Genomic DNA, 56,185 nt, shown 5'->3' on the forward strand with positions numbered 1-56,185 from the left:
GCTTGCCCAGCATCAGCTGCTGCGCCACCGGGGTGGTGAAGTAGACCTCGTTGGCGCCACCGATCGAGTCCCGGCCGCCGCTGTAGCCGAACACGCCGACGAGCGTGAACTCCTTCTTCGGGGCCAGCGTCAGCACGCCGACCCGGTCGCCGACCTTGACCTTGCCCGCCTCGGCCAGCGCGGTGTTGATCACGATCTCGTCGTCGGCCTGCGGCGCGCGGCCCTCGCGGATCTCCACCAGGTCGCTCTCACCGAGCCAGTTCTGGCCCAGCTGCGGCGGGCCGAACGAGGTGACCACCTTGCCGTTGCTGCCGATCATGCGGGCGCCGTCGGCAGCCACCACGCCCTCGGCGTCGGCGACGCCGGGCACCGCCTTGATCCGGTCGAGCACCGACGCCGGCATCGGGGTGCTCAGCGGCATGCCCTCCGCGGTCGAGACGTCGATCTTCGGCTTCGCCTCGACGCTCACGTCGACCTCGGCGTACGCGTCGGCGAAGACCGCGTCGAAGGACCGCCCGAGCGTGTCGGTGAGCACGAACGCGCCGGAGACGAACATGACGCCGAGCACCACCGCCAGGCCGGACAGCAGCAGGCGCAGCTTGCGCGCCAGCAGGCTCTTGAGCGTTGCCCGCAGCATCAGTTGCCCACCTCGACCGGGGCGTCCAGCTTCTTCATCGTGTCCAGCACCGTCTCGGCGGTCGGCTCGATCAGCTCCGAGACGATCTGCCCGTCGGCGAGGAAGACCACCCGGTCGGCGTACGCGGCGGCGGTCGGGTCGTGCGTGACCATCACGATGGTCTGGCCGTGCTCGCGTACCGAGTTGCGCAGGAACTTGAGCACCTCGGCGCCGGAGCGGGAGTCCAGGTTGCCCGTCGGCTCGTCCGCGAAGATCACCTCGGGGCGCGCCACGAGCGCCCGGGCGCACGCCACGCGCTGCTGCTGGCCGCCGGAGAGCTGCGCCGGGCGGTGCCCGAGCCGATCCCGCAGCCCGACCGTGTCGATCACCGTGTCGTACCAGGCCGGGTCGGGCTTGCGCCCGGCGATCGACAAAGGCAGCAGGATGTTCTCCTGCGCGGTGAGCGTCGGCAGCAGGTTGAACTGCTGGAAGATGAAGCCCACCTTGTCCCGGCGCAGCTTCGTCAGGCCCGCGTCGTTGAGACCGGTCACCGTCGTGTCGCCGATCATCACGGTGCCCTTGGTCACCGTGTCCAGACCCGCGAGGCAGTGCATCAGTGTGGACTTCCCGGAGCCCGACGGCCCCATGATCGCGGTGAACCGGCCGCGTTCGAACTCGGCGCTGACCCCCCGCAGCGCGGCGACCTGCGCCTCGCCGCTGCCGTACACCTTCCACACATCGTTCGCCCGGGCCGCGGCCTGCTCTCGGCCTACCGTCGCGGTCACGTCATCTACCTCTTCCGTATGTCGCTCTCATGCCGCACCGCCCCCGCTGGCCGGTGCGGCGGAATCCATCCTCGGGGTCGCGAGCCCGAAAGCCCTCAGACCTGGGGTGGAATCCGTGCCGATCTTCCGGTGAGGGTCGACCCCCATCCGGGCTCAGGGTGACCCCTGACCGGAAGGCGACGCCGACGTTAGGGCCTCACCTGGCGTGATGGTCAACACATCAGCCCCGCCGCTGGTCACGGTAGGTGACCCGCGCCACCTCAGCCGCCGGGACGGACCAGGCCCGTCTCGTACGCGAGCACGACCGCCTGCACCCGGTCGCGCAACCGTAGCTTCGTGAGCACATGCCCGACATGGGTTTTCACAGTCGTCTCGCTGACCGACAGCACCCGGGCGATCTCCGCGTTGGACAGTCCGCGCGCCATGTGGGTGAGCACCTCGCGCTCCCGGTCGGTCAGCGGTTCCAGCGCCCGCGCCGGCGCGGCGGCCGGGTCCGGCAGCACCTGGGCGAAGCGGTCCAGCAGCCGGCGCAGGACGCGCGGGGACATCACCGCGCCCCCGGCGGCCACCGTGCGGATCGCGGCCACGAGGTCCTCGGCCGGCACGTCCTTGGTCAGGAAGCCGCTCGCCCCGGCCCGCAGCGCCCCGACGACGTGGTCGTCCTGCGCGAACGTGGTGAGCACGAGTACGCGTACCGGCAGCCGGGCCGACACGATCGCCCGGGTGGCGGCCACCCCGTCCAGGCGCGGCATCCGGATGTCCATCAGCACCACGTCGGGCAGCAGCCGCCGGGACAGCTCCACCGCCTCCACGCCGTCGCCGGCCTCACCCACCACGTCGAGGTCGTCCTCCGCGCCGAGCACCATCCGGAATCCGGTACGCAGCAGCGGCTGGTCGTCGGCGAGCAGGACCCGCACCGGCCGGGACACGGCGCCCTCGGTCATGCGTCCCCCTCGTCGTCCGGGCGGCGGTCCGGCCGGCGCCGGCGCCCACCCGCGCCCACCCGGCGTGGGACCGGCCAGCCGCACCCACGGTAGAGGGCACCGGCCGCCCGCACCCCGACCAGGCCGCCCCGTTCCCGCAGGATGGCCGCACCCCGCCTCGCCCGCGCCGCCCCGGTCGCCTCATCGCCCGGCGATCATGAAGTTGGCTGGCGGGAAAGCGCTTCCCGAGGCAGCCAACTTCATGATCGCCGCGTCCGTGCCGCAGTGCTGCGGGTGTGGGGTGGGCGGGGGTTACTCGTCTGCGCCGGGGGTTGCCGGGCGGGAGCGGGCGTCCACCAGCGGGTCGGGTGCGGCGGCGGTCACCGGGAACGGCGGCGGCGTCCCGCCGTAGCTCGGGCACAGCGCCTGGTGGTTGCACCAGTCGCACAGCCGGCTCGGCCGGGGACGGAAGTCCTGCCGGGCGGTGGCCTGCTCGATCGCCCGCCACAGCGCCACCACCGTGCGCTCGAAACGCACCAGCTCCTCGGCGTCCGGCGCGTAGTCGCAGACCTCGGCGTCCTTGAGGTAGAGCAGGCGCAGCACGCGCGGCACCACACCCCGGGTGCGCCACAGCACCAGGGCGTAGAACTTGAGCTGGAACAGCGCCCGCGCCTCGAACGCCTCCCGCGGCGCCCCACCGGTCTTGTAGTCGACCACCCGCAGCGCGCCGTCCGGCGCGACGTCGAGCCGGTCGAGGTAACCCCGGATGAGCAGCTCGTCGTCGACCACCGCGGAGATCAGCGCCTCGCGCTCGGCCGGCTCCAGCCGGCGTGGGTCCTCCACCGCGAAGTAGCCGTCCAGCAGCGCCGTCGCCGACCGCAGGAACTCCTGCGGCCCGACGGCGTCGCCGTCGGCGAACAGCGTGGCCAGCTCCGGCTCCTCGGTGACCAGGCGGTCCCACTGCGGGGCGACCAGGTCACCGGCCGACTCCGGGGTGCGCGCGGCGGCCGGCAGGTCGAACAGCCGCTCCAGCACGGCGTGCACGAGCGTGCCCCGGGCCTGCTCGACGGTCGGCCGCTCGGGCAGCCGGTCGATGCTGCGGAACCGGTAGAGCAGCGGGCAGGTCTTGAAGTCGGCCGCCCGCGACGGCGACAACGAGGCCCGCACGGTGACCGGCGCCGGTGCCGCCGTCTGGTCGCCGTGACTGTCGATCATCGGTTCCGCCGTCATGCCCGGAAGGTTAGGGCACGCGTGTGACAGGGCCGGCGTCGCCGCACCGAAGCATGATCCGCAACCGCGGCGCCCTCGGTCCACCACGGCTGCGGGGCTCGCCGAAGCTCAGCTCACGTAGCATCGGGCCGGTGCAGCAGCGGAGCCGAGGCCCCCGCCGGCGGGGGCTCAGCCTCGGCCGGGTCCTCGGCGTGCCGCTGCGCGTCGACGCCTCGATGCTTCTGCTCACCGTCGTGGTCACCGTGCTGTACGCGGCGCTGGCCCGCCGCCAGCTCGACCTCGGCCCGCTCGGCGGCTACCTGGTCGGCCTGGGCTTCGTGGTCTCGCTGCTCGGCTCCGTGCTGCTGCACGAGCTGGGCCACGCGCTGACCGCCCGCCGGTACGGCATCGGTGTGCGGGGGATCACGCTGGAACTGCTCGGTGGCTACACCGAGATGGACCGCGACGCTCCCAGCCCCCGGGTCGAGCTGCTGATCTCCCTGGCCGGCCCGGCCGTCTCCGCCCTGCTCGGCGCCGGCGCGGTCGCCGCCACCCTCGCCCTGCCCGCCGGCACGCTCGGCCACCAGCTCGCCTTCCAGCTCGCGGTCAGCAACGTGGTGGTGGCGATCTTCAACAGCCTGCCCGGCCTGCCGCTGGACGGAGGCCGGGCACTGCGCGCCGCGGTGTGGGCGCTCACCCGCGACCGGCACCGCGGCACCGAGGTGGCCGGCTGGGTGGGCCGGGCCGTCGCGCTGGGCACGGTGGCGCTGGTCGTGGTGCTCACCATGCGCCGGGCGCTCGCCCCGCTGGCCCTGCCGCTGCTGCTGCTCGTCGCGCTGACGCTGTGGCGCGGCGCCGGCCAGTCGATCCGGATGGCGCGCATCGGCCGCCGGCTGCACCTGGTCGACCTGGCCCGGCTGGCCCGCCCGGTGCTGCCCGTGCCCGCCGGCACGCCGCTGGCCGAGGCGCAGCGCCGCCGCGACGAGACGGGCACCCCCGAGGCCGCGCTCGGCGTGGTCGACTCGGCCGGCCGTACCGTCGCCCTTGTCGACCCGGCCCGCGTCGCCGCCGTACCCCCGGAACGGAGGCCGTGGGTCGCGGTGGACGAGGTGGCTCGCGACCTGTCCGCCGTGCCAGCCCTGCCGCTCGGGGCGGACGGCGAGCGCGTGCTGGAGACGGTGCGCACCCACCCGGGCGCGCAGTACGTCGTGACGGCAGGCGAAGATGTGGTCGGCGTGCTGCACATCGCGGATCTCGCCCAGCTCCTGGAACCCGAACGGAAGACGAACACGTGACCGCAGAGATCTCCACCGTCCCGGCGTTGCCCCCGGTCCACCGCGGGCCGTTCCGGCCGGGCGACCGGGTCCAGCTGACCGACCCGAAGGGCCGGATGCACACCGTGACGCTGGAGCCCGGCAAGGAGTTCCACACCCACCGCGGGATCCTCAAGCACGACACCCTGATCGGCCTGCCCGACGGCAGCGTGGTCACCACCGCCGGCGGCGGCACCGCGTTCCTGGCGCTGCGGCCGCTGCTGTCGGACTACGTCCTGTCCATGCCGCGCGGCGCCCAGGTGATCTACCCGAAGGACTCGGCACAGATCGTCGCCATGGGCGACATCTTCCCCGGCGCCAAGGTGCTGGAGGCCGGCGCCGGATCCGGCGCGCTGTCCTGCTCGCTGCTGCGGGCCGTCGGGACCGAGGGTGAGCTGCACTCGTTCGAGCTGCGCGACGACTTCGCCCAGATCGCCCGCCGCAACGTCGAGGCGTTCTTCAACGGCCCGCACCCGGCCTGGCGGCTGCACGTCGGCGACGTCGCCGACTGCGCCGAGACCGGTTTCGACCGGATCATCCTCGACATGCTCACCCCGTGGGAGATGCTCGACATGGTCGAACGGGCGCTCGTGCCCGGCGGCGTGCTGATCGGCTACGTGGCCACCACACCGCAGCTGTCCGAACTGGTCGAGGCGCTGCGCGAGCGCGGCGGGTGGACCGAGCCGCGCGCCTGGGAGTCGCTGGTGCGCGACTGGCACGCCGAAGGGCTGGCGGTCCGCCCGGACCACCGGATGATCGCCCACACCGCGTTCCTGGTGTCCGCCCGCAAGCTCGCCCCCGGCGTCACCGCGCCGCCGCGCCGGCGCAAGCCCAGCAAGGGCGCCGAGGCGTACGCGCAGCGCCGCGACGCCCTGCGCGCCGCCGCCGCGGCCCGCGCGGCGGAGGAGCCGGAGCAGTCCTGACCCCCGCCGCGCGGGCGCGTGCGTACGGGCGGATCATGTGTGCCGGTGGGGACGACACCTGAGCGGGTGGAGACGGTGGCATGAGCGAGCGGATCGGGGCGCGCATCGGGCGGCGCGCCCGTGCCGGTGACCGAAACCGATGGCGGCGCCGCGGCGCGGGCCGGCGGGAGGCGGCGTGAGCAACCCCGGCTACGGCAACGGCGACCTGCCGGCCGTCTTCCCGGACTGGTCGCCCTACACCGACCTGGAGTCGGCCGCCCGGGCGTACCTGCGCGACCCGGACATCGCGCTGGAGGCGCTCGACGGCGTGCTGCGCGGCGCGTCGGTGCTCGGCTTCACGCTGGAGCGCTTCGTCAACGAGGTGAACGGGGTGTGGCAGGAGGTCGTCGTCTGCGACGGCAGCCGGCTGGTGCTCTGGCACGGCGAGGACGTGCCGCCGGGGGAGGGGCCACCCGGCGCGATGACCTCCTCGCTGCGCGTGGTGCCGCTGTCCACCGTCACCGAGGTCGGCTGCCGGCGGCGGCTCATGCGCGCCGACAACGGCACTGTGCGCGTCGACAGCATCGACGTGTACCTGCTGCTCAGCTCGCTGGACGAGGCGCCGCCCAGCGACGAGGCGATGGGCGCGCCCCGGCACGACGCGCTGCGCTTCGGCAAGACCCTCGACGACGGCGGGGCGGGACAGATCGCCCGGCTGGAGGAGTTCGCCCGGCTGGTCGCCTCGGTCGTCGGCCGGCCCCTGCTCTGAGGCGGACGCACGACGGGCCGGGAACGTGTGTCCCCGGCCCGTCGTGTCCGTCTCCGCCTCAGTCCTCGGCCTCCGGGCCGGCCACCTCGACGCCGTCGCTGCCGCGCACGACGTGGATGCACTCGCCCGGGCACTCCTTCGCCGAGTCGATCACCTCGAGGCGCAGGTGCTCCGGCACGTCCACCCGGGCGCCGGGGGCCTGCCGCAGCTCGCCGTCCGGGCCCTTGACGTACGCCAGGCCGTCGACGTCGAACTCGAAGACCTCCGGCGCGTACTGCACGCAGAGCCCGTCACCGGTGCAGAGATCCTGATCGACCCAGACCTGCAACTGGTCGGTCGCGACGTCGGTCACGAAGCACCCCCCATGTTCTCCCGTCCCACACTCCGACGGTACCCGAACGCCCGTACCCGCCCCGCGACCAGCCCTTCGCGATCAAGCTTCGGTGACGAGCGCGTTGCTGTGGACCGAATCGGGCTCATAGCGGCTAGTGTTAGGTCAGAACGTTCAAGCCCCCCGGGGAGGTGGGACGTGGCACGCAGCGACGACGCGGACTCGCGCGCCGCACGGTGGGAAAAGGAAGCCCACGATCTCTCCACGCAGGTCGCGTTCCTGCAAGAGGAACTCGCTCTGGTGCGGCGCAAGTTGACCGAAAGCCCTCGACACGTCCGGCAGCTCGAAGAGCGGCTGGCGGCCACCCAGGCACAGTTGGCGCGGCTGACCGAGAACAACGAACGGCTCGTGAGCACCCTCAAGGAGGCTCGCGCGCAGATCGTGACGCTCAAGGAGGAGATCGACCGTCTCGCCCAGCCGCCGAGTGGCTACGGCGTCTTCCTGGCCAAGCACGACGACGGCACGGTGGACGTGTTCACCGGCGGGCGCAAGCTCCGGGTGGCCGTCTCGCCCTCGCTCGAGGTCGACGAGCTGCGCCGTGGCCAGGAGGTCCTGCTCAACGACGCGCTCAACATCGTCGACGCGTTCGGCTACGAGCGGGTCGGCGAGGTGGTGATGCTCAAGGAGATCCTGGCGGGCCCCGAGGGCGCTCCGGGTGACCGGGCACTCGTGGTGTCGCACTCCGACGAGGAGCGCATCGTGCACCTCGCCGAGACCCTGATCGGCAGCGCGATCCGGGCCGGCGACTCGCTCATGATCGAGCCCCGTTCGGCGTACGCGTACGAGCGGATCCCGAAGAGCGAGGTCGAGGAGCTGGTCCTGGAGGAGGTGCCCGACGTCAACTACGAGGACATCGGTGGCCTCCAGGCACAGATCGAGCAGATCCGCGACGCGGTGGAGCTGCCGTTCCTGCACTCCGACCTGTTCCGCGAGCACCAGCTCCGGCCGCCGAAGGGCATCCTGCTCTACGGCCCGCCCGGCTGCGGCAAGACGCTGATCGCCAAGGCGGTGGCCAACTCGCTGGCCAAGAAGATCGCCGAGCGGGAGGGGAAGGACCGGCACACCAGCTTCTTCCTCAACATCAAGGGCCCCGAGCTGCTCAACAAGTACGTCGGCGAGACCGAGCGGCACATCCGGCTGATCTTCCAGCGGGCGCGGGAGAAGGCCGGCGAGGGCACTCCGGTGATCGTGTTCTTCGACGAGATGGACTCGGTGTTCCGCACCCGCGGCTCCGGCGTCTCCTCCGACGTGGAGAACACCATCGTCCCGCAGCTGCTCAGCGAGATCGACGGCGTCGAGGGCCTGGAGAACGTCATCGTCATCGGCGCCTCCAACCGGGAAGACATGATCGACCCGGCGATCCTGCGTCCGGGCCGGCTCGACGTGAAGATCAAGATCGAGCGGCCGGACGCCGAGGCGGCGAAGGACATCTTCTCCAAGTACATCCTCGCCGGCCTGCCGCTGCACGCCGACGACCTGGCCGAACACGGCGGAGACGCCCAGGCCACCGTCGCGGCGATGATCGACGCGGTGGTCCTGCGGATGTACTCCGAGACCGAGGAGAACCGCTTCCTCGAGGTCACCTACGCCAACGGCGACAAGGAAGTCCTCTACTTCAAGGACTTCAACTCCGGCGCGATGATCCAGAACATCGTCGACCGGGGCAAGAAGATGGCCATCAAGGAGTTCCTCACCTCCGGCCGCAAGGGGCTGCGCCTGCAGCACCTGCTCGACGCCTGCGTCGACGAGTTCCGCGAGAACGAGGACCTGCCCAACACCACGAACCCCGACGACTGGGCCCGCATCTCCGGCAAGAAGGGCGAGCGGATCGTCTACATCCGCACGCTCGTCTCCGGCGGCAAGGGCGCCGAGGCCGGACGGTCCATCGAGACCGCCAGCAACACCGGCCAATACCTCTAGTCCGACCCTCGACGAAGGCCCGTGGCGTACGCGCCACGGGCCTTCGCGCGTATCCGGGTGGGCCGCCACACCGGACCGGCGCTGCCGCCACGCCCCCTCGGCGCGTCACGCCGACTACGCTCGACGTGACGGGGACCGGGACGGCGAGCGGAGCGGGCAGGTCGATGAGCGTTAGACGGATCATGGGCACCGAGGTCGAGTACGGCATCTCCGTGCCCGGTCAGGCCGGAGCCAACCCGATGGTCACCTCCTCCCAGGTGGTCAACGCCTACGGAGCACGGCCGGAACTCAACCGGGGCGGCCGGGCCCGCTGGGACTACGAGGAGGAGTCGCCACTGCGCGACGCGCGCGGGTTCACCTACTCCGGCGCCGCGTACGACCCGGCCGAGGCGCTCGCCGACGAGGATCTCGGGCTCGCCAACGTCATACTCACCAACGGCGCCCGCCTCTACGTCGACCACGCGCACCCGGAGTACTCCACGCCCGAGGTGACCAACCCGCTGGACGTGGTGCGGTGGGACAAGGCGGGGGAGCGGGTGATGGCCGAGGCGGCCCGGCGGGCCGCGACCATCCCGGGCACCCACCCGATCCACCTGTACAAGAACAACACCGACAACAAGGGCGCCAGCTACGGCGCGCACGAGAACTACCTGATGCGCCGGCAGACGCCGTTCGCCGACATCGTGGCGTACCTGACGCCGTTCTTCGTCACCCGGCAGATCGTCTGCGGCGCCGGGCGGGTCGGCATCGGCCAGGACGGCGGCCAGAGCGGTTTCCAGATCTCCCAGCGGGCCGACTTCTTCGAGGTCGAGGTGGGACTGGAGACGACGCTCAAACGGCCCATCATCAACACCCGTGACGAGCCGCACGCCGACGCCGACAAGTACCGCCGGCTGCACGTCATCATCGGCGACGCGAACCTCTCCGAGATCTCCACGTTCCTCAAGGTCGGCACCACCTCGCTGATCCTCGGCATGATCGAGGAGAAGGCGCTCGGCGCGGACCTGGGCATCGCCGACCCGGTGGCCGAGCTGCGCGCGGTCAGCCACGACCCGTCGCTCAAGCACCTGATGCGCATGCGCGACGGCCGCAAGCTGACCGCGCTGGACGTGCAGTGGGCGTACCTGGAGAGGGTCGGCTCCTTCGTGGACGACCGCTACGGCCAGGACGTGGACGCGCAGACCGCCGACGTGCTGCGCCGCTGGGAGAGCGTGCTGGACCGGCTCGGCCGGGACGCGTTCGAGTGCGCCGACGAGCTGGACTGGGTGGCCAAGCTGCGGCTCCTGGAGGGCTACCGGGAGCGGGAGAAGCTGGCCTGGGGCTCGCACAAGCTGCAGCTGGTCGACCTCCAGTACTCCGACGTGCGGCCGGAGAAGGGCCTGTACCACCGCCTGGTGCAGCGCGGCTCGATGAAGACGCTGCTCACCGACGAGCAGACCCGCACCGCGATGACCGAGCCGCCGGAGGACACCCGGGCCTACTTCCGGGGCCGCTGCCTGGACCGGTACGCCTCCGAGGTGGTCGCCGCGAGCTGGGACTCGGTCATCTTCGACGTGGGCCGGGAGTCGCTGGTCCGGGTGCCGATGATGGAGCCCGAGCGGGGCACCCGCGCGCACGTCGGCGAGCTGTTCGACCGCTGCGAGAGCGCCAAGGATCTGCTGGAGACGCTCACCGGCGGGTGACCCCGATGCCGGAAGGCCCGCCGGGTGCCGGAAACGGGCACGCGACGGGCCTTTCGTCGCTCCCGCGAGGTAAGTTGATCGCAGGCGATCGTGGAGGAGGCACCACCATGGCGACGCAAGAGGGTGGGCAGACCCAGTCCGGCAAGTCCCGCGAGGAGGTCGAGGAGGTCACCGCGGAGGCCAACCCCGAGGTGGCTGAGCGGCACGCCGAGATCACCGAGGACGTGGACGACCTGCTCGACGAGATCGACTCCGTCCTGGAGGAGAACGCCGAGGAATTCGTGAGGGGCTACGTACAAAAGGGCGGACAATAGGGCATATGTCCGTTTCGTTCGCCAGGGCGAAGGACAGGTCAACCGCCGGCACCACGATGATCGCACCGGACGGGTGCGCGGGATAATCTGCTTCAACTGCAACGGTGGTCTTGGCCGGTCCCGGGACACTCCCGTGGGGCCGGCCGGGGCGATCACGTACCTGAGAGGAACCACGTGGCAGCGGGTTTTGATCCATCCGGGCGTCTTCCAGATGTGTTCACCAACGCGGGGACGTCCTCCTTCACAGCGTTCCTGAGCAAGGTGGCCCCCGAGATGCTGCCCGGCCGGCGGCCGCTGCCGCCCGGCATGGCCGCCGACATGGCGCCGCACGCGACCACGATCGTGGCCATCTCGGCCGCCGGCGGCGTGGTCATGGCCGGCGACCGGCGCGCCACGATGGGCAACCTGATCGCCCAGCGCGACATCGAGAAGGTGCACCCGGCCGACGCGTACTCGCTCGTCGGCATCGCGGGCACCGCCGGCATCGGCATAGAGCTGATGCGACTGTTCCAGGTGGAGCTCGAGCACTACGAGAAGATCGAGGGCGCGATGCTCTCGCTCGACGGCAAGGCCAACCGGCTGGCGTCGATGATTCGCGGCAACCTGGGCGCGGCCATGCAGGGCCTCGCCGTGATCCCGCTGTTCGCCGGCTTCGACCTGGCCGCGAGCGACCCGGCTCGGGCCGGGCGGATCTTCAGCTTCGACGTGACCGGCGGCCCGTACGAGGAGACCGGTTACGACGCCATCGGCTCCGGTTCGCTGTTCGCCAAGTCCGCGCTGAAGAAGCGGTTCCGGGCCGGCCTGTCGGTCGGGGACGCGACGCGGCTGGCGGTCGAGGCGCTCTACGACGCGGCGGACGACGACACCGCCACCGGTGGCCCCGACCTGACCCGGCGGATCTACCCGGTCGTGATGACCGCTACCGCCGAGGGCACCCACCGGCTCACCGACGCCGAGACGGCGGCGATCGCGGAGAGCGTGGTGTCCGGCCGGATGGAGAACCCCGGCGGCTGAGGCCGCTCCCACCGTCCACCGAGTCAGCAGCCCCGCAGAAGGAGAACCGCCGCCGTGGCCATGCAGTTCTACGCCTCGCCCGAGCAGATCATGCGCGACCGCTCCGAGCTGGCCCGCAAGGGCATCGCCCGGGGCCGCAGCGCGGTGGTCCTGAGCTACGCGGGCGGGGTGCTCTTCGTCGCCGAGAACCTGTCCAGCACGCTGCACAAGGTCAGCGAGATCTACGACCGGATCGGCTTCGCCGCTGTCGGCCGGTACAACGAGTTCGAGAACCTGCGGCGCGCGGGTGTGCGGATGGCCGACCTCAACGGCCTCAGCTACGACCGGCGGGACGTGAACGGCCTGGCGCTGGCGAACGCGTACGCGCAGACGCTCGGCGCGATCTTCACGGAGCAGTCGAAGCCGTTCGAGGTGGAGATCTGCGTGGCCGAGGTGGGCGCCGCGCCCGAGGACGACTCCCTCTACCGGGTGACCTACGACGGTTCGGTGAACGACGAGCCGGGCCGGATGGCGATGGGCGGCCAGGCCGAGGCGATCAGCGGGGTGCTGAAGAACGAGCACCGGCCGGAGATGTCGCTGTCGGAGGCGGTCCGCGCCGCCATGAAGGCGCTGAGCAGCGTCGGCGGCGAGGGCGGGGCGGCCCGCACGATCGCCGCGAACCAGCTCGAGGTGGCGGTCCTGGATCGGCGCCGGGTGGGGCGTACCTTCCGGCGGGTGACCGGCGCGGCGCTGACCGCGCTGCTGGACGGCGAGGCCGAGGGGGACGTCGCCCCGGCGCCGGGCCGGGCGAAGACGCCGACCATGCCGACGGAGGAGGCGAAGAAGCCGACCACGTCGGCGGGTTCGGCCGACCTGGAGGGCAACGCGGAGGACAAGCCCACCGAGTGACGCGCGTTCACGGACCCCGCCACCTCGTCGAGGTGGCGGGGTCTTTCGCGTACGGATGCCGCACCTCGCCGGTCCGCGCGGGGGAGATCGCAAGCGGCGAGCGTCGGCGCTGCCCATCGGAGGCTCCGGGCGGCTAGTGTCTCATCATGGAGCGGCGAATCTTCGGCCTCGAAACCGAGTACGGCGTCACCTGCACCTATCGCGGGCAACGTCGACTGTCCCCCGACGAGGTCGCGCGGTACCTGTTCCGGCGGGTGGTGTCGTGGGGCCGGTCGAGCAACGTGTTCCTGCGCAACGGTGCCCGCCTCTATCTGGACGTGGGCTCGCACCCGGAGTACGCGACCCCGGAGTGCGACTCGGTGACCGACCTGGTGGCACACGACCGGGCCGGTGAGCGGATCCTGGAGGGGCTGCTCATCGACGCGGAGAAGCGGCTGCACGACGAGGGCATCGCGGGCGAGATCTACCTGTTCAAGAACAACACCGACTCGGCCGGCAACTCGTACGGCTGCCACGAGAACTACCTGGTGTCCCGGCACGGCGAGTTCGGCCGGCTCGCCGACGTGCTCATCCCGTTCCTGGTCACCCGGCAGCTGATCTGCGGCGCGGGCAAGGTGCTGCAGACGCCGCGCGGCGCGGTCTACTGCCTGTCCCAGCGGGCCGAGCACATCTGGGAGGGCGTCTCCTCGGCGACCACCCGCAGCCGTCCGATCATCAACACCCGGGACGAGCCGCACGCGGACGCCGAGCGCTACCGCCGGTTGCACGTGATCGTCGGCGACTCGAACATGAACGAGGTCACCACGCTGCTGAAGGTCGGCACCGCCGACATCGTGCTGCGGATGATCGAGGCCGGCGTGGTGATGCGCGACCTGACGCTGGAGAACCCGATCCGGGCCATCCGTGAGGTGTCGCACGACATCACCGGCCGGCGCAAGGTGCGGCTGGCCTCCGGCAAGGAGGTCTCGGCGCTGGAGATCCAGCAGGAATACCTCGCCAAGGCGACGGAGTTCGTGGAGCGCCGGGGCGGCGACCAGACCGCGAAGCGGGTGGTCGACCTGTGGGGCCGGGTGCTGCGCGCGGTCGAGACCGGCGACCTGGACCCGGTGGCCCGCGAGATCGACTGGATCACCAAGCTGAAGCTGATCGAGCGTTACCAGCGCAAGCACGACCTGCCGCTGTCGCACCCGCGGGTGGCGCAGATGGACCTGGCCTACCACGACCTGCGGCGCGGGCGCGGCCTGTACGGGCTGCTGGAGCGCCGTCGCGAGGTCGACCGGGTGGCCACCGACCCGGAGATCTTCGAGGCGAAGGAGACGCCGCCGCAGACGACCCGGGCGCGGCTGCGTGGCGAGTTCATCCGCCACGCCCAGGAGAAGCGGCGGGACTTCACCGTGGACTGGGTGCACCTGAAGCTGAACGACCAGGCGCAGCGCACGGTGCTGTGCAAGGACCCGTTCCGGGCCTACGACGAGCGGGTGGAACGGCTGATCGCCAGCATGTGACCGTGCGGGCGGCCGGTGCCCGGCACCGGCCGCCCGTCCACGGGTACGCTGGCGTCGCGATGAACACTTCCGAATCCGCCGGTGGTTCCGGCCGCGAGACGTCGGCGGGCCGTGACGGCACCGAGAAGCTCAACTGGATCGACCGCCGGCGGGAGAAGATCCGCGCCGAGGTCGAACGCAACAGGCGCGGCGACTACACGGTGCCGACCTGGGTGCTGGCAGTGGCGCTTGTGCTGATCGTGGGCGCCTGGCTCGGGCTCATCCTGTTCCTCGGCTGAGCGCCGCGCCGGACGCCACCCGGCCCGGCAGTGGGCCGCCGCCGGTCCCGATCAACCCAGTAGGCCGGCCGCGTACCGGCCGGCGGCGGCCGCGGCCAGGAAGTAGGCGTGGTCGGCGTCCAGGCCCCGGCCCATCGTGGACAGGCCGACCGGGGTGGCCCGCAGCGCCGCGTCGAGGCCGTCGGTGGGCACCGTGACGACCGTGTGCCGGTCGGCCAGCGGCGCCAGCGCCGCGGCGACCTCCACCGCCAGGCCGGGGGGTAGGCCGTCCGGCACGACCAGCTCCGCGGGGGCCAGCGCCACCCGGCCGTACGCGGTCAGGCTGTGGTGGGAGACGCCACGGTGCCGGGGGCGGGCGTCGGCGTCGGAGATGCGCAGCGACCCGACCGGGCGCCCGCCCAGCGTGGCGACCGCGTTCACCGCCTCGCCGACGGCCACGCCGGAGAAGCCCCAGCGGGTGCCGGTGCCGAGGTTGCCCGGCCCCTGGGCGACGATCGTCAGGTCCGCGTCGAGCACGTGCCGCGCGGCGAGCAGGCCGCTGTGCAGGGTGCTGGCCTCCAGGTCGCCGCCGAACGCCTGGCCCACGCTGACGGTGCCCACGAGGTGCCCGGACAGGCCGGCCAGGGTGCGGGAGAACCAGGCCGGCAGCGCGCCGCCGTCGGTCAGCACGTACGCCACCCGGGCGTCGGGCGCGTCGGCGCGGACGCCGGCCAGGATCGCCGGCAGCGCGGAGTGCAGGTCGGCGAGGACCACCGGCATGCCGTCGACCGAGTCGGCGGCGGCGAGCCGGTCGTGGTGCGGCGACGCCTCCTCGTCCACGCCGAGCAGGATCGGTTGCAGCGGCGTGTAGCGGGCCTTGACCAGGTGCCCGGCGTCGCGGCTGTCGCCGGCCTGCGGCGGGTCCGGCGGCAGCCGGTCGGGCAGCGCCACGACCAGCGCGTAGCCGCCGGTGCCGAGGCCCATCAGCAGCGCGCCGGCGTTGAGCAGCACCCGGTCGCCGGGCTCCGGCTCGCCGACCAGGGCCGGGTAGGCCAGGGCGCGCATCCGGGCGCCGTCGGGCAGGTCGACGTCGAGTTCGACAGCGCCGGCCCACCGTCGCCGTACCGCCGTGACCGTGCCGGACCGCCATCGCACCATGCGGTGCACGCTATCGGCCGCTGCCGGGACGGGCCCCGGGCGGGTCAGGGGTTCCGGTCGTCGACCGGGCGGCCCGCCTCGTCCTGTGTGGTGCGGGCGGTCCGGCCGGGCGACCGGGACCGGGTGGGGTCGAGGAAGACGTACGCGATCTCCGGGAAGTGCCCGGTGAGCCGGCGTTCGGCCTCGTCGGCGGCGGCCTCGATGTCGGCGCCGGTGGCGTCGTCGCGAAAGTCGACCTTGGCGGCGACGAGGATGTCGTCCGGGCCGAGGAACATGGTCATCAGCGTGTCGACGCGGTCCACCGTCGGCACCGCCGCCAGTTCCCGCTCGATGCGCCGGTGCAGCCGGTCGGACACCGAGCGGCCGACCAGCAGCGAGATGTTGCTGCGGGCCAGGACGGCGGCGACCACCAGCAGCAGCACGCCGATGAGGATCGAGGCGATCCCGTCGTACAGTTCGTCGCCGGTCAGGTGCGACAGGGTGAGCCCGCCGGCGGCGATCAGCAGGCCGATCAGCGCGGCGCTGTCCTCCAGGAAGACCGCCTTGACCGTGGTGTCGGCGGTCAGGCGCAGGTAGCGGCGCGGGGTGGTGCCCCAGCGGCGCGACTCGCCGCGCACCTGCCGGACCGCCCGGGCCAGCGACACCGACTCGATCGCGAAGGAGACCGCCAGCACCACGTACGCGACGAGGTACTCGCCGCTGTGCTCGTGCACCAGGATGGTGGTCACGCCGTGCGTGATGGCGAAGCCCGCCCCGGCGACGAAGGTGAACAGCGCGGCGAGGAACGCCCAGACGTAGCTCTCCTTGCCGTACCCGAAGGGGTGCCGGGTGTCGGCGGGCCGCGCGCCGCGGCGCAGCGCCAGGTAGAGCAGCACCTCGGTGGTGGTGTCGGCGAGCGAGTGGGCGGCCTCGGAGAGCATCGCCGCGGAGCCCGAGATCAGGCCGGCGACCAGCTTGGCGACGGCGATGGCGAGGTTCGCCGCGCCGGCCACCACGACGGTGCCGACGCTCTCGGTCTTGACCTCCGGTTCCGCCATGCGATCACCCTATGACCGGTCGATGCCCGCCGCCGGGTGGGAAGACCCCCGCGCCGCGCCGCGCGGGTGCCCGCGCCGGACGCGCGGGCTGCTAGCGTTTGGGCGTGTCCCGGACCCGTACCGAACGCCTGGTCAACCTGGTGATCTGCCTGCTGTCGACGCGACGCTTCCTGACCGCCGCGCAGATCGCCGCGACCGTGCCCGGCTACGAGCACGACCCGGACGACCCCAAGGACCACGAGGCGTTCCAGCGCAAGTTCGAGCGCGACAAGGCCGAGCTGCGTGAGCTGGGCGTGCCGCTGGAGACCGGCACGGCGAGCGTCTTCGACGCCGAGCCGGGCTACCGGATCGCGCCGCGCGCGTACGCGTTGCCCGACATCCCGCTCGAACCGGACGAGGCCGCCGCCGTGGGCATCGCCGCCCGGCTGTGGCAGCACGCCGGGCTGGCCGCCGCCGCGTCGTCCGGGCTGGCGAAGCTGCGCGCCGCCGGCATCGACGTCGACCCGCAGGCCACGCTGGGCCTGGAGCCGATGGTCACTGTCGACCCGGCGTTCGCGCCGCTCACCGCCGCCGCGCGGGACCGGCGCGAGGTGAGCTTCGACTACCGCGTGCCGGACCGCGACGCGCCCACCCGCCGCCGGGTGCAGCCGTGGGGCGTGGTCTGCTGGCGCGGCCGGTGGTACGTCGTCGGCCACGACCTGGACCGTGCGGCGACCCGCTGCTTCCGGCTGTCCCGGGTGGTGGGCACCGTCCGGGCGACCGGCGAGCCGGGCGCCTACGAGCCGCCCGCCGGTGTCGACCTGATCAGCCACGTGGCCCGCTGGTCCGGGCCGGTGGAGCGCACCGGCCGGGCCACGGTCCTGGCCACGCCGGGCCGTGCCGCCGGGCTGCGCCGCTGGGCCGTCGAGTGCCAGGCCGGCCCCGACGGCGACCGGCTGGTGCTGCCGTACGCCGACGCCGACTACCTGGCCGGCCAGATCGTCGGGTACGGCCCGGACGTCCGCGTGCTGGAGCCACCGGAGGTACGGGAGGCGGTCATCCAGCGGCTCAAGGAGGTCGCCGCCCGGCACGACGAGCTGGCCGTGACGGGGGGTGCCCGGTGACCCGCCCGGCGTCCCGCGCGGGCCGTGCGTCCGCCGACCGGCTGGCCCGGCTGCTCAACCTGGTCCCCTACCTGCTGGCCCGCCCCGGCATCGAGATCGCCGAGGCGGCGCACGACCTCGGGGTGACCGAGAAGCAGCTCCGGGAGGATCTGGAACTGCTCTGGGTGTGCGGGCTGCCCGGCTACGGCCCCGGTGACCTGATCGACATGGCGTTCGACGGTGACCGGGTGACGATCACCTACGACGCCGGGATCGACCGCCCGCTGCGGCTCACCCCGGACGAGGCGCTGGCGCTGGTGGTGGCGTTGCGGATGATCGCCGAGACGCCGGGCGTAGCCAACCGGGAGGCGGTCGAGCGGGCACTCGCCAAGATCGAGAACGCCGCCGGTGACCTGGCCGGCGCCCCCGTCGAGGTCCGCCTGCCCGGCGACTCCGCCCGGGTACGCGAGCTGCGCGCCGCCGTCGAGCGCGGCCGGGCGCTGCGGATCACGTACTACACCCCGGCCCGGGACGAGACCACCGAACGCACCATCGACCCGCTGCGGATGCTGATGGTCGGCGGCCGGGCGTACGTGGAGGCGTGGTGCCGCCGCGCCGAGGGGGTGCGGCTGTTCCGGGCCGACCGGATCGACGCGGTGACCGAGCTGCCGGAGCAGGCGGTGGTGCCGCCGCAGGCCCGCCCGCACGATCTCAGCGACGGCGTGTTCAGCCCGTCGGCCGACCTGCCGCTGATCACGCTGCGGATCGGCCGGGGCGAGCGGTGGATCACCGAATATTATCCGTGCGAGCGGGTCGAGGCCGACGGCGAGCAGTGGCTGGTGTCGCTGCGCGTGACCGACCTCGGGTGGGCCCGGCGGTTCGTGCTCGGGCTGGGCCCGGAGGTGACAGTGGTGGCCCCGGCCGAGCTGGCCGAGCAGGTCCGCGCCCAGGCCGTGGCCGCGCTCGACGCGTACGCCACCCCGGCCGGCAGCGCCGACCCGGCGGCCGTCGGCGGCACCCGATAGGCTGACCGCCGTGGTGATCTGGATCGTGCTCGGGGTCGTGTTGTTGGCGCTGGTCGTACTGGCCCTGGCGATCCGTCCGGTGGTGAGCCGCCTGCCCGGGCTGCGCCGTTCCGCGCTGGCGTTGCAGCGCCGGGCGGTCGAGGCCGAGTCGCTGCGGTCGGCCGCCGAGCAGTTGCAGGCGCGGGCCGAGTCGCTCCAGGAACGAGCGGCTGTCGCGCAGGAGCGAATCGTCTTGATCAAGGCCAAGCGCGGCGACTGAACCGACGGCGGTCGCCCCGATGAGCGTCGTCTGCGCGTTCCCGGGTGGTTACGCGCAGAAATGCGCGGACCTGGACGGTTGACGGGACACTTCGGGTTGGTCGAAACTTCACCGATCGGGCCCGCACCAGCAGGCCCGCGGGGGTGGCAAGCCGCTGCGACACACGTACGATGGGCGACGACCCACCCCTCACCGACACAGAGCGACTGGAGCTTCCCATGGGTGCCCTCAAGCCGTGGCACATCGCCGTACTCGTGGTCGTGCTGATCCTGCTCTTCGGCGCGAAGCGGCTCCCCGACGCGGCCCGCTCGCTGGGCCGCTCGCTGCGGATCATCAAGGCCGAGACCAAGAGCCTGCACGACGACGACCGCGATCTCGCCGAGAAGGCCGACGCGCAGGCGGGTTACCAGCCGCTCCAGCCGCAGCAGCCGGTGCAGGGGCAGCCTTACGTGCAGCAGCAGTACGCCCAGCAGCAGCCGTACGCGCCGCAGCCGCAGCAGCCCGTGGCCCCGCCGGCCGACCCGGTGCAGCGCGTCCGCGAGAACTGATCCGAGAGGGCCTCAACCACCGTGGCCTTCGGGTTGAAGAAGCGCGGCCCGAGCTCGTTCGCCCGTGCGGCAGACGGCTCGATGACGCTCATCGAGCACATCCGCGAGCTGCGTAACCGGCTGTTCCGCGCGTCGCTGGCGATCCTGGTCGGCTTCGGCTTCGGCATCTGGCTGGCCACGCCGGTCCGGGTGTTGCTGTCGAAGCCCTACTGCGACCTGCCGCAGTCGATCGATCCGGAAACCGGCAAGTGCCTGTTCGTGCAGCTCGGTGTCGCCGACGTCTTCCTGCTGAATCTGAAGATCGGTCTCTGGGTCGGTCTGATCATCGCGGCGCCGGTCTGGCTCTATCAGCTCTGGGCGTTCATCGCGCCCGGTCTGCACCGGCACGAGCGGCGCTACGCGTACGTCTTCACCGCCCTGGCGGCCCCGCTGTTCGCGGCCGGCGCGGTGCTGGCGTTCTTCGTCACCACCAAGGGACTGGAGTTCCTGCTCAACGTCTCCGGCGACGACATCACGACCAACCTCGAGGTGACCCGCTACATCTCGTTCGTCACGAACCTGATCCTGCTGTTCGGGGTGGCGTTCGAGTTCCCGCTGATCGTGCTGATGCTCAACTTCGTCGGCCTGGCCAGCGCCAAGCGGCTGCTGAGCTGGTGGCGGGTTGCGGTGTTCGTGTTCTTCGCCTTCGCCGCGGTGGTCACGCCGACGCCCGACCCGTTCGGCATGACCGCGCTGGCGATCTGCCTCTGCGCGCTCTACTTCGCCGCGGTGGGGGTGGCGTTCCTCAACGACAGGCGGCGCGGTCGCGGGCGTGAGGCCTACGCCGGCATCGCCGACGACGAGGTGTCACCGCTGGACCTGTCGGACGAGCCGGTGCCCGCCGGTGGCCGGATCGAGGCGTCCGAGCCGATCGGCGCACCCGAGCCGATCGTCGCCCCGAAGCCGATCGAACGCCGCTACGACGACATGACCTGACCGATCCCGCTCACCTCCGGACGCCGTCCCCGCCTCACGGGGACGGCGTCCGCGTCTGCGCAGCCGCGCGTCGCCGCCCTTCCGAGGCCGCAGGACACCCCGTCCCGAGCCGATCTTGGACGTGTTGCTCCTCCGGGAACGCCGACGGCCCGTCCCGCGCCGATCATGGACTTGGTGCCCCTCCGATGCCGGAAATCCGCACTTCGCCCGGGCCGAAACTGCAAGATCGCCGGGGGCCGGGGGCCGGGGGCCGGGGGCCGGGGTCAGGTTAGGCGGTGGGCTGTGTCGGGGCGGAGTGGGAGGACGGCGTCGGGGTGCAGGATCGCGGCTATCGTCTCGGCGCCGTCGACCAGGCGCGGGCCGGCGCGCACGATCAGACCATCCGCGTCCAGCGCCCACACCTGCGCGTCCGGGAAGTGCCCGGCCACCGTGGCGGCCTGCTCGGCCGCGCCGTCGAGGCGGAACCCGCACGGCGCGACCAGCACCACCTCGGGGCGGGCGGCCCGCAGGGCGTCCCAGGTGGTCGGCGCGGACCGGGCGCCCCGATGGGTGGCGACCGGCTCGCCGCCGGCGACGTCGACCAGGTCCGGGATCCAGTGCCCGGCGCCGAACGGCGGGTCCACCCATTCGACCACCGCGACCCGGCGCCGGGGCCGGCCCGCCACCGCCGCGCCGACCGCCGCGAGCCGGGCACGCAGACCGTCGACCAGGGCCTCCGCGCGATCCGGCACCCGGGCCGCAGCGCCCACCGCGCGGATCGACTCCAGCACGTCGTCGAGGGTGTACGGGTCGAGCGACAGCACGTCGGCCCGGCACCCCAGGTGCTCCACGGCGTCGGCGACCCGGCCCGAGGGCAGCGCGCACACGCGGCAGAGATCCTGGGTGAGGATGAGGTCCGGGTCCAGCCCGGCGAGCGCCCCGGCGTGCAGCGTGTAGAGGTCGGCACCGGCCGCTACCTGCGCCCGGACGTACGCGTCGATGTCGCCGGGACTCATGCCCCGGGTGTCCCGGCCGCCGACGACCACAGTGGTGCCCGACCGGTACGACGCGGGCACCTCGCACTCGAACGTGACGCCGACCAGGTCGTCACCGAGGCCGAGCGCGTACACGATCTCGGTGGCGGAGGGGAGCAGGGAGACCAGCCGCATGCCCGCCATCATGCCCCGCGGACGGACCGCCCCGGCCCGGGGCCGGTCCGGTGCGGACATCGGGCCGCCCTCGGGCCTTGCCGGGACGCCGTACCCGCTTAGACTCTGCTGACTCCGCCGAGCCCCCCGGGCGGTGTGCCGGGGTGCGTCGGCGCCCCGTTCCGGTCAGCCCGTCTGACCTGCGCTCCGGAGAACCCGATGAAGAGCCGTACCGCCGCCGTCCTGACCATCCTCTGCGCGGCCACCGCGCTCACCGCCTGCGGTGACGACGAGCCCGCGCCGAAAGGCCAGCAGGTGCCGGTGACCGCCACCGACACCAGCTGCGAGGTCACCACCACGCTGTTCACGCCGGGCACCGTCACGTTCACAGTGACCAACCGGGGTCAGCAGGCCACCGGGGTCTACGTCTACGGCCGGGAGGGTGACGCCTTCACCAAGGTGATCGCCGAGGTCGCGGACGTGCCGGCGGGCCGCACCGGCGACCTGCGCGCGTCGCTGCAGACCGGCACGTACGAGGTGGCCTGCAAGCCGGGCCGGCAGGGCGACGGCGTGCGGACCCGGATCACCGTCTCCGACGACGGCAATCTCGCCAGCGCCGCGGCCGAGGTGGCCTACGACCGGTCGGTGACGATCGAGCTGACCGACGACGCGATGAACGGCGTGGACGCGCTGATCGCCGAGCCCGGCGAGAAGCTCGCGTTCAAGGTGACGAACAAGACCGCCGGGGCCCGGACGCTGTACGTGCTCAACCCCGAGGGCAAGCGGGTCGCCGAGATGAAGGCCGAGGCCAACGGCACCGCCGAGACCGTGGTGACGCTGGGCGCGGCGGGGGACTGGTCGCTGAAGGTCAAGGGCGACGGCGTGCCGTCGGTGAGCAAGCCGCTGGTGGTCCGCTGAGGCGCAGCAGCGTCGATCCGAAGTCGGTCGATCCGGGTGCATCCACCGGGGACGGTCGGGGCGAAGCAATGGTCGTGACGACAGTCACGGACCTGGTCGCTTCGACGAAAGGCTCCCCGATGAACATCGCTCGTCTCGCCGCCCGGCTGGCCGTGGCCACCACCGCCGCGGCGGTGGCCACCACCGCCGTCGCCGTGCCCGCCCAGGCCGGCGCCAAGCAGCCGGGTACGCGGTCGCTGGCGGCAGTGCTCACCGCCGACAAGAGCGGCTTCGACCGCAACTCGCGGGACTTCGACGTCCTCACGAAGGCGGTCCTGACGGTGTTGCAGGCCAAGCCGGACTCGCCGGTGAAGGTGCTCACCGACGGCACCGTCGCGCTGACCGCGTTCGTGCCGAACGACTACGCGTTCCGCGAGCTGGTGCGGGACATCACCGCCGCGAGGAAGCTGCCCGGCGAGAAGGCCGCGTTCGACGCGGTCGCCGGCCTGGGCGTGGACACCGTGGAGGACGTCCTGCTCTACCACGTCGTGCCCGGCGCGACGATCGACCGGAAGGCGGCGCTGAAGGCCGACGGCGCGGACCTGACCACCGCGCTCGGCGCCACCGTCGAGGTGGACGTGAAGCGCTGCTGGTACGGCCGCGATGTGCGCCTGGTCGACGCCGACACCAGCGACCGCAACGCGCGGGTGGTTCGGTACGACATCAACAAGGGCAACAAGCAGATCGCGCACGCGGTGGACCGGGTGCTGCGCCCGATCGACCTGCCCTGACCCACCCCCGCCACGGCGCCCGGCACCCCCTGCCGGGCGCCGTCGGCGTGCGCCGGACATTCGCCGCCTGACCTGCCTCTGGTGGGCGGCGCGAGCCGTGCCGTACGGTGCTCGCCGTGACCGCGCACGATCATGTCCCGTCCGGCCCCGTCGCCGTGCTCGCCAACCCGACAGCGGGCCGGGGGCGGCACCGCGGACTGCTGCCCGGGATCCTGGAGCGCCTCGCCTCGGCGGGCCGCCCGGTCGAGCTGCTGCGCGCGCGTACCCCCGAGGAGGCGGAGGCGGCGTGCCACGCCGCGGTCACCGGCGGCGCCGGGGCACTCGTGGCGGTGGGCGGCGACGGCACGATGCACCGCGCGTTGCAGGCGGTCGCCGGCACCGACGTGCCGTTCGGGCCGGTACCGGCGGGCACCGGCAACGACTTCGCGGTGGACACCGGCTTCCCGGCCGACCCGACGGCCGCCGTCGAGGTGATCACCGCGGTGCTCGCCGCCGGCCGCGCCCGGCCGGTCGACCTGGCGCGGCTGTCCCGGCCCGGGGAGGCCGACCGCTGGTTCGGCGCGGTGCTCGCGGCCGGCTTCGACGCGATCGTCAACGAACGCGCCAACCGGATGCGCTGGCCGCGCGGCCCCCGCCGGTACGACCTGGCGATAGTGGTGGAGCTGGCCCGGCTGCGGCCACGCCGCTACCGGCTGGTCCTCGACGGGGTGGCGCAGGAGGTGGACGCGGTGCTGGTCGCGGTCGGCAACACGGCCAGCTACGGCGGCGGCATGCGGATCTGCCCGGACGCCGACCCGCACGACGGCCTGCTGGACGTGGTGGTCGGCGGGCGCTTCGACAGGCGCACGCTGATGCGGGTCAAGCCGCAGATCTACCGGGGCACCCACGTCACGCACCCGTTGGCGCGCGTCTACCGGGCGCGGACGGTGGAGCTGTCCGCCGAGGGCATCACCACGTACGCCGACGGGGAGCGCTCCTTCGACCTGCCGGTCACTGTCACCGCCGTCCCAGCGGCGCTGCGGCTGCTGCGCTGACCGCCGCCGGGGCGGCCGGCGGCACGGCGGAAGGCGGGTCCGGTAAGGGCGGGACGGCGGCGTGGACCGTGCCGGCGCTCGCGGCCACCACGAGCGCGATGGCGAGCACCTCGACCGGGCGCAACGCCTGGCCGAGCACCAGCCAGCCGGCCACCGCGGCGATCGCCGGGCCGAGACTCATCATCACCGCGAACGTCGCGGTCGGCAGCCGCCGCAGCGCGGCCAGTTCCAGGCTGTACGGCAGCACCGAGGCGAGCAGCGCCAGCCCGGTACCGAGCCCCAGCACCACCGGGTCGGCGAGGCGACCGCCGCCGTCGGCCAGCCCGAACGGCAGGGTGAGCAGCGCCGCGACGGTCAGGGCGAGGGCCAGCCCGTCGGCGCCGGGGAACCGTGCGCCGATCCGCGCCGAGCAGACGATGTACGCGGCCCACATGGCGCCCGCCGTCAGCGCCAGCGCGGCGCCGGCCGGGTCGAGCCGGTCGAACCCGCCCTGCCCGAGCAGGACCACACCGGCCAGCGCCAGCGCGGCCCAGCACCAGGCGGCCACCCGGCGCGCGGCGATCACCGACAGCGCCAGCGGGCCGAGCACCTCCAGGGTGACGGCCGGGCCGAGCGGGATCCGCTCGATCGCCTGGTAGAAGATCGAGTTCATGCCGGCCAGGGCCAGCCCGAACGCCAGTACCGCCGCCCAGTCGCGGCGCCCGTACCCGCGTACCCGCGGCCGGCAGAACACGAGCATCAGCAGCGCGCCGATGGTCAGTCGCAGCGTCACCGCCCCGGCCACCCCGGTACGCGGGAACAGCAGCGCGGCCAGCGCGGAGCCGAACTGCACCGACAGCGCCCCGCCGAGCACCAGCGCGACCCCGCCGAGCCGTCCCGGCGCACGCGGCGGCAAGGGGTGGGCACCGGTCATGCCCCTGACGGTATCCGGTGCGCCGCGACGGGTTCGCGCCGCTGGGGGTGTGCGCTCAGGCGGCCCCGGCCAGGTCCAGCACCGCGCCGAGCCCGTTCGGGCGGCCGGCGTCGGCGCAGGGCAGCACCAGCACCCCGCACCCGGCCGCCACGGCACCCGCGTCGGCCGGCGTGTCGCCCACCATGAGCGTGCGCTCCGGGTCGACGCCGAGCATCCCGCAGGCCCGCAGGAAGATGCCCGGGTCCGGCTTGCAGCGCCCCACCTCGTACGACAGCGCGTACGCGTCGACGAGCGCGTCGAAGTCCCAGGCGGCGAACAGCGGCCGCAGGTCGAAGCCGATGTTGCTGACCACCGCCACCTTCACCCCGGCGGAGCGCAGCGCTCCCAGCACGGGGGCGGTGTCCGGGTACGGCACCCAGCCCTCGGGCACCAGCACCCGCTCGTAGAGCGCGTCGGCGAACCCGTCGATGCCGGTGTCCACCGTCTCGGCCAGCCCGGTGTACGCGCCCCGGTGCGCGTGCGGGTAGAGATCACGGTCGGCCCACAGCTCGGCCAGCCGGGGCGGCACCCGTGCCGGCAGCGGGCCGCCGGCACGCCCGGCGGTGAGCAGCCGGTCGGCCAGCGAGGTGGCCCGGATCCGGTCCAGCTCGACGCCGCAGGCGGACGCGGCGGCGAGCACCCAGGCCAGCGGCTCCTCCACCTGGGCGAGGGTGCCGTGGAAGTCGAAGAGCACCGCCTCCACCGGCCGGCGGGACGGGCCCGGGCGGACGGCGTCGTCGGCGCCGCTCGAGACGTGGGGCAGTTCGGTACGGTCCGGCACGTCGTGCACCCTACCGACCGCTCCGACCGTCCTGCCGGATGGCCTTGACCGGTACTCCTCGGCGGCACCGATTAATCTTGGATCCATGTCGAGCCCCGCCGAGCGGTACGCCGCGGCGCGCCGCCGGGCCGCGCAGGCCTCCGCCTTCCCGGCCCTGGACGAATTCTCGCTGGATCTCGGGTTCGATCTCGACGACTTCCAGCGCGAGGCGTGCGAGGCGCTGGAGCGGGGCAGCGGCGTGCTGGTCTGCGCTCCCACCGGCGCCGGCAAGACCGTGGTGGGTGAGTTCGCGGTGCACCTGGCGCTGCGCGGCCGGCCCGGCGGCGACGCGTCCGCGACCCGGCGCAAGTGCTTCTACACCACGCCGATCAAGGCGCTGTCCAACCAGAAGTACCACGACCTGGTGGACCGCTACGGCGCCGAGCACGTCGGCCTGCTCACCGGCGACAACGCGATCAACGGCGACGCGCCGGTGGTGGTGATGACCACCGAGGTGCTGCGCAACATGCTCTACGCCGGCTCGGCCACGCTGGAGGGCCTGGCGTACGTGGTGATGGACGAGGTCCACTACCTGGCCGACCGGTTCCGCGGCGGGGTCTGGGAAGAGGTGATCATCCACCTGCCCGAGTCGGTCACGCTCGTGTCGCTGTCGGCCACCGTGTCCAACGCCGAGGAGTTCGCCGACTGGCTGGTCACCGTGCGCGGCGAGACCGCGGTGGTGGTCTCCGAGCACCGGCCGGTGCCGCTGTGGCAGCACATGCTCGTCGGCAAGCGGATGTTCGACCTGTTCCACGACGCCGACGCGGCCCGCAAGCACGACGTGCACCCCGAGCTGCTGCGCTACACCCGGGACACGATGCGCCGGCTGGAGCTGGGCGAGGGCCGCAGCGCCGGTCCCGGCGGCGGGCGGCGCGGCCCCCGCTGGCGCGGTCCGATGCGCCCGGACATCGTCGACCGGCTCGACCGGGAGGGACTGCTCCCGGCGATCCTGTTCATCTTCAGCCGGGCCGGCTGCGACGCCGCCGTGCAGCAGTGCCTCGCGGCCGGGCTGCGCCTCACCTCCCCGGAGGAACGCGCCGAGATCCGCCGGGTGGTGGAGTCCCGGGTCACCGCCATCCCCGGCGAGGACCTGTCGGTGCTCGGCTACTGGGAGTGGCTCGACGGCCTGGAGCGCGGCCTGGCCGCCCACCACGCCGGCATGCTCCCCGCCTTCAAGGAGGTCGTCGAGGAGCTGTTCGTGCGCGGACTGGTCAAGGCCGTCTTCGCCACCGAGACGCTCGCGCTGGGCATCAACATGCCGGCCCGCTGCGTGGTGCTGGAACGCCTGGTCAAGTTCAACGGCGAGGCCCACGTCGACCTCACCCCCGGCGAGTACACCCAGCTCACCGGCCGGGCCGGCCGCCGGGGCATCGACGTGGAGGGCCACGCGGTGGTGGTCTGGTCGCCGGAGACCGACCCCCGGCACGTCGCCGGGCTCGCCTCCACCCGCACCTACCCGCTGCGTTCCAGCTTCCGGCCGTCGTACAACATGGCCGTCAACCTGGTCGGCAGCGTCGGCGCGGCGCCGGCCCGGGAACTGCTGGAGTCCTCGTTCGCGCAGTTCCAGGCCGACCGGTCGGTGGTCGGCCTGGCCCGCCAGGTGCAGCGCAACACCGAGACCATCGACGCGTACGGCGCGGAGGCCGCCTGCCACCACGGCGACTTCGACGAGTACTTCGCGCTGCGGGTGGCCATCGCCGACCGGGAACGCGCCATCGCCCGGCAGGGGCAGACCCAGCGCAAGGCGGCGGCCGTCGCCTCGCTGGAGCGGCTGCGGGTCGGTGACGTGATCCGGGTGCCGTCCGGTCGGCGGGCCGGACTGGCGGTGGTGCTGGACCCGGCCACCGGCGGGTTCGGCGAGCCCCGGCCGCTGGTCCTCACCCAGGACCGCTGGGCCGGACGGGTCACCCCCGGCGACTTCACCACCCCGGCCGAGGTACTCACCCGCATCCGGGTGCCGAAGCACTTCAACCACCGATCGCCCGCGGCCCGGCGGGATCTGGCCGCCGCGGTCAGCGGCACCGGCCTGGACCGGCACGGCGGCCGGCGGGGCGGCCGGTCCCGTCAGGCGGCGGGGGAGGACCACCGGCTCAGCCAGCTCCGCGTCGAGCTGCGCGCCCACCCGTGTCACGCCTGCCCGGACCGGGAGGAGCACGCCCGCTGGGCGGAGCGGCGGCGCCGGCTGGAACGCGACACCGAGGAGCTGCGTGAGCGGGTGTCCGGGCGGACCGGCTCGCTGGCCCGTACCTTCGACCGGATCGTGGCGTTGCTGACGGCGCGCGGCTACCTGGCCGCCGACGGCGAGGTCACCGACGCCGGACGGATGCTGGCCCGGATCTGGACCGAGGCGGACCTGCTGGTGGCCGAGTGCCTGCGCCGCCGGGTGTGGGACGGCCTGTCCCCGGCCGAGCTGGCCGCCGCCGTGTCGGTGGTGGTGTTCGAGGCCCGGCGGGACGTCGACGAGCGGGCGTCGCTGCCGCGCGGCGCGGTGGCCGACGCGGTCGACGAGACGCTGAAGCTGTGGGGCGACATCGAGGCGGACGAGGCGGCGCGCGGCCTGGCCGTGACCCGGGAACCGGATCTCGGCTTCGCCTGGCCGATCTACCGGTGGGCGCGCGGCGAGGCGCTGGCGAAGGTGCTGGCCAGCGGCCACCAGATCGACGGGGAGATGCCGGCCGGCGACTTCGTCCGCTGGGCGCGTCAGGTGGTCGACCTGCTCGGGCAGGTCGCCGACTCGGGCGGCGCCTCGGCCGAGCTGCGTTCTACCGCCCGGCAGGCCATCGCGGCGGTCAACCGTGGCGTGCTGGCCTACCACGCCTCCGCCTGACGGTCACTTTCGGTCAGCGATTGCCGGAAATCGACGCATCGCTGTGTCACGGCGGCACCACCCCGCGAATTGTCGGGGGGTCGATGCACGCCCTGGTCAGGGCCTATCCCATCATTGCCCCGGGCGCCGTGGGTCGCGCTGAGCCGAGGGTGAGGGAAGGGCGTCGTGGGCGAGATCAATCACTTCGAGTACGGATGGATCACACCCGCGCTCAGCTACGCGTTGTCGGTGCTCGGCTCGGCACTCGGGCTGGTCTGCGCCGGGCGGATCCGGACCGCCACGAGCGCCGGCCAGCGGGCCTGGTGGGGCCTGCTCGCCGCCTGGGCGCTGGGCGGCACCGCCATCTGGGCCATGCACTTCATGGCGATGCTCGGGTTCGCCGTCGGCGGCACCCGGATCCGCTACGACGTGCCGCTGACGGCCGCCAGCACGGCGATCGCGGTGGCGGCGGTCGGCATCGGGCTGGCGATCGTGGGCACCGGCCGGCTCGCCGCGCCCCGGCTGATCGCCGGCGGGTTCTTCACCGGCGCCGGGGTGGCCGCCATGCACTACACCGGCATGGCCGCCATGCGCCTGGACGGCTCGCTCGGCTACGACCCGCTGCGGGTGACCCTGTCCGTGGTCATCGCGATCGTGGCCGCCACGGTGGCGCTCTGGCTGGCGATGACCGTCCGCCGGGGGATCGCCATCGCCGCGTCGGCGCTGGTCATGGGCATCGCGGTCAACGGTATGCACTTCACCGGCATGAGCGCGCTGTCGGTGCACCTGCACGAGAGCCGCGGTCCGGCCTCCGGCACCGAGGTGAGCGGGCTGCTGGTGCCGATCGTGCTGGCGGTGGTCTTCGGCGTGGTCGGGCTCGTCTACGCGCTGCTCGCCGCGCCGTCCGACGACGACCGGGCCGGGGCCGCGTACGTCAGCGCGCGGCTCGACGAGGGGCCGCAGACCGTGGCCGCCGAACCCGCGCCGGACCCGGTCGGCCTGCGGGCCCGGTCGACGCTGGCGCAGCCCGGCGCGCAGTTCCCGTCCCGGCGGAGCACCGACCGCCCATCGTGATCAACTGATCACGATCGGTCGCCGGCCAGCGCGTCGACGAGGCGGCGGCACGAGCCGGCCAGGTTCCAGCGCTGCGCCAGCTCCAGCAGCCGGTCCGGGTCGGCGGGGGACGTGGGCAGTGCCGGGTCCAGCTCGGGCAGCGGCACGTCGGTGGCGACCCGGACCACCTTCGGCGCCACGGCCAGGTAGTCGCGGGCGGCGTCGAGCTTCGCCCGCAGCCCGGGCGCGAAACCGGAGCGGGGGTCGTCGAGCGCGGCCAGGATGCCGTCCAGCCCGCCGTAGCGGTCTATCAGCCGGGCGGCGGTCTTCTCGCCCACCCCGGCCACGCCGGGCAGCCCGTCGCTGGGGTCGCCGCGCAGCGCCGCGAAGTCGGCGTACCGGTCGGCGGGCACGCCGTAGCGGGTGCGGACCGCCGCGTCGTCGCAGTCGTCCAGCTTGGCCACGCCCCGGCCGACGTAGAGCAGGCGTACCGGGTGGGCGTCGTCGACGAGCTGGAACAGGTCGCGGTCGCCGGAGACCACCTCGACCGGGCCCGGCTGGGTCACCGAGAGCGTGCCGAGCACGTCGTCGGCCTCGTAGCCGTCGGCGCCCACGGCCGGGATGCCGAGCGCGTCCAGCACCTCCAGGATCATCGGCACCTGCGGGGAGAGCGTGTCCGGCACGACCTCGCCGCCCTCGGGCGCGACCCGGTGCGCCTTGTACGACGGCAGCAGCTCCACCCGCCACGCCGGCCGCCAGTCGTGGTCGAGCGCGCAGATCATCCGGTCGGGCCGGCGGGTGCGCACGAGCTGGGCGAGCATGTCGAGGAAGCCGCGGACGGCGTTGACCGGCTGGCCGTCGCCGGTCTTCGCGGCCGACTCGGGAATGCCGAAGTAGGCGCGGAAGTAGAGGCTGGGGGAGTCGATCAGGAGGATCGGCTGTCGTTGTGCCACGCGGGCAAGCCTTCCACAGCCCTGTGACGACATGGGGGAGGCGACCGCCGGGCCGGAAACCCGGGCGCGCGCGGGGCGCGGCATGAGCAGACTGGCGGGGTGAGCTTCGTACCCGGCCTGACCCTGGCCCGCCGGTTCCACGACGAGGTGGTGGGTCCGCTGCTGGCGCGGCGGCTGCCCGGCCTGCCGTACTCTGCCGGTCTGCTCGACGGCGGCTCCGAGCTGCTCGGCCTCGACACGCCGCGCTCCACCGACCACGACTGGGGTCCGCGTACCCAGCTCTTCGTGGCGGCCGCGCACGACGTCGCGCCGGTCCGGGCGGCGCTGGACGCGGAGCTGCCGGCGCGGTTCCTCGGCTGGCCGACCCGCTACGCGGGCGGGCCGGAGGCGCGCCTCGGCACGGTCCGCGCCGACGGCGACCGGCACGGCGTGACGGTGGACGAACTCGGCGGATGGCTGCGGGAGCGGCTCGGCGCCGACCCGCGCACCGGACTGACGGCGGCGGACTGGCTGGCGACGCCGACGCAGCGGCTGGCCGAGCTGACCGGGGGAGCGGTGTTCCACGACGGGCTCGACGGCGCGCTCACCGACGTCCGCGCCCGGCTGGCCTGGTATCCGGACGACGTGTGGCGGTACGTGCTCGCCTCCGGGTGGCAGCGGGTCGCGCAGGCCGAGCACCTGGCCGGCCGCTGCGCCGAGGTCGGCGACGACCTGGGCAGCCGGGTCGTGGTCGCCGGACTGGCCCGGGACCTGATGCGCCTCGGCCTGCTGCTGCACCGGCGCTGGCCCCCGTACGCGAAGTGGCTCGGCACGGTGTTCGCGACGCTGCCGGACGCGGCGCCGGTGGTGGACGGGCTCGCCGCCGCGCTCGGCCCGGGCGACTGGGCGGCCCGGGAGCCCGGCCTGGTCCGGGCGCTGGAGACGGTCGCCGGCTGGACCAACGACGCCGCGCCGGCGCCGCCGGTGGACCCTTCCGCCCGGCCGTTCCACGACCGGCCGTTCCTGGTGCTGCACGCCTGCCGGTTCGTCGAGACGCTGCGCGCCGCGATCACCGACCCGCAGCTGCGCGACCGGCCGCCGGTCGGCGCGGTGGACCAGTACGTGGACAGCGTGGACGTGCTGACCCACGCGGACCGTGCCCGCCGGGTGGCCGTGGCGGTTGTCGGCTCGTCGGCCGGGGCCTAGACTCCGATTCGAGTCGCATCGATCCGCGACTGTCTATCTCGTCTCCGAGGGTCCGGGCCGCCCGTCGCAGGCGCCTCGCCGGCGAGAACGCCGCGCCACGCGGCGTTCCCACCATCCGAGGAGAACGCATGCTGTCCAGAAGGAGCAGACTCCGGCTGCTCGGTGCGGTGCTGGCCGCGGCCGGGCTCGCCGTCGGGGCGGCGCTCGCCGTCCCCGGGCCGGCCTCGGCCGCCGCGCTGACCGAGGTGACGAACTTCGGCACCAACCCGAGCAACCTGCGGATGTACCTGTACGTCCCGGACACCGTGGCGGCCCGGCCCGGCCTGCTCGTGGTGAACCACTACTGCACCGGCAGCGGCCCGGCCATGTACTCCGGCACCCAGTTCGCGGCGCTCGCCGACCGGTACGGCTACATCGTGGTCTACCCGTCGGTGACGCGCAGCAGCAAGTGCTTCGACGTCTCCTCGCCCCAGGCGCTGCGCCGCGACGGCGGCAGCGACCCGGTGGGCATCAAGTCCATGGTGGACCACGTGCGGCAGCGCTACCCGGTCGACTCGCAGCGGATCTTCACCACCGGCACCTCGTCCGGCGCGATGATGACGAACGTACTGCTCGGCGACTACCCGGACGTGTTCCGCGCCGGGGCCGCCTTCGCCGGTGTGCCCTTCGCCTGCTTCGCCACCACCAACGGCTCGGAGTGGAACAGCGAGTGCGCCAACGGCCAGGTGCTGAGGACCCCGCAGCAGTGGGGTGACCTGGTGCGCAACGCCTACCCTGGCTACACCGGCCCGCGTCCGCGGATGCAGATCTGGCACGGTACCAACGACGAGACGCTGCGCTACCCGAACTTCGGCGAGCAGATCGACCAGTGGACGAACGTGAACGGGCTGAGCCAGACGCCCGCGTACACGGACAGCCCGCAGGCCGGCTACACCCGTACCCGCTACGGCGGCACCGGCGGCACCGCGACCGTCGAGGCGATCAGCATGCAGGGCGTCACGCACAACCTGCCGGTGGACGCGGCCCAGGCCATCCGCTTCTTCGGCCTGGACTCCACCACGCCGCCGACCACCGCGCCGCCGACGACGCCCCCGCCCACCACGCCCCCGCCCACGACGCCGCCGCCCACCACGCCTCCGCCGACCACGCCGCCCCCCACCACGGCGCCGCCGACCACCCCGCCGCCGTCGGGGGCCTGCCGCGTCGGGTACGTGGTGAACGCCTGGAACAACGGGCTGACCGCCGCGGTGACCGTCACCAACACGTCCACCACGGCGATCAACGGCTGGAACCTCGCGTTCACGCTGCCGAGCGGGCAGACGATCACCGGGGGCTGGAACGCCACGTACAGCCCGTCCAGCGGCGCGGTGACCGCACGCAACGTGTCCTACAACGCGTCGATCCCGCCGGGCGGCTCGGTGGACATCGGCTTCCAGGCCACCCACACCGGCGACACCGGGAGGCCCGCCTCGTTCACGCTCAACGGGAGCACCTGCACGACCGCCTGATCCGCCCGGGGGTGGCGGCGTCCCGGACACGGTGATGCCGCCACCCCGCCGGTCACGCCGGTCACGCCGGGCATGGGCGCCGCCCCGGCGGGTACCCGTGCCGGACGGACACCGGCGGGAACCGAAGGAGCGGAAATGAAGGTCCGAAGCTCCCTGCGCGCGCTCAAGCGCAAGGCCGGCTCGATCGTGGTCCGGCGCCGGGGCAAGTTGTTCGTGCTCAACAAGGCCGACCGGCGGCAGAAGGCCCGGCAGGGCTGAGCCCGATGGCCGACATCCTGATCACCGGGGCCGGCAGCGGGCTCGGTCGGGGCACCGCGCTCGGGCTGGCCCGCGAGGGCCATCACGTGATCGCCGCCGCGCAGGTGTGGCCACAGGTCCGCGAGCTGCGCGCCGAGGCCGAGCGGGCGGGCGTCGCGCTGGACGCGATCAAGCTGGACGTCACCGACCCGGCCGACCGGGCCGCCGCGGCCCGGCACCGGGTGGACGTCCTGGTGCTCAACGCGGGCGTCCAGGAGGCCGGTGCTCTGGTGGAGATCCCGATGGACCGCGTCCGCCGGTCGTTCGAGGTGAACGTGTTCGGCCACCTGCACCTGGCGCAGGATCTGGTGCCGCCGATGCTGGCCCGGGGGGCGGGAAAGGTGGTCTGGGTGTCCTCCGCGGTAGGCGTGCGGACCCGGCCCTTCATCGGTGTCTACGCCGCCACAAAGCACGCGATCGAGGCGCTGGCCTGGGCCATGAAGGGGGAGCTGGAACCGCGCGGGGTACGCGTCGCGGTGATCAACCCCGGCCCGTACCGGACCGGCTACAACGACACCGGCGTGGAGACCATGTCCCAGTGGTGGGACGAGTCGGCCGCCCTGCTGCCCCGCCCCGACTTCGGCGACTACCTCGGTCACCAGCACGATCCGCAGGAGATGATCGACGAGATGGTCCGGGTGGTGCCGGCCGGGGAGCACGCGTACCGCACCGCGTACCCGCCGTCGCTGCGCGACCAGCTCAGGGAGTTCGAGTCGCAGGTGTGGGACGCGACGTCGTGACGGCGGCGGCCGGTACGGCGTCCACCTCGGAGCGCCCCACCAGGCGGGCAACGGCGGAGGCGGCCAGCGGGCGGTAGATCCGCACCGAGTCGGCGAGCGCGGAGAAGTGCGAACCCGAGTTGTCGCCGTGGTAGTGGGTGGCGATGTCCACCTGCTCGACCGGCACCCCGGCGCGGACCAGCCGCAGCAGCACCGCCATCTCGTACTCGAAGCGGTCACCGGGGACGGTGGTGAGCCAGCCGAGCAGGGCGGCCGGGTAGGCGCGCAGCCCGGTCTGGGTGTCGCGCACGTCCCGGCCGGTCGCCAGCCGGAACGCCACCCGGGTCGCCGCGTTGCCGAACCGGCTGCGCGCCGGGACCTCACCGTCGAACCGGCGTACGCCGAGCGTCGGCGCTCCGGTGACGCGCATCCGTTCCGCCACGCGGCACACGTCGGTCACAGCGTGCTGGCCGTCGGCGTCCACACACACCACGTCGCGTCCGGGACGGTGCGTCGAGACATACCGGAAGCCGGTGCGCAGCACCACGCCCTTGCCCCGGTTGACCCGGCGGCGCAGCACCGTCGCCCCCTCGGCGCGGGCCGCGCCCAGCACCTCGGCGGCGGCCGGGCCGCTGCCGTCGTCGACGACGAGCACGTCCGCGCCGGGCAGCGCCGCCCGCAGGTCGCCGACCAGCGGCGGAAGCCGGTCACCGGGCCGGTACACCGGCACGAGCACGATCACGGAGCCTCCCGGGTGGACTCGCCGCCGGCACCGCCCGGCGGGTCGATCGAGGACCGACGTACCCCGCGCCCGCTCCGGCGAATCACCGTCGCGGCGTGAGGCGTCCGATCCGGTCGGCGGCGCGGGTCAGCGCGCGCTCGCGGCGCAGCGACGCCTCCGGGGTACGCACACCGAGGAAGCCGATCCGGCTGAACGCCCGGGCGGCCCGCTCCCGCCGGACGGGCACCGGGTCGGGCGCGGTCACCGGCACGTCGGCCAGCGCCCGGCCGGACAGCCCGAGCACGCGCGCGGCGAGCAGCCGGACGCGGGGCAGGTGCCACGGGTGGGAGACCAGCCCGAGCGGGTGCTGGGCGGTGAACTCCGCCGCGCCGAGCAGCCCGTCCTGGACGGTGTGCGCCAGGTTCTGCACGGTGGTGCGGGAGCGGGTCTCGGCCGCCGACCGGGCGTACGCGTCGAGCCCGGCGTCGCGCGCCAGCGCCCGCATCAGCTCGGCCTCCCGGAATCCGGGCGGTGGGCCGGGCATTCCGGCCGGACCGTGCGGCCAGCCGCCGGTGAACACCACCCGGGCGCCGGGCGTACGGCGGAACACCTCGGCGTGCGCGCGGACGTAGGCCACCGCGGCCTCGGTGCGCGCGACGCTCTCCGCGGTGAGCCGGTAGCCGTCGTCGCCGGCCACCACCCCGCGGCCGAAGACCAGCAGCACGGTGGCGGGCGGCGTCATCCCTTCACGGTACGGGCCGGATCACTCGTCGTCCGGCGGCCACGGCGGCGTGCCGACGCCGGTGATGCGGACGCCGCCCCACGGGTCCACCTCGGCCAGCCGGGCCCGGGCGACCCGTTCGCCGATCCGGACCTCCACGTCGCGGCGGCCGGAGCGCAGCAGCCGGACCAGTCGCGGTTCCGGCTCGACCCGCCCGGCCCAGTGGTAGCGGCCGTCGACCGGCTCGAACCGCCCGCCGGCGTGCAGCCGTACCGTGGTGCCGGCGATCTCGGCCGTGCCCTGCCAGGTCACCTGTCGATCCGTTCGTGCGCGCGGGTCAGCTCCGGTGGCAGGTCGGCGCCCCGGCGGACCCCCTCGATGCCGCTCCACAGCAGCGTGGTCAGGTATTCGGTGAGCGCGGCCCGGTGGATCGGCTGCCCGTGCGTGGTCCACCAGTCGCCGACCGCCTGCACGAACCCGACCAGCCCGTACGCCCACGGCTCGGCCGGGCCGGCGTCGAGGCCGAGCGCGCGCAGCCGATCGCCGATGACCCGGGCCAGCCCGGTCGCGACCTGCCGGCTGGTGCCGGTGACCACCTGCTGGATGCCGGGATGCCCGGACTCGTGCACGAGGAACCGGTAGAGCGACGGCTCGTACTCCACCACGCTCAGGTACGCGTCGATCGTCGCCTCGACCAGCGCCCGCTCCTCGCGTACCTGCTCGACCGCGGGCGCGATCGCGGCCACCACGCGCGCCGCGACCACCTCGCTGACCGCCAGCCAGAGCTGCGCCTTGTCGGCGAAGTAGCGGTAGAGCACCGGCTTGCTGACCCCGGCGGTGGCGGCGACCTGGTCCATGTCGACGCTCGGGCCGTGCCGCAGCAGCGCCTGGATGGCGGCCGCGATCAGTTCCTGCCGCCGCTGTTCGCGGTGGTCGGCCCAGCGGTCGCGCCGCCCGCCGGGGCGGGGCGCGGCCGGCTCCGGCGGAGCGTCGGGGCCATTGACATCGGTGGTGGTCCGTCGCATGCTACCACTCGTAACAGTTACTCGAAGTTACGTCAATATGGAGGGGTCATCATGGAGCGGACGACGGCCGGTTTCCCCCGCGAGGCGGTCGCCGATCGCCTGCTCTCCGCCTCGGTACGCACCAGCTACGACCCGATGGTCGACATCGACTGGTCGGCGCCGCCGGTGCCCGGCGCTTACTGGCTGCCGCCGTCGCGCAGCAGTCTCTACGGCACTCCCCTGTGGGAGGCCATGACCGAGGACCAGCGGGTCGAGCTGACCAAGCACGAGGTCACCAGCGCGGCCAGCGCCGGGATCTGGTTCGAGACGATCCTCATGCAGATGCTGATCCGGCAGTACTACGACGCGGACCCGACCAGCCGGCACGCCCAGTACGCGCTCACCGAGGTCGCCGACGAGTGCCGGCACTCCATCATGTTCGGCCGGCTCATCGAGGCCGCGGGCGCCCCGGTCTACCGCGCCGAGCCGTTCGACCACCTGCTCGGGCGCTGGCTCAAGTCCACAGCGACCGGCCCGCAGATGTACGCGGCCATCCTCATCGCCGAGGAGATCCTCGACTCGTTCCAGCGCGAGATCATGGCCGACGAGTCGTTGCAGCCGCTGATCCGGATGGTGTCGCGCATCCACGTGGTGGAGGAGGCCCGGCACGTGCGCTTCGCCCGCGACGAGCTGACCCGGCAGGTCGAGGCGGCCGGGCCGGTCGCGATGGCGTACGCGCGGCTGGTGATCGGCCGGGCCGCGTACTCGATCACGCGGCGCCTGGTGCACCCGCGGGCGTACGCGGCGGTCGGGATCGACCCGGCGGCCGGCCGGGCCGCGGCGCGGGCCAACCCGCACTGGCGGGCCACGCTGCGCTGGTCCGCGCAGCGGATCGCCGACCACCTGACCGAACTGGGTCTGGTCGCCGGGCCGGGCCGGGTGCTGTGGCGCCGGGCCGGGCTGGTGGAGGGCTGACCGGCGGCGACCCGAAGGGGAAAGGATCGCCGCCGGCCGCCCGGTCAGGAGGTGGGGAAATTGTCAGCGGTGCGGATGCGCTCGCGCATGTACGCGCCGGACTCGGTGAGCACCGACGTCCCGCCGAACGAGCCGGACGCGCAGGTGCCCGGCCGCAGTGCCGCCGAGCCCTCGGGGGCGTCGGAGAGCGTCCAGTTCGCGTAGCTGATCTTCAACCGGTCGAGCAGGTCGAGCCAGGCGTTGCTGCTGGCGGTGTCGACAGCGCCGTCACCGGTGTACGTGACGGTGCCGAACTCGGTGACGAACAGCGGGAGCTGGCTCGCCGCCCGCTGCACCTCGTTGCGGTAGTTGTCCTTGTGCGACGCGGCGTAGAAGTGGAACGTGTACATGATGTTCTGCGCCCGCACCGGGTTGTTCACGATCTCGTCGGAGTTGCCGCCCTCGGACACGCCGAGCGAGGACCAGCCCCGGGTGCCGACGATGACCACCGCGTCCGGGTCGTTGGCCCGGATCACCGGGATGACCTGCTCGGCGTAGTCGCGGATGGTCGACCAGCTCACCCCGTTGGGCTCGTTGGTGATCTCGTAGATCACGTTCTTCTTCGCGGCGTTGCGCGCCGACACGTTGGCGAAGAACGTCTTGGCCCGGTCCAGGTTGTACATCGGGTCGCCGGGCGTCAGCGTGTGGAAGTCGATGAGGGCGTACATGCCCCGGGCCTCGGCCTTGTCCACGAGCGTGTTCACCTGGTTGGTGAAGCCGGCCGGGTTGGTCTCGTAGCCCTGCTCCTGCACGTACATGGAGATGCGCAGCAGGTCGGACCGCCACTCGTTCGCGAGTACGTCCAGCGAGGCGTCGGTGTAGCAGTTGGCGAACCACTGCAACCCGTGCGTGCTCATGCCGCGTAGCTGGATCGGCCGCCCGTACTGGTTGCAGAGGTTGACCCCGCACACCTGGAGCTGGCCGTTGATCGCGACCGGCGTGGTGCCGGTCGGCGGCGGCGTGGTGGGCGGGGGAGTGGTCGGCGGTGGCGGGGTGCTCGGCGGGGGCGTGCTGGGCGGCGGTGTGCTCGTGCCGCCGGTGCAGACGGTGCCGTTGAGCGTGAACGACGTGGGGTTCGGGTTCGAGCCGGTCCACGAGCCGTTGAAGCCGACTGTCGTACTCGCGCCGGTGCCGAGCGCGCCGTTGTAGTCCAGGCTGCGGGCGGTGACCGCCGAGCCGCTCTGCTGCCAGGTGGCCGACCAGCCCTGCACGACGCGCTGGCCGCCGTCGGGGAAGGTGAAGCCCAGCGTCCAGTTGCTCACCGGGTCGCCGAGGTTGCGCACCGCCACGTTCGCGGTGAAGCCGCCGGGCCAGGAGTTGGTGGTGTAGGTGACGGCGCAGCCGGTCGCCGCCATCGCGTCGGGCGAGGGCAGGACGGCCACCGCCGCCAGGGCGAGCGCGCCGACCGCGCCGCCGGCGAGCAGGTGCCGCCGGGACGGGCGGGGAATCGAGAACATGCGGGAAGGTCCCATCGTCTGGATGGTGATCGGACGGTGCCCGTCGTGAACCTGCCCGGAAAGCCCGACGCGGCGGCCTGGGGGAGCGCTCCCACGGCCGAGCGTAGAGGTGGATACCGATGCGTGCAACCGCCGCCGGTCAGCGGCCGCCGCGGCGCCCGCCGTAGAGCCGCAACGCGTTGCAGACGTCGTACACACCCGGCACGTCCCACGCCAGCTCGGCGGCGACCAGGCGCGTCTGCGGGTCGGCCACCAGGCCGGCGAGGATGACCACCCGGTTCTGCACGGTCACGGTGATCTGCTGCCGGCGGGTGGTCCAGTCGGCGCTGAGCCGCTGGGCGACGAGCGACGCGAGGCGGGTGTCCGCGTCGTCGGGCTCCGGCCCGCCGCCGGTGAACGGGAACTCGGGGTACGGCCAGGGCATCACCACGGGGAGGGCTCCTTCTGTTCGGTCAGGACCGGTCGCCGGGACGCGGGGCCCGGCGCCGGGACGCGGCCGTCGACGACAGTGAAGACGCCGTCGAGCCGCATGGTGTGCAGCACGGTGAGCACGAACCGCGAGGGGGACAGCAGGCCCAGTCGCCGGCCGTCGCGCCGGGCGTCCTGGTGCGCGCGCACCAGCAGGCTGAGCCCGGCGGAGTCGATCACCTCCAGGCCGGACAGGTCGACCAGCTCCATGTCGTCGCGCCGGGAGCGCTCGTCGAGGGCGCGGCGGACCTCGGTGGCCGGGGCGACGTCGTGGGCGGCCGGGGTGCCGCCCACCTGCTCCAGGTCCTCGGTGCCCAGGCCGTCGTCGGCGATGGCCGCCCGGGCGCTGCACCGGGGGCAGTGGTGCGGTCCGGACGCGAACGGCGAGCCGACCCAGTCGTGCTCGAACACGAGCGTCCACACCACCTCGGCGTCGGGCAGCGTGGCGCCCGCGCCGGTGACGCTGTCACCGCAGCCGTCGCAGATGAGCATCATCAGGTGGTCCGCGGGTACGACAGTCACACCTCCTCCTTCCGCCGGCCGCCCGTGCCGGCAGGGGTCTGCCCCTGGGCCTCCGGCCGGCCGGCGGCGACCACCGCCAGCACGACCGCCACGGCGGCGAAGCCGGTCTGCACCATCAGCGGCAGCACCGGCGATCCGTCGGTGCGGTGGTCCACCAGCCCGACCACGATCGCGCCGAGCAGCGCGGCCGCGACGCCGAGCGCGAGTGTCAGCCACACCGGGACGGCCTTGCGCCCCGGCAGGACGAGGCGTCCCAGCCCGCCCACGGCCAGACCAACCACGAGCGCTCCGACGAGCGTGCTGCCGGTCACCACTCCTCCTCAGCGTGATGCGGACGCGACCCGGGCCCGGCCGCGCGCGGCCGGACGGGGCGTGTCGACGACGGGTACGGCACCGAGCCCGGAGTTCTCCAGGATGCGCCGGATCCGCGGATGCGGACTGCTCAGCGTGAGCAGACCGCCCTGGCGCGCCAGCCGGCGGTGCACGTCCAGCAGCAGCGCGACGGCGGCGGCGTCCACATGGCGGCACCCGGCGAGGTCGATCGTCAGCTCGCGGGGCCGGAGCGCGAGGATGCGGTCCATCACGTGGGCGACCTCGGGCAGCCCGGCGAGGTCCAGCTCGTCGGTGATGTCCACGCGCACGTGCGGCACCGCGGACTCCGGCGGGGACGGCAGGCTGGCAGGCATCGGGTCGCTTCCGTGACGGGATCGGGTCAGCCCCCACTCTGCGCAGGGATCTTGGAGGTCACCGGACGGTTGTATGACGGTTCGATGACAAAAACCACGAACGGCCCACGCGATTGGGCGACCCGTGCCGCGCCGGTCATGATGCCCATATGACGGCCGTACTGGTGATCGAGGACGACGACCGCATCCGGCTCGCGCTGCAGCTCGCCCTGGAGGAGGAGGGCTACGAGGCGTACGGCGCGCCGACCGCGGAGGACGGCCTGCGCCGGCAGCGGGAGAAGCCGGCCGACTACGTGCTCGTCGACCTGATGCTGCCCGGCATGAACGGGTTCGACTGCATCCGCCAACTGCGCCGCGACGACGACGTGCCGGTCGTGGTGATCAGCGCCCGCGACGACACCCACGACATCGTCGCCGCGCTGGAGGCGGGCGCCGACGACTACGTGGTGAAGCCGGTCGCGATCAAGGAGCTGTCCGCCCGGCTGCGGGCGCTGCGCCGGCGCGTACGCACGGTGTCCGGGCCGGTGCCCGCCCAGTTCTTCGGCGACCTGGAGATCAGCGCGGAGGCCGGCGAGGTGCGGCGCTCGGGACAGCCGGTGCCGGTCACCCGCACCGAGTTCCGGCTGCTGTGCGAGCTGGCCGAGCACGCCGGCCGGGTGCTGTCGCGCCAGCAGCTGCTCAGCCGGGTCTGGGGTTACGAGACCGGCGACGAGCGGCTCGTCGACGTGCACGTGGGCCGGCTGCGGCAGAAGATCGAACCCGACCCGGCCAACCCGCGCCACCTGGTCACCCTGCGCGGCCTCGGCTACAAACTCCAGCGATGACCCGTCCCGGCCTGCGCGCCCGGGTCACCGCGGCGTTCGCCGTGGGGGCGTTGCTGCTGTCCGCGCTGATGGCCCTGTTCTCGTACGACCTGACCCGGCGCTCGCTGCTCGACGAGCGGGAGCGCACCGCGGTCCGGGCCGCCTACTACGACGCCGCCGTGGTCCGTTCCGGCCTGGACACCGGCACCCCGGACGTGGTGGCCGTGCTGCGCTCGCTCGACACCGGCAGTGCCCGCCGCCCGCTGCTGCACCTGCCCGACGGCTGGTACGCCCGTACCGCCGACGTGGGCGCCAGCTCGGTGCCGGTGGAGCTGCAACGGATGGTGGCCGACGGCAAGCCCGCGGTGCAGCGCATCCGGCTCGACGGGCAGCCCGCGCTGCTGGTGGGCGTGCCGCTGCCCGGCGCGCTCGGCTACTACGAGCTGACCTCGCTGCGGGAGGTCGAGGAGACGTTCCAGGTGGTGGGCCTGGCGCTGATCGCGGTGGCGATCATGGTCGCCGGTGCGGGCGCGGCGCTCGGCTGGTACGCCACCCGGCACAGCCTGCGGCCGCTCACCGCGGTCGCCGACGCGGCGGAACGGATCGCGTCCGGCGACTTCGCCACCCGGCTCGACCCGACCACCGATCCCGACCTGACCCGCCTGTCCAGCTCGTTCAACGAGATGGTCGACAAGCTGGTGCACCGCATCGAGCGGGACCGGCGCTTCGCCGCCGACGTGAGCCACGAGCTGCGCTCGCCGTTGCAGACCCTGGCCGCCGCCGCGAGCGTGCTCAACCGCCGCCGGGAGCACCAGGACGAGCGCACCGCCACCGCGGCGGGCCTGGTCGCCGACGAGGTGACCCGGTTCCAGCGTCTGGTCGACGACCTCATCCAGCTGGCCCGCACCGAGCAGCCGGCACACCGCGAGACGGTCGACGTGGTGGAGCTGGCCCGGGCCACCTGCCGGGAACGGTCGCTGCCGGAGAGCCTGGTGACCGTCGACGGCGACGCCCCGCGCCTGTGGTGGGTCGATCGGCGCCGGTTCGCCCAGACGCTGCTGAACCTGCTGGAGAACGCCGAGCGGTACGGCGGCGGGCCGGTCGCGATACGCCTCGGCGGGCGCGACGGCGTGGGCGTGCTGGAGGTCGACGACGACGGTCCGGGCGTGCCGCCCGGCGACCGCGAGATCATCTTCGACCGGTTCGTCAGGGGCCGGGCGGCGCACGACCGGGCCGGGACCGACGGCACCGGCCTCGGGCTCGCGCTGGTGGCGCAGCACGCCGCCGCGCACGGCGGTACGGCCGCGGTGCTGGACCGCGGGCCCGGCGCCCGCTTCCGGGTCGAGCTGCCCGGAGCGCTGCGATGAGCCGCCGGCGGCTCCTGCCCGGCCTGCTGGCGGCCGTGCTGCTGGGCGGCTGCGGGGTGCCGGTGGACGACGAGCCCCGCGTGGTGCAGACGCCGCCCGGCGCGTTCCCGACCCCCGCCGTGTCCTCGACCGCCGACGGGGACGGGCGGGTGGACGAGCCGTTCTGCTTCGTCCGCGACGACGGGCTGGTCGTGGTCAAGCGCCGGGTGGACGGGTTGCCCGGGGTGGACTCGCACCTCCAGCACCTGCTGGCCGGGCCGGACGGCGGCGAGCGCCGTCAGGGGCTGGCCACGGCGCTGCCGGGCACGGTGGCGGTGGCCGGGGCGACGCTGACCGGCACGCTGGCCACCGTCGACGTGCGCCAGGCCGGGGAGGAGACCGGCCGCAACGACGAGGTGCTCGCCTTCGGGCAGATCGTGTGCAGCCTCACTCAGCGGCCCGACGTGTACAGCGTGGCGTTCCGCCGGGACGGGCAGCCGCTGGAGGTGCCACGCGCGGACGGAAGCCTCTCCGCGCTGCCGCTCACCGCCGCCGACTACCGGCCACTGTTACCTCGCTAACGCCCTTCCTCGCTGCTCTGTCCGGATATGAACCGAAATCTCCATCGTCCGTTCGGTTGATTTGGCGGTGACCTTTGGTCTAGTGTGGCTGGCACGACCGGTGTGGGAGGCCACCCGTTCTCCGAGGACAGGAAGGGCAGCATGACCACGATGACCATGGCATCGACCGCGACCGAGGTGCAGCGCGCGCCGCAGACCGGTGAGGAGAGCCGCGCCAGTGAGCTGATCGCGGCGCTCGCCGCGCTGCCCGCCGACCACCCCCAGCGGGCCGCCCTGCGCAACCAGGTCATCGAGGCGTGGCTGCCGCTGGCGAACCACCTGGCCGCCCGCTACAGCGGTCGCGGCGAGCCGGCCGGCGACCTGGCCCAGACCGCGGCGCTCGGCCTGATCAAGGCCGTCGACCGGTTCGACGCCTCGCGCGGCGTCGACTTCGCCGGCTTCGCCATCCCGACCATCCTCGGCGAGATCAAGCGGCACTTCCGCGACCGCACCTGGAACATCCGGGTTCCGCGTCGCCTCCAGGAGCTGCGGCTGCGCATCTCCGAGGCCAACAGCACGCTGACCCAGACGCTCAACCGGGCCCCGACCGTCGCCGACATCGCCGCCCACCTCGACGTCACCGAGGAAGAGGTGCTGGAGGGCCTGGAGGGCGCCCGCGCGTACAACGCGGTCTCGCTGTCCACCCCGATCGGCGACGGCGACAGCGCCACCGAGCTGGGCGACACGCTCGGCACCGAGGACAACGAGTACGAGCTGGCCGACCTGCGCGCCTCGCTCGGCCCGGCGCTCGCCACGCTCGACGAGCGGGAGCAGAAGATCCTCACGCTGCGCTTCTACGGCAACCTGACCCAGAGCGAGATCGCCGCCCGGGTCGGTGTCTCCCAGATGCACGTGTCCCGGCTGCTCGCCCGCGCCCTGACCAAGCTGCGCGGCCAGCTCACCGAGGCCTGAGCCACCCGTACCGCGACCCCCGCCGGCCCGGCCGGCGGGGGTCGCGTCGTGTCACCAGCGCGAGGGCGGAGGCGGCGGCACCACGGGCGGCCGGTCGTCGCAGGTGATGGTGTTCGGCAGCAGCCACGACGCAAGCCAGCCGCCGTCGTTGCCGCCGAGGTCGGTCAGGCCGAACTCCGACCCGGCCGGGGTGAAGTGGAACGACCCGCAGTTGTTCACGCCGACCGCGCCCACGTTGCGGGCGTCGACGTTCGCGAAGCTCGCCCCGCCCGCCGTACGCGCGCTGACCACCGACGTCCCGGTGCCGTCGACCCGGATGTCGCGGAAGCGGACGTTGTCGATGCGGACGCTGTCCTTCACCGGCCAGTCGCTGACCAGCATGATCGCGTTGTAGGTGCTGTCCAGGTACGCGTCACCGCGCACCTCGATGTCCGCCGCGTCGATGCTGCGGTCCAGCGCGTAGAACCAGATCGCGCCGAGGCCGATGTTCCAGTTCAGGTCGTACGTGCCGGCCCGGACCGTGGTGTTGCCGGTGATCCGCAGCCGGCCGGTGAACGGCTCGGCCCCGAACCGGGAGCCCACCTGGATCGCGCTGCCCTCGCGTACCGGGTCGGCGATCAGGTTGTGCGCCACGGTGAGGTCGGCGCCGCCGTACAGCGCGATGCCGTTGGCGAGCACCGGCGACTGCACGGTGTTGTACGCGAACGTGTTCGACGCGTTCGCCGTGCCCTCCGACCACATGGCCAGCGCGTCGTCGCCGCTGTTGCGGACCACCGAGTTCGTCACCGACGAGTGCGTGACGCCGGTGTGGAGGTTCAGCCCGTCGGCGATCTGGTCCGCGATCACCGTGTTCGTGACCCGCAGGCCGGTCATCGGCCCGTCGAACCACATGCCGACCTTGGTGTGGTGCAGGTAGAGGCCGTCGATCGTGCTGCGGTTGAGTGCCCCGCCGACGGCGTTGACCTGGTCGGTGTCGATCCGCTCCCGTACGTCGCCCTCGATCGCGAAGCCGGACAGGTGCACGTCGCTGCTGCCGCCGTCGGCGGCGTCGCGGCCGTAGAAGCCGACGCCGGTGTGGCGGGAACCGTCGGGTGCCGGCGTCTCCAGCGCCACCTCGCGTCCCCGCACGACCGTGTACCAGCTGCCGGCCCCGGCGATCGTCACGTCGTCGACGACGACGTGCCGGTTGACCTGGTAGGTGCCAGGCGGCAGGTAGAGCGGGCGGTCCACCCGGCGGGCGTACGCGATGGCGCGGTCGAACGCGTCGGCGGACTCCCGCCGGCCGGTCGGATCGGCGCCGAAGGACAGCGCGTTCACCGCGCGGGGAACCGTCCGGGGCGGTGCGACGAGGTGCGCGTCCACCAGGTCGATCACCGTCCACGCGGCGGCCGTGCCGCGCGGCGCGGTCAGCCGGACCACCTCACCGGCCCGGTGGGTACGGCCGAGCAGCATCCGCTGCTCGTCGTAGAAGTGGTGCGGCCGGAACGGCTTGCCGATCACCGGCGCGGGCGTGGTGGCGGCCGGGACGCAGGAGCACTCGGTGATCCACCAGTCCGGGTGCAGCAGGTCGGCGCCGGGGTCGTTGGTGAACGGGTACTGGTTGTAGAGCCAGGCGTACTGCGAGGTCAGCGTCATGGTGCGCGGGGGCGTGTGCCCGACTGAGACCCGCAGCGGAGCGGTGATCCCGCCGCCGCCGGGCGCGTCCGGGATGCTGTAGCGCACGGTGAGCGCGTTCGTGGACCGGGGGAGCGTCAGTTCGACGTGCTGGCCGGGCAGCAGGCGCACGGCCCGGCGGCCGGACGCCTCACCGGCCAGTGTGTACGCCGACCGGTCCGGCCCGATCACGGTGCCGGTGGTGCGGCCGTGTTCCGCCTCCTGCTCGACGTAGTCCACCGTCGCGCCACGACCGGCGACGAGCGCGGGGTCGAGCCCGGCGCGGGTCACCACGGGGGCCGGTCCGCGCGGCGGGCCCGCCGCGGCGGCACCGGGTGGTGCGAGCAGGGCGGCGGCGACGACCGGCGCCGCGAGGATCCTCGGCACGCTCCGCGACATCGGAGCACCCACTTTCTCGGGGGAGGGGTGGCCTCGGCGGCGCAGGCCATCGACAAGGTTCCTCATGTTATTCCGGCGTCCTGTTGCCTTTCAAGCATCAATCTGCTCGCATCTTTCGGACCGGTAGGGCGCCCGGACGGCAAGACCTGACCGCTCCGGCTGTTCATTTCTTGCAAGAATCCGACGTACGATTGCGGCCGTGACGAAGCGCCTGACCGAGGTGGCCCGCAAGGCGGGTGTCAGCGAGGCCACAGTGAGCCGCGTGCTCAACGGCCGCGGCGGCGTGTCCGAGGCGACCCGGACCGCCGTGCTGACCGCCCTCGACGTGCTCGGCTACGAGCGCCCGACGAAGCTGCGCGGCGAGCGCGCCCGCCTGGTCGGCCTGGTGCTGCCGGAGTTGCAGAACCCGATCTTCCCGGCGCTGGCCGAGGTGGTCACCGGCTCGCTCGCGCAGCGCGGCTTCACCCCGGCGCTGTGCGCCCGCACCATCGGCGGCGTGCCGGAGTCCGGGTACGTGGAGATGCTGCTCGACCACCAGGTCAGCGGCGTCATCTTCGCCGGTGGCTCGTACGCCCTGGCCGACGCCTCGCACGAGCACTACCGGCGCCTGACCGACCGGGGTCTGCCGGTGGTGCTGGTGAACGCCGGTGTCGAGGAACTGGGCTTCCCGCGGGTGTCCACCGACGACGCGGTCGCCGTCGAGCAGGCGTACGGGCACCTGCGCTCCCTCGGCCACGAGCGGATCGGCATGGTGCTCGGCCCGGCCGACCACGTGCCCTCGCGCCGCAAGCTCGACGCCATGGTCCGGGCCGCCGGCTGGGGCGAGGACCGGTCCCTGGTGGAGCGGTCCAGCTTCTCCATGGAGGGCGCCCGGGTCGCCGCCACGAAACTGATCGAGCGCGGCGCGACCGGGATCGTCTGCGCCAGCGACGTGCTGGCGCTGGGCACCATCCGGGCCGCCCGCCGCCTGGGCTGCGCCGTACCGGCCGACGTGTCGGTGGTCGGGTTCGACGACTCGGCGTTCATGACCTGCACCGATCCACCGCTGACCACCGTGCGGCAGCCGATCGAGACGATGGGCCAGGCCGCCGTGGACCTGCTGGTGACCCAGATCGACGGCGCCGGCGTACTGCACGACGAACTGCTGTTCGAGCCCGAGCTGGTGGTACGCGGCTCCACCGCTCCCGCCCCTCGCCGCTGACCCGACCCTCTCCTGCCTCGCCCCGCGTCCATCCAGGACCCGGGGCCGGCCGTCGTTCCCCGGGGTGACACCGGCTCCGCGATCTGCGTGACCAAGTCGTGTTCTTGCGTTGTTGAGTCGGCATCTTGCTGTCGATGGTTCACGTCGTTACAGTGACTCCACTCACACCTGACCCGGGGCGCGGTTTCCGGAGGCAGGGCGCGCGCCGGTTGCCGTTCCACCACCGAGGCAGCCGCGCGGTCACCGCACATCAGTGAAGGCCATGGATACACCCGTTCCCGAAGGGATGGACAGATGTCCGTACCGCAGTATCGGAAGGTCGCGGCGCTCGCGCTCGCGGCCGGCCTCGGGCTCAGCCTTGCGGCGTGCTCCACCAAGAGCGACGACAGCAGCGACGCCGGCGGCAAGGTCACCATCACGGTCGACTGCCAGCCGGTCGGCGCGCAGAAGGAACTGCTGAAGAACTGGAACGACGACGTCGCCGAGTTCCAGCGGCAGAACCCGGACATCGTCGTCAAGAGCGTCAGCGTCGGCGAGCAGTGCAACAACCCGCCGGACTTCACCGCCCGCCTGGCCGGCGGCACCGTCACCGACGTGTTCTACGGCTACATGACCGACCTCCAGCAGGTGCTGGACTCCGGCCAGGCGATGGACATCGGCCAGTACGCCACGAAGGACACCATCCCCACCTGGGACAGCGTCGACCCGGCGCTCAAGGACGTCTTCACCGACGGCGGCAAGCTCTACGCCGTACCGGTGAAGAACTACTCGATGGGCCTGATCTACAACAAGGCGCTGTTCCAGCGGGCCGGGCTCGACGTGAACAACCCGCCGAAGACCTGGCCCGAGGTGCGCGCCGCGGCCAAGAAGATCTCCGCGCTCGGCGACGGCATCGCCGGGTACGCCGAGTACAGCGCCGGCAACACCGGCGGCTGGCACTTCACCTCGCTGCTCTACTCCCAGGGCGGCCAGGTGCTCAGCGCCGACGGCAAGAAGGCCGACTTCAACAACGCGATGGGCAAGCAGGTCCTGCAGAATCTCAAGGACATGCGGTACGGCGACAACAGCATGGGCAGCCGGCAGCTGCTCCAGTGGGGCGACCTGCTCACCAACGCCGGCGCCGGCAAGGTCGGCATGTTCATCGGCGCGCCGGACGCGACCCAGGCGATCGTCAGCCAGTTCCAGGGCAAGTACCAGGACTGGGCGATGGGCCCGCTGCCCGGCCAGGACGGCCCGGCCAAGGCGACGCTCGGCGGCGGTGAGGGCTACTTCTTCAAGAAGGGCCTGAGCCCGGAGCAGGTCAAGGCCGGCCTGAAGTGGCTCGCCTACCAGAAGCTGACCCCCGGCAAGGGCCAGTTCGACTACGTGCGCGCCAAGCCGCAGAACTACCCGGTCGGCCTGCCCCAGCCGCTGCTGTTCGCGAACGGCAGCGACGCGCAGAAGCAGGAACTGGAGCTGCGCAAGGCCAACGCCAACGTGGACACCACCAACTTCGCGGTCTTCGAGGCCAACCCGGTGCCGATCAAGGGCGAGCCGCGCAACGCCCAGGCCATCTACGCGGTGCTCGACGCCGCGATGTCCGGGGTGCTGACCAACCCGAACGCGAACATCGACGCGCTGCTCAAGACCGCCGAGGACAAGGTCAACCAGCTGCTGGCCGCGCAGAGCTGACCCGACCGGAGGTGGGGCCGGCGCACCGGCCCCACCTCCCCGAGCACCGCAGGAGTCGCCTTGGCGCTCACCACCGCCCCCGGCGCCACCCGCCGTACCGGCCCCGTCGCTCCGACGCCGTCGCGTACCGCCGGACGCCGCGCCGGCCTCGGCCGCAAGGTCCGCGACAACCTCACCGGGCACACGTTCCTCATCGGCGCGGTCGCCTGCTTCGCCGTCTTCTCCTGGTACCCGATGGTCCGCGGCGTCGTGATGAGCTTCCAGCGCACCCGCCGGGGCGAGACCACCTGGGTGGGCTGGGACAACTACAGCCGGATCATCGCCGATCCGAGCTTCTGGACCGCTTGGAAGAACACGTTCGTCTTCACCGGCCTGGCGCTGGTGCTCGGCTACCTGGTGCCGTTCTTCGTGGCGATCCTGCTCAACGAGCTGCGCCACGCCAAGGGCTACCTGCGGGTGCTGGTCTACCTGCCGGTGATGCTGCCGCCGGCGTCCGCGCTGTTCCTGTTCAAGTTCTACGCGTACGACCCGAGCGAGGCGGGACTGTTCAACGCGATCCTCACCGCTCTGGGACTGCCCACGTCGGAGTGGATGCAGTCGCCCACCATGACGATGCCGGCCATGGTGATCGCGTCGACCTGGATGAACATGGGCGGCGCGGTGCTGATCTACCTGGCCGCGTTGCAGAACATCCCCGGCGAGCTGTACGAGGCCGCCGAGATCGACGGCGCCGGGCTGTGGCGGCGCATCCTGCACGTCACGGTGCCGCAGACCCGGCTGATCCTGGCGCTGCTGGCGATGCTCCAGATCGTCGCCACCATGCAGCTGTTCATCGAACCGCTGATCCTCGCCAACGGCGCCGGTACGCAGGACTCGGCGACCTCCGTGGCGTACCTGATCTACCAGCACGGGTTCTTCCAGAACGACCTCAACGGCGCCGCCGCGCTCGGCGTGATCATGCTGGTGGTGCTGGCCGGGTTCTCCGCCGTCTACCTGCGACTGACCGCGAGACAGGACTAGGACATGGCCGCCGACCTCACCACCCGGACCCTCGTCTCCCACGCCCAGCTGCGGCGCGGTCGTGGCCGCGTCCTCTACTGGATCGTGCTGTCAGTGGTCGTGGCCGGGTTCACGCTGGTGTTCCTCGGCCCGCTGTACTGGATGGTCACCGGCGCGCTGAAGTCCGGCCAGGAGATCGCCCAGACACCACCGACGCTGTTCCCGCGCGACCCGCAGCCGGGCAACTACGTCGACGCCTGGACCAACCTCGACCTGGCGAAACTGCTGTTCAACACGTTCTACTACGCCACCGGGGCGGTGCTGTTCCAGCTCGTCCTCGACACCGCCGCCGCGTACGCGCTGTCGAAGCTGCGCCCGGTGCTGGGCAAGCTGATCCTCGGCATGATGCTGGCGACGCTGATGATCCCGGCGATGGTGCTGATCGTCCCGCAGTACGTGACGGTGATCGACCTGCCGATCGTGCACGTCAACCTGCTCGACTCGCCGTTCGCGATCTGGCTGCCGCTGGTGGCGAACGCGTTCAACATCTTCCTGCTGAAACGGTTCTTCGACTCCATCCCGGAGGATCTGATGGCCGCCGCCGTGATGGACGGCGCCTCCCCGCTGCGCACGCTCTGGTCCATCGTCCTGCCGATGTCGCGCCCGATCCTCGGCGTGGTGGCGATCTTCGCGGTGACGGCGGTCTGGAAGGACTTCCTCTGGCCGAAGCTGGTGATGCCGTCACCGGAGACGCGGACCGTCAGCGTCGGCATCTACGCCTTCGCCGGCGGCACGCCGATGAACGTGGTCATCGCCGCGTCGGTGATCGCCGCGATCCCCACCGTCGTGCTGTTCCTGATCTTCCAGCGCAACATCATGTCCGGCCTGACCACCGGCGGCCTCAAGGGCTGACCGGGCCCTCTCGGCTGCAACCCCGCAGCCGGCGGTGAGCCCGCCGCACGACCGCCGCAGAACCGACCCCGCAGAAAGCAGGTGCCCGTGTCCATGGCCGACAACAGCTCGTGGTGGCGCTCCGCGGTGATCTACCAGGTCTACCCGCGCAGCTTCGCCGACGGCGACGGGGACGGGATCGGCGACGTCGCCGGCATCCGGTCCCGCCTGGATCACCTCGCCGCGCTCGGCGTCGACGCGATCTGGTTCAGCCCCTGGTACCCGTCGCCGATGGCCGACGCCGGCTACGACGTGTCCGACTACCGCGACATCGACCCGGTCTTCGGCACGCTCGCCGAGGTGGAGGCGCTGATCGCCGAGGCGCACGCGCTCGGCATCCGCAGCATCGTCGACGTGGTGCCCAACCACTGCTCCGACGCGCACCCGTGGTTCCGGGCCGCGCTCGCCGGCGGGCCGGCCGCGCCCGAGCGGGAGCTGTTCTGGTTCCGCGCCGGGCGGGGACCGGGGGGTGACCTGCCGCCCACCGACTGGACCGGCGAGTTCGGCGGACCGACCTGGACCCGCACCACCGACCCGGACGGCACGCCCGGCGACTGGTACCTGCACCTGTTCGCCCCGCAGCAGCCCGACTTCAACTGGGACCACCCCCGGGTCCGCGCCGAGTTCGAGGACATCCTGCGCTTCTGGTTCGAGCGGGGCGTGGACGGCATCCGCATCGACTCGGCCGGTCTGCTGGTCAAGGACGGCACGCTGCCCGAGGTCCACCCCGACCGGCCGCACCCGTTCCGCGACCAGGACGGCGTGCACGACGTCTACCGCGCGTGGCGGCGCATCGCCGACTCGTACCCGGGCGGGCGCGCGCTGGTCGGCGAGGTGTGGCTGCCCGACCGGCAGCGGTTCGCGAACTACCTGCGCCCGGACGAGCTGCACACCGCGTTCAACTTCGACTTCCTCGGCTGCGCCTGGGACGCCACAGCGCTGCGGGAGAGCATCGACGGCACGCTCGCCGCCCACGCCCCGGTCGGCGCACCGGCCACCTGGGTGCTGTCCAACCACGACGTCACCCGCCACGTCACCCGGTACGGCCGCGCAGACACCCGGTTCAGCTTCGCCGCCAAGCGCGAGGGCATCCCCACCGACCTGGAACTGGGCACCCGCCGGGCCCGCGCCGCCGCGCTGCTGTCCCTCGCGCTGCCCGGCGCCGCCTACGTCTACCAGGGCGAGGAGCTGGGCCTCTGGGAGGTCGAGGACATCCCGTACGAGCTGCGGCAGGACCCGATGTGGGAGCGGTCCGGGCGGGTCGACCCGGGCCGCGACGGCTGCCGGGTGCCGCTGCCCTGGCAGGGCGACACCCCGCCGTTCGGGTTCAGCCCCGACGGCGCGAACGCCGCGCCGTGGCTGCCGCAACCGGCCGACTGGAAGGACCGCACGGTCCGCGCGCAGACCGGCGACCCGCACTCGATGCTGGAGCTGTACCGGGCCGCGCTGACGCTGCGCCGCGCCGAACCCGCGCTCGGCGACGGCACGCTCACCTGGCTGCCCGCACCGCACGGCGTGCTCGCGTTCGCCCGCGAACCCGGCTTCACCTGCCTGGTCAACCTCGGCGGCGCAGCCGTGCCACTGCCCGCGCACGACCGGCTGCTGCTCGCCAGCGGCCCACTCGACGACGACCGGCTGCCACCGGACACCGCGGTCTGGCTGCGTACCCGGTCGGCCTGACCGCGGCGCAGGCGGCCCGTCCCGGCCGCCGCCACGCCGCCACCTGGGGAGGAGGAAGGAGAGGCAACGCCGCACGGGGGGATCTGGCCACCGACGAAAGGGAGCACACCCCGCATGGCCGAGCACCGCACCGCGCACCGCCACCGCAGCACCGGCGTGGCCGCCCTCGCCGCCGCCGCGCTCGCCGCCTCGACACTCGTCGTCGTGGCGCTCACCACGACCGCCACCCCGGCGCACGCCGCCGGACTGTCCCCGTTCGACATCACCGGACGCGGCGCCACAGTGCCGTTCCGGGAGCAGGAGGCCGAACAGGCCGCACACACCGGCACGAGGATCGGCCCCGACCGGCGCTACGGCACGCTGCCGTCCGAGGCGTCCGGACGGGAGGCGGTCACGCTCGACGCCGTCGGCGAGTACGTCGAGTTCACGCTCACCGCCCCGGCGAACGCGGTCACGTTCCGGTACAGCCTGCCGGACAACGCCGCCGGCACCGGCCGCGACGCCACCATCGACCTGCGCGCCAACGGCACGCTGGTCAAGGCCGTGCCGGTCACCTCCCGGTACGGCTGGTACTACGGCGGCTATCCGTTCAACAACAACCCGGGCGACACCAACCCGCACCACTTCTACGACGAGACCCGCACCATGTTCGGCACCACCTACCCGGCCGGCACGAAGATCCGCCTCCAGGTCTCCTCGACCGCGCAATCGCCCACGTTCACCATCGACCTGGCCGACTTCGAGCTGGTCGGGGCGCAGATCACCAAGCCGTCCGGCGTGCTGGACGTGGTGACCGACTTCGGCGCCGACCCGACCGGCGCCACCGACTCGACGGCGAAGTTCCAGGCCGCCGTGGACGCGGGGAAGGCGCAGGGCCGGGCGGTGTGGATCCCGGCCGGCACGTTCACGCTCTGGGACCACGTGGTGGTCGACGGCGTGACGCTGCGCGGCGCCGGCCCCTGGTACTCGGTGCTCGGCGGCCGCCACCCCACCGACCGCAAACGGGCCGCCGGCATCTACGGCAAGTACGTGCCGGGCGGCGGCTACTCCGGCGAGATCCGCCCGCACGAGGCCGGCGGGCCCAGCCGCAACGTCACGCTGCGGGACTTCGCCGTCATCGGCGACATCCGGGAACGCGTCGACGAGGACCAGGTGAACGCCATCGGCGGCGCGATGACGAACTCGGTGGTGGACAACCTGTGGTTGCAGCACACCAAGGTCGGCGCCTGGATGGACGGTCCGATGGACAACTTCACCATCCGCAACAGCCGCATCCTCGACCAGACCGCCGACGGGGTGAACTTCCACTGGGGCGTCACCAACTCCACGGTGACGAACACGTTCGTCCGCAACACCGGCGACGACGCGCTGGCCATGTGGGCGCAGAGCGTGCCGAACGTGGGCAACTCCTTCACCCGCAACACCATCGGCGTGACGATCCTGGCCAACCACCTGGTCACCTACGGCGGCCGGGACATCACCATCGCCGACAACGTCACAGCCGACTCGGTCACCAACGGCGGCGGCATCCACGTGGCGAACCGCTATCCGGGCGTCACCGGGCCGACGGCCGTGTCCGGCACCATCACGGTGGCCCGCAACACGCTGATCCGCAACGGCAACTCCGACTACAACTGGCAGTTCGGCGTGGGCGCGATCTGGTTCTCCGCGCTCAACGAGCCGATCCAGGGCGCCGCGATCAACGTCACCGACACCGACATCCTGGACAGCTCGTACGCGGCGCTGCACTGGATCGAGGGGCAGACCAGCGGCATCTCGTTCGACAACGTGCGAATCGACGGCGCGGGTACGTACGCGCTCCAGGTGCAGGCACCCAGCCAGGTCCGGTTCACCAACGTCCGGGCCACCGGCATCGCCCAGTCCAACCCGATCCACAACTGCGTCGGCAGCGGCTTCCAGATCACCCAGGGCGCCGGCAACTCCGGCTGGTACACGCCCACCCCGTACTGCGGGCCGTGGCCGCAGCCGCAGTGGGGCAACGGCCCGTCCAGCCCGCCGCCCACCAGCCCGGCGCCGACCACGGCAGCGCCGACGACGGCCCCGCCGACCACCGCGTCGCCGACCACCGCGGCGCCGACCACGCCGCCGCCGGCCGGCGGGAACCTGGCCCTGGGCCGCCCGGCGACCGCCACCAGCTCCACCCAGACGTACGCCGCCGGCAACGCGGTCGACGGCAACGCCGCCAGCTACTGGGAGAGCGCCAACAACGCGTTCCCGCAGTCGCTCACCGTCGACCTCGGCGCGTCGCGCCCCGTCGACCGGGTGGTGCTCAAGCTCCCGCTCGGCTGGGAACGGCGTACCCAGACGCTTGCCGTGCTCGGCTCCACCGACGGCTCCTCGTACAGCACACTCGCCGCGTCGGCGGGCCGCGTCTTCGACCCGGCCGCCGGCAACACCATGTCGATCGCGCTGCCGTCCGGCGACCGGCGGTTCGTCCGGGTCACGGTCACCGGGAACACCGGCTGGCCGGCGGGCCAGCTCGCCGAGCTGGAGGTGTACGGCGGCGGCACGACCACGCCGCCGCCCACCACGACAGCGCCGCCCACCACCGCGCCGCCGAGCGGCAACCTCGCGGCGGGCCGTCCGGTCGCGGAGACCAGCCACGCCGACGTGTACGGCGCC

57 protein-coding genes (2 of these 57 only partly in view) are annotated in these 56,185 nt (G+C 73.0%); 36 read left to right on the plus strand and 21 right to left on the minus strand.

The features are described from left to right. The 4 genes from GA0070562_RS29380 to GA0070562_RS29395 all read right to left on the minus strand — a co-directional run. Positions 1–637 carry the start of an ABC transporter permease gene (locus tag GA0070562_RS29380; RefSeq protein ID WP_091428066.1) on the minus strand. The gene continues 1,913 nt to the left of window position 1, outside the view, so 637 of the gene's 2,550 nt are visible here — the first part of the coding sequence; it begins with the start codon at positions 635–637; the stop codon falls past the left edge of the window. Beyond that, a complete protein-coding gene (locus GA0070562_RS29385) occupies positions 637–1,401 on the minus strand; it encodes an ABC transporter ATP-binding protein (RefSeq protein ID WP_091428068.1) in 765 nt (254 codons plus the stop codon). Before GA0070562_RS29385 ends, GA0070562_RS29380 begins: the two co-directional genes overlap by 1 nt. 260 nt (positions 1,402–1,661) lie before the next feature. Then, positions 1,662–2,345: a response regulator gene (locus GA0070562_RS29390; RefSeq protein ID WP_091428071.1), complete on the minus strand. Its 684-nt coding sequence runs from the start codon at positions 2,343–2,345 to the stop codon at positions 1,662–1,664. Positions 2,346–2,636: 291 nt separating this feature from the next. Then, positions 2,637–3,554, minus strand: coding sequence for a RecB family exonuclease (locus tag GA0070562_RS29395; RefSeq protein WP_091428074.1), 918 nt, complete (start codon positions 3,552–3,554; stop codon positions 2,637–2,639). 215 nt (positions 3,555–3,769) lie between these two features. Here GA0070562_RS29395 and GA0070562_RS29400 point away from each other — a divergent pair, with 215 nt between their 5' ends. The 3 genes from GA0070562_RS29400 to GA0070562_RS29410 all read left to right on the plus strand — a co-directional run bounded on the left by GA0070562_RS29400 (position 3,770) and on the right by GA0070562_RS29410 (position 6,517). After that, positions 3,770–4,828, plus strand: a complete 1,059-nt coding sequence (locus tag GA0070562_RS29400; RefSeq protein ID WP_091428197.1) for a M50 family metallopeptidase — start codon at positions 3,770–3,772, stop codon at positions 4,826–4,828. Beyond that, positions 4,825–5,769 carry a tRNA (adenine-N1)-methyltransferase gene (locus GA0070562_RS29405; protein ID WP_091428077.1) on the plus strand — a complete coding sequence of 315 codons (945 nt, stop codon included), beginning with the start codon at positions 4,825–4,827 and terminating at the stop codon, positions 5,767–5,769. Before GA0070562_RS29400 ends, GA0070562_RS29405 begins: the two co-directional genes overlap by 4 nt. 175 nt (positions 5,770–5,944) lie before the next feature. Then, positions 5,945–6,517 (plus strand): hypothetical protein, encoded by a 573-nt coding sequence (locus GA0070562_RS29410; protein WP_091428199.1) that lies wholly within the window; start codon positions 5,945–5,947, stop codon positions 6,515–6,517. A gap of 58 nt (positions 6,518–6,575) precedes the next feature. Here the strand turns inward: GA0070562_RS29410 and GA0070562_RS29415 are convergent, their stop codons facing one another. Further along, complete coding sequence (locus GA0070562_RS29415; protein ID WP_013286103.1) at positions 6,576–6,869, minus strand: ferredoxin; 294 nt, start codon at positions 6,867–6,869, stop codon at positions 6,576–6,578. A 177-nt stretch (positions 6,870–7,046) separates the two neighbouring features. On the opposite strand from GA0070562_RS29415, the gene arc reads away from it, so the two are divergent. The 8 genes from arc to GA0070562_RS29455 all read left to right on the plus strand — a co-directional run bounded on the left by arc (position 7,047) and on the right by GA0070562_RS29455 (position 14,509). Then, entirely contained in the window at positions 7,047–8,828 is a 1,782-nt protein-coding gene (gene arc, locus GA0070562_RS29420; RefSeq protein ID WP_091428079.1) for a proteasome ATPase, read from the plus strand. Between the two features lie 164 nt (positions 8,829–8,992). Beyond that, positions 8,993–10,510 (plus strand): depupylase/deamidase Dop, encoded by a 1,518-nt coding sequence (gene dop, locus GA0070562_RS29425; protein ID WP_091428082.1) that lies wholly within the window; start codon positions 8,993–8,995, stop codon positions 10,508–10,510. A gap of 107 nt (positions 10,511–10,617) precedes the next feature. Continuing rightward, positions 10,618–10,824, plus strand: a complete 207-nt coding sequence (locus GA0070562_RS29430) for a ubiquitin-like protein Pup (protein ID WP_013286106.1) — start codon at positions 10,618–10,620, stop codon at positions 10,822–10,824. A gap of 73 nt (positions 10,825–10,897) precedes the next feature. Further along, on the plus strand, positions 10,898–11,080 hold the full coding sequence (locus tag GA0070562_RS29435; RefSeq protein WP_225853395.1) for an endonuclease VII domain-containing protein: 183 nt from the start codon (positions 10,898–10,900) through the stop codon (positions 11,078–11,080). After that, the gene (gene prcB / locus GA0070562_RS29440; RefSeq protein ID WP_175438919.1) at positions 10,999–11,838 is read left to right on the plus strand and encodes a proteasome subunit beta; all 840 of its coding nucleotides are present in this window, start codon (positions 10,999–11,001) and stop codon (positions 11,836–11,838) included. Before GA0070562_RS29435 ends, prcB begins: the two co-directional genes overlap by 82 nt. 54 nt (positions 11,839–11,892) lie before the next feature. Continuing rightward, positions 11,893–12,726: a proteasome subunit alpha gene (gene prcA / locus GA0070562_RS29445; RefSeq protein WP_091428087.1), complete on the plus strand. Its 834-nt coding sequence runs from the start codon at positions 11,893–11,895 to the stop codon at positions 12,724–12,726. Between the two features lie 146 nt (positions 12,727–12,872). Further along, positions 12,873–14,231, plus strand: coding sequence for a Pup--protein ligase (gene pafA / locus GA0070562_RS29450; protein ID WP_091428090.1), 1,359 nt, complete (start codon positions 12,873–12,875; stop codon positions 14,229–14,231). 59 nt (positions 14,232–14,290) lie between these two features. Then, on the plus strand, positions 14,291–14,509 hold the full coding sequence (locus GA0070562_RS29455; RefSeq protein WP_091428202.1) for a hypothetical protein: 219 nt from the start codon (positions 14,291–14,293) through the stop codon (positions 14,507–14,509). A 51-nt stretch (positions 14,510–14,560) separates the two neighbouring features. Here the strand turns inward: GA0070562_RS29455 and GA0070562_RS29460 are convergent, their stop codons facing one another. After that, positions 14,561–15,646 (minus strand): DUF3866 family protein, encoded by a 1,086-nt coding sequence (locus GA0070562_RS29460; RefSeq protein WP_091428092.1) that lies wholly within the window; start codon positions 15,644–15,646, stop codon positions 14,561–14,563. A gap of 44 nt (positions 15,647–15,690) precedes the next feature. Then, on the minus strand, positions 15,691–16,683 hold the full coding sequence (locus GA0070562_RS29465; protein ID WP_091428094.1) for a cation diffusion facilitator family transporter: 993 nt from the start codon (positions 16,681–16,683) through the stop codon (positions 15,691–15,693). Between the two features lie 104 nt (positions 16,684–16,787). Here GA0070562_RS29465 and GA0070562_RS29470 point away from each other — a divergent pair, with 104 nt between their 5' ends. The 5 genes from GA0070562_RS29470 (at position 16,788) to tatC (ending at position 20,572) form a co-directional block, all read left to right on the plus strand. Further along, entirely contained in the window at positions 16,788–17,786 is a 999-nt protein-coding gene (locus GA0070562_RS29470) for a helix-turn-helix transcriptional regulator (RefSeq protein WP_091428097.1), read from the plus strand. Continuing rightward, positions 17,783–18,790: a helix-turn-helix transcriptional regulator gene (locus GA0070562_RS29475; protein WP_091428099.1), complete on the plus strand. Its 1,008-nt coding sequence runs from the start codon at positions 17,783–17,785 to the stop codon at positions 18,788–18,790. Before GA0070562_RS29470 ends, GA0070562_RS29475 begins: the two co-directional genes overlap by 4 nt. 10 nt (positions 18,791–18,800) lie before the next feature. Next, positions 18,801–19,049: a hypothetical protein gene (locus tag GA0070562_RS29480; RefSeq protein ID WP_091428101.1), complete on the plus strand. Its 249-nt coding sequence runs from the start codon at positions 18,801–18,803 to the stop codon at positions 19,047–19,049. Between the two features lie 218 nt (positions 19,050–19,267). Then, the gene (tatA, locus tag GA0070562_RS29485; protein ID WP_091428102.1) at positions 19,268–19,597 is read left to right on the plus strand and encodes a Sec-independent protein translocase subunit TatA; all 330 of its coding nucleotides are present in this window, start codon (positions 19,268–19,270) and stop codon (positions 19,595–19,597) included. Positions 19,598–19,618: 21 nt separating this feature from the next. Then, complete coding sequence (gene tatC / locus GA0070562_RS29490; protein ID WP_091428106.1) at positions 19,619–20,572, plus strand: twin-arginine translocase subunit TatC; 954 nt, start codon at positions 19,619–19,621, stop codon at positions 20,570–20,572. 263 nt (positions 20,573–20,835) lie between these two features. Here the strand turns inward: tatC and GA0070562_RS29495 are convergent, their stop codons facing one another. Then, entirely contained in the window at positions 20,836–21,780 is a 945-nt protein-coding gene (locus GA0070562_RS29495; protein ID WP_254663902.1) for an ABC transporter substrate-binding protein, read from the minus strand. Between the two features lie 138 nt (positions 21,781–21,918). Between GA0070562_RS29495 and GA0070562_RS29500 the strand changes: the two genes are divergently transcribed. The 3 genes from GA0070562_RS29500 to GA0070562_RS29510 all read left to right on the plus strand — a co-directional run bounded on the left by GA0070562_RS29500 (position 21,919) and on the right by GA0070562_RS29510 (position 24,421). Further along, positions 21,919–22,617, plus strand: a complete 699-nt coding sequence (locus GA0070562_RS29500) for a hypothetical protein (RefSeq protein WP_091428109.1) — start codon at positions 21,919–21,921, stop codon at positions 22,615–22,617. 119 nt (positions 22,618–22,736) lie between these two features. Next, positions 22,737–23,387: a fasciclin domain-containing protein gene (locus GA0070562_RS29505; protein WP_374669100.1), complete on the plus strand. Its 651-nt coding sequence runs from the start codon at positions 22,737–22,739 to the stop codon at positions 23,385–23,387. A gap of 107 nt (positions 23,388–23,494) precedes the next feature. Continuing rightward, complete coding sequence (locus tag GA0070562_RS29510; RefSeq protein ID WP_091428115.1) at positions 23,495–24,421, plus strand: diacylglycerol kinase family protein; 927 nt, start codon at positions 23,495–23,497, stop codon at positions 24,419–24,421. On the opposite strand, the gene GA0070562_RS29515 is transcribed toward GA0070562_RS29510, so the two are convergent. Together GA0070562_RS29515 and GA0070562_RS29520 are read right to left on the minus strand one after the other, a co-directional pair. Next, the gene (locus GA0070562_RS29515) at positions 24,384–25,334 is read right to left on the minus strand and encodes an EamA family transporter (RefSeq protein WP_091428118.1); all 951 of its coding nucleotides are present in this window, start codon (positions 25,332–25,334) and stop codon (positions 24,384–24,386) included. The genes GA0070562_RS29510 and GA0070562_RS29515 overlap by 38 nt on opposite strands. Positions 25,335–25,389: 55 nt before the next feature. After that, positions 25,390–26,154, minus strand: coding sequence for an HAD family hydrolase (locus GA0070562_RS29520; protein WP_091428207.1), 765 nt, complete (start codon positions 26,152–26,154; stop codon positions 25,390–25,392). Positions 26,155–26,239: 85 nt separating this feature from the next. Between GA0070562_RS29520 and GA0070562_RS29525 the strand changes: the two genes are divergently transcribed. Together GA0070562_RS29525 and GA0070562_RS29530 are read left to right on the plus strand one after the other, a co-directional pair. After that, a complete protein-coding gene (locus GA0070562_RS29525) occupies positions 26,240–29,020 on the plus strand; it encodes a DEAD/DEAH box helicase (RefSeq protein WP_091428119.1) in 2,781 nt (926 codons plus the stop codon). A gap of 165 nt (positions 29,021–29,185) precedes the next feature. Beyond that, positions 29,186–30,073: an MHYT domain-containing protein gene (locus GA0070562_RS29530; protein ID WP_091428121.1), complete on the plus strand. Its 888-nt coding sequence runs from the start codon at positions 29,186–29,188 to the stop codon at positions 30,071–30,073. 8 nt (positions 30,074–30,081) lie between these two features. Here the strand turns inward: GA0070562_RS29530 and GA0070562_RS29535 are convergent, their stop codons facing one another. Continuing rightward, on the minus strand, positions 30,082–31,038 hold the full coding sequence (locus GA0070562_RS29535; protein ID WP_175438923.1) for a 5'-3' exonuclease: 957 nt from the start codon (positions 31,036–31,038) through the stop codon (positions 30,082–30,084). Positions 31,039–31,104: 66 nt separating this feature from the next. On the opposite strand from GA0070562_RS29535, the gene GA0070562_RS29540 reads away from it, so the two are divergent. The 4 genes from GA0070562_RS29540 (at position 31,105) to GA0070562_RS29555 (ending at position 34,735) form a co-directional block, all read left to right on the plus strand. Next, entirely contained in the window at positions 31,105–32,190 is a 1,086-nt protein-coding gene (locus GA0070562_RS29540) for a DUF4037 domain-containing protein (protein WP_091428123.1), read from the plus strand. Positions 32,191–32,318: 128 nt separating this feature from the next. Next, entirely contained in the window at positions 32,319–33,698 is a 1,380-nt protein-coding gene (locus GA0070562_RS29545) for an extracellular catalytic domain type 1 short-chain-length polyhydroxyalkanoate depolymerase (RefSeq protein ID WP_091428125.1), read from the plus strand. A 135-nt stretch (positions 33,699–33,833) separates the two neighbouring features. Beyond that, positions 33,834–33,956, plus strand: coding sequence for a ribosomal protein bL36 (locus GA0070562_RS29550; protein ID WP_091428126.1), 123 nt, complete (start codon positions 33,834–33,836; stop codon positions 33,954–33,956). A gap of 5 nt (positions 33,957–33,961) precedes the next feature. Then, the gene (locus GA0070562_RS29555; protein ID WP_091428128.1) at positions 33,962–34,735 is read left to right on the plus strand and encodes an SDR family oxidoreductase; all 774 of its coding nucleotides are present in this window, start codon (positions 33,962–33,964) and stop codon (positions 34,733–34,735) included. Here GA0070562_RS29555 and GA0070562_RS29560 read toward each other — a convergent pair. The 4 genes from GA0070562_RS29560 to GA0070562_RS29575 form a co-directional block, all read right to left on the minus strand. Further along, positions 34,695–35,456, minus strand: a complete 762-nt coding sequence (locus GA0070562_RS29560) for a glycosyltransferase family 2 protein (RefSeq protein WP_091428129.1) — start codon at positions 35,454–35,456, stop codon at positions 34,695–34,697. The genes GA0070562_RS29555 and GA0070562_RS29560 overlap by 41 nt on opposite strands. An 82-nt stretch (positions 35,457–35,538) precedes the next feature. Further along, positions 35,539–36,177 (minus strand): YdcF family protein, encoded by a 639-nt coding sequence (locus GA0070562_RS29565; RefSeq protein WP_091428131.1) that lies wholly within the window; start codon positions 36,175–36,177, stop codon positions 35,539–35,541. A 21-nt stretch (positions 36,178–36,198) separates the two neighbouring features. Beyond that, positions 36,199–36,468: a DUF4873 domain-containing protein gene (locus GA0070562_RS29570; RefSeq protein ID WP_091428132.1), complete on the minus strand. Its 270-nt coding sequence runs from the start codon at positions 36,466–36,468 to the stop codon at positions 36,199–36,201. After that, positions 36,465–37,181: a TetR family transcriptional regulator gene (locus GA0070562_RS29575; RefSeq protein ID WP_091428134.1), complete on the minus strand. Its 717-nt coding sequence runs from the start codon at positions 37,179–37,181 to the stop codon at positions 36,465–36,467. Before GA0070562_RS29575 ends, GA0070562_RS29570 begins: the two co-directional genes overlap by 4 nt. Before the next feature lie 51 nt (positions 37,182–37,232). Between GA0070562_RS29575 and GA0070562_RS29580 the strand changes: the two genes are divergently transcribed. After that, positions 37,233–38,135, plus strand: a complete 903-nt coding sequence (locus GA0070562_RS29580) for an AurF N-oxygenase family protein (protein WP_091428136.1) — start codon at positions 37,233–37,235, stop codon at positions 38,133–38,135. Between the two features lie 44 nt (positions 38,136–38,179). On the opposite strand, the gene GA0070562_RS29585 is transcribed toward GA0070562_RS29580, so the two are convergent. The 5 genes from GA0070562_RS29585 to GA0070562_RS29605 form a co-directional block, all read right to left on the minus strand. After that, on the minus strand, positions 38,180–39,631 hold the full coding sequence (locus tag GA0070562_RS29585) for a cellulase family glycosylhydrolase (RefSeq protein ID WP_091428138.1): 1,452 nt from the start codon (positions 39,629–39,631) through the stop codon (positions 38,180–38,182). Positions 39,632–39,770: 139 nt separating this feature from the next. After that, positions 39,771–40,061 (minus strand): BON domain-containing protein, encoded by a 291-nt coding sequence (locus tag GA0070562_RS29590; RefSeq protein ID WP_091428140.1) that lies wholly within the window; start codon positions 40,059–40,061, stop codon positions 39,771–39,773. Further along, on the minus strand, positions 40,055–40,621 hold the full coding sequence (locus GA0070562_RS29595) for an STAS domain-containing protein (protein ID WP_091428142.1): 567 nt from the start codon (positions 40,619–40,621) through the stop codon (positions 40,055–40,057). Before GA0070562_RS29595 ends, GA0070562_RS29590 begins: the two co-directional genes overlap by 7 nt. Then, on the minus strand, positions 40,618–40,932 hold the full coding sequence (locus GA0070562_RS29600) for a hypothetical protein (RefSeq protein WP_091428209.1): 315 nt from the start codon (positions 40,930–40,932) through the stop codon (positions 40,618–40,620). The genes GA0070562_RS29595 and GA0070562_RS29600 overlap by 4 nt, the downstream gene beginning before the upstream one ends. A 9-nt stretch (positions 40,933–40,941) precedes the next feature. After that, a complete protein-coding gene (locus GA0070562_RS29605; protein ID WP_091428145.1) occupies positions 40,942–41,307 on the minus strand; it encodes an STAS domain-containing protein in 366 nt (121 codons plus the stop codon). Between the two features lie 149 nt (positions 41,308–41,456). Here GA0070562_RS29605 and GA0070562_RS29610 point away from each other — a divergent pair, with 149 nt between their 5' ends. The 4 genes from GA0070562_RS29610 (at position 41,457) to GA0070562_RS29625 (ending at position 44,988) form a co-directional block, all read left to right on the plus strand. Next, complete coding sequence (locus GA0070562_RS29610) at positions 41,457–42,131, plus strand: response regulator transcription factor (RefSeq protein ID WP_091428148.1); 675 nt, start codon at positions 41,457–41,459, stop codon at positions 42,129–42,131. Then, on the plus strand, positions 42,128–43,477 hold the full coding sequence (locus tag GA0070562_RS29615) for a sensor histidine kinase (RefSeq protein WP_091428150.1): 1,350 nt from the start codon (positions 42,128–42,130) through the stop codon (positions 43,475–43,477). Before GA0070562_RS29610 ends, GA0070562_RS29615 begins: the two co-directional genes overlap by 4 nt. Further along, on the plus strand, positions 43,474–44,037 hold the full coding sequence (locus GA0070562_RS29620; RefSeq protein ID WP_091428152.1) for a GerMN domain-containing protein: 564 nt from the start codon (positions 43,474–43,476) through the stop codon (positions 44,035–44,037). Before GA0070562_RS29615 ends, GA0070562_RS29620 begins: the two co-directional genes overlap by 4 nt. Positions 44,038–44,178: 141 nt before the next feature. Then, complete coding sequence (locus GA0070562_RS29625) at positions 44,179–44,988, plus strand: SigB/SigF/SigG family RNA polymerase sigma factor (protein ID WP_091428154.1); 810 nt, start codon at positions 44,179–44,181, stop codon at positions 44,986–44,988. 51 nt (positions 44,989–45,039) lie between these two features. Here the strand turns inward: GA0070562_RS29625 and GA0070562_RS29630 are convergent, their stop codons facing one another. Continuing rightward, the gene (locus GA0070562_RS29630; RefSeq protein ID WP_217493449.1) at positions 45,040–47,040 is read right to left on the minus strand and encodes a glycosyl hydrolase family 28-related protein; all 2,001 of its coding nucleotides are present in this window, start codon (positions 47,038–47,040) and stop codon (positions 45,040–45,042) included. A 199-nt stretch (positions 47,041–47,239) separates the two neighbouring features. On the opposite strand from GA0070562_RS29630, the gene GA0070562_RS29635 reads away from it, so the two are divergent. From GA0070562_RS29635 to GA0070562_RS29660, 6 genes are all read left to right on the plus strand, one after another. Next, positions 47,240–48,241: a LacI family DNA-binding transcriptional regulator gene (locus tag GA0070562_RS29635; RefSeq protein WP_091428158.1), complete on the plus strand. Its 1,002-nt coding sequence runs from the start codon at positions 47,240–47,242 to the stop codon at positions 48,239–48,241. Between the two features lie 294 nt (positions 48,242–48,535). Further along, positions 48,536–49,912: an ABC transporter substrate-binding protein gene (locus tag GA0070562_RS29640; RefSeq protein WP_091428160.1), complete on the plus strand. Its 1,377-nt coding sequence runs from the start codon at positions 48,536–48,538 to the stop codon at positions 49,910–49,912. Positions 49,913–49,972: 60 nt separating this feature from the next. Continuing rightward, positions 49,973–50,932: a carbohydrate ABC transporter permease gene (locus GA0070562_RS29645; protein ID WP_091428163.1), complete on the plus strand. Its 960-nt coding sequence runs from the start codon at positions 49,973–49,975 to the stop codon at positions 50,930–50,932. A gap of 3 nt (positions 50,933–50,935) precedes the next feature. Further along, positions 50,936–51,823 (plus strand): carbohydrate ABC transporter permease, encoded by an 888-nt coding sequence (locus GA0070562_RS29650; protein WP_091428165.1) that lies wholly within the window; start codon positions 50,936–50,938, stop codon positions 51,821–51,823. Positions 51,824–51,916: 93 nt separating this feature from the next. Beyond that, complete coding sequence (locus GA0070562_RS29655; RefSeq protein WP_091428167.1) at positions 51,917–53,542, plus strand: glycoside hydrolase family 13 protein; 1,626 nt, start codon at positions 51,917–51,919, stop codon at positions 53,540–53,542. A gap of 114 nt (positions 53,543–53,656) precedes the next feature. Further along, positions 53,657–56,185: the 5' portion of a discoidin domain-containing protein gene (locus GA0070562_RS29660; RefSeq protein WP_091428171.1), read on the plus strand. Its footprint extends 357 nt past the window's final position; the window shows 2,529 of its 2,886 coding nt (coding positions 1–2,529); it begins with the start codon at positions 53,657–53,659; its stop codon lies beyond the right edge, outside the window.

This window comes from Micromonospora tulbaghiae (assembly GCF_900091605.1).
GTDB classification, from domain to species: Bacteria; Actinomycetota; Actinomycetes; order Mycobacteriales; family Micromonosporaceae; genus Micromonospora; species Micromonospora tulbaghiae.

Excerpts from the sequence above, each read along its gene's own strand:
- GA0070562_RS29390 (WP_091428071.1), bottom strand. The coding sequence starts at position 2,345 with ATGACCGAGGGCGCCGTGTCCCGGCCGGTGCGGGTCCTGCTCGCCGAC.
- GA0070562_RS29395 (WP_091428074.1), bottom strand. The coding sequence starts at position 3,554 with ATGACGGCGGAACCGATGATCGACAGTCACGGCGACCAGACGGCGGCA.
- GA0070562_RS29400 (WP_091428197.1), top strand. The coding sequence starts at position 3,770 with ATGCTTCTGCTCACCGTCGTGGTCACCGTGCTGTACGCGGCGCTGGCC.
- dop (WP_091428082.1), top strand. The coding sequence starts at position 8,993 with ATGAGCGTTAGACGGATCATGGGCACCGAGGTCGAGTACGGCATCTCC.
- GA0070562_RS29430 (WP_013286106.1), top strand. The coding sequence starts at position 10,618 with ATGGCGACGCAAGAGGGTGGGCAGACCCAGTCCGGCAAGTCCCGCGAG.
- pafA (WP_091428090.1), top strand. The coding sequence starts at position 12,873 with ATGGAGCGGCGAATCTTCGGCCTCGAAACCGAGTACGGCGTCACCTGC.
- GA0070562_RS29455 (WP_091428202.1), top strand. The coding sequence starts at position 14,291 with ATGAACACTTCCGAATCCGCCGGTGGTTCCGGCCGCGAGACGTCGGCG.
- GA0070562_RS29460 (WP_091428092.1), bottom strand. The coding sequence starts at position 15,646 with ATGGTGCGATGGCGGTCCGGCACGGTCACGGCGGTACGGCGACGGTGG.
- GA0070562_RS29465 (WP_091428094.1), bottom strand. The coding sequence starts at position 16,683 with ATGGCGGAACCGGAGGTCAAGACCGAGAGCGTCGGCACCGTCGTGGTG.
- tatA (WP_091428102.1), top strand. The coding sequence starts at position 19,268 with ATGGGTGCCCTCAAGCCGTGGCACATCGCCGTACTCGTGGTCGTGCTG.
- GA0070562_RS29495 (WP_254663902.1), bottom strand. The coding sequence starts at position 21,780 with ATGTCCGCACCGGACCGGCCCCGGGCCGGGGCGGTCCGTCCGCGGGGC.
- GA0070562_RS29500 (WP_091428109.1), top strand. The coding sequence starts at position 21,919 with ATGAAGAGCCGTACCGCCGCCGTCCTGACCATCCTCTGCGCGGCCACC.
- GA0070562_RS29505 (WP_374669100.1), top strand. The coding sequence starts at position 22,737 with ATGAACATCGCTCGTCTCGCCGCCCGGCTGGCCGTGGCCACCACCGCC.
- GA0070562_RS29515 (WP_091428118.1), bottom strand. The coding sequence starts at position 25,334 with ATGACCGGTGCCCACCCCTTGCCGCCGCGTGCGCCGGGACGGCTCGGC.
- GA0070562_RS29525 (WP_091428119.1), top strand. The coding sequence starts at position 26,240 with ATGTCGAGCCCCGCCGAGCGGTACGCCGCGGCGCGCCGCCGGGCCGCG.
- GA0070562_RS29535 (WP_175438923.1), bottom strand. The coding sequence starts at position 31,038 with ATGTCGTCACAGGGCTGTGGAAGGCTTGCCCGCGTGGCACAACGACAG.
- GA0070562_RS29545 (WP_091428125.1), top strand. The coding sequence starts at position 32,319 with ATGCTGTCCAGAAGGAGCAGACTCCGGCTGCTCGGTGCGGTGCTGGCC.
- GA0070562_RS29550 (WP_091428126.1), top strand. The coding sequence starts at position 33,834 with ATGAAGGTCCGAAGCTCCCTGCGCGCGCTCAAGCGCAAGGCCGGCTCG.
- GA0070562_RS29555 (WP_091428128.1), top strand. The coding sequence starts at position 33,962 with ATGGCCGACATCCTGATCACCGGGGCCGGCAGCGGGCTCGGTCGGGGC.
- GA0070562_RS29565 (WP_091428131.1), bottom strand. The coding sequence starts at position 36,177 with ATGACGCCGCCCGCCACCGTGCTGCTGGTCTTCGGCCGCGGGGTGGTG.
- GA0070562_RS29575 (WP_091428134.1), bottom strand. The coding sequence starts at position 37,181 with ATGCGACGGACCACCACCGATGTCAATGGCCCCGACGCTCCGCCGGAG.
- GA0070562_RS29580 (WP_091428136.1), top strand. The coding sequence starts at position 37,233 with ATGGAGCGGACGACGGCCGGTTTCCCCCGCGAGGCGGTCGCCGATCGC.
- GA0070562_RS29585 (WP_091428138.1), bottom strand. The coding sequence starts at position 39,631 with ATGTTCTCGATTCCCCGCCCGTCCCGGCGGCACCTGCTCGCCGGCGGC.
- GA0070562_RS29605 (WP_091428145.1), bottom strand. The coding sequence starts at position 41,307 with ATGCCTGCCAGCCTGCCGTCCCCGCCGGAGTCCGCGGTGCCGCACGTG.
- GA0070562_RS29610 (WP_091428148.1), top strand. The coding sequence starts at position 41,457 with ATGACGGCCGTACTGGTGATCGAGGACGACGACCGCATCCGGCTCGCG.
- GA0070562_RS29615 (WP_091428150.1), top strand. The coding sequence starts at position 42,128 with ATGACCCGTCCCGGCCTGCGCGCCCGGGTCACCGCGGCGTTCGCCGTG.
- GA0070562_RS29620 (WP_091428152.1), top strand. The coding sequence starts at position 43,474 with ATGAGCCGCCGGCGGCTCCTGCCCGGCCTGCTGGCGGCCGTGCTGCTG.
- GA0070562_RS29625 (WP_091428154.1), top strand. The coding sequence starts at position 44,179 with ATGACCACGATGACCATGGCATCGACCGCGACCGAGGTGCAGCGCGCG.
- GA0070562_RS29630 (WP_217493449.1), bottom strand. The coding sequence starts at position 47,040 with ATGTCGCGGAGCGTGCCGAGGATCCTCGCGGCGCCGGTCGTCGCCGCC.
- GA0070562_RS29640 (WP_091428160.1), top strand. The coding sequence starts at position 48,536 with ATGTCCGTACCGCAGTATCGGAAGGTCGCGGCGCTCGCGCTCGCGGCC.
- GA0070562_RS29650 (WP_091428165.1), top strand. The coding sequence starts at position 50,936 with ATGGCCGCCGACCTCACCACCCGGACCCTCGTCTCCCACGCCCAGCTG.
- GA0070562_RS29655 (WP_091428167.1), top strand. The coding sequence starts at position 51,917 with ATGGCCGACAACAGCTCGTGGTGGCGCTCCGCGGTGATCTACCAGGTC.